Annotated in this window: 54 protein-coding genes and 2 pseudogenes (1 of these 56 only partly in view); 26 read left to right on the top strand and 30 right to left on the bottom strand. The window is 40.0% G+C overall.

The features are described from left to right. From purN to fsa, 5 genes are all read left to right on the top strand, one after another. A protein-coding gene (purN, locus tag EHO65_RS04390) for a phosphoribosylglycinamide formyltransferase (RefSeq protein WP_135772933.1) crosses the window boundary here: on the top strand, window positions 1-553 show its 3' portion. It extends 74 nt beyond the left edge of the window; the window shows 553 of its 627 coding nt (coding positions 75-627); the start codon falls outside the window, past its left edge; the stop codon is at window positions 551-553. A 1-nt stretch (window position 554) separates the two neighbouring features. Continuing rightward, window positions 555-2,096: a bifunctional phosphoribosylaminoimidazolecarboxamide formyltransferase/IMP cyclohydrolase gene (gene purH / locus EHO65_RS04385; protein ID WP_135772932.1), complete on the top strand. Its 1,542-nt coding sequence runs from the start codon at window positions 555-557 to the stop codon at window positions 2,094-2,096. A gap of 1 nt (window position 2,097) precedes the next feature. After that, window positions 2,098-2,730: a hypothetical protein gene (locus tag EHO65_RS04380; RefSeq protein WP_135772931.1), complete on the top strand. Its 633-nt coding sequence runs from the start codon at window positions 2,098-2,100 to the stop codon at window positions 2,728-2,730. 32 nt (window positions 2,731-2,762) lie between these two features. Further along, a complete protein-coding gene (locus tag EHO65_RS04375) occupies window positions 2,763-3,473 on the top strand; it encodes a hypothetical protein (RefSeq protein ID WP_135772930.1) in 711 nt (236 codons plus the stop codon). Between the two features lie 69 nt (window positions 3,474-3,542). Further along, on the top strand, window positions 3,543-4,187 hold the full coding sequence (gene fsa, locus EHO65_RS04370) for a fructose-6-phosphate aldolase (RefSeq protein ID WP_135772929.1): 645 nt from the start codon (window positions 3,543-3,545) through the stop codon (window positions 4,185-4,187). Window positions 4,188-4,353: 166 nt separating this feature from the next. On the opposite strand, the gene EHO65_RS04365 is transcribed toward fsa, so the two are convergent. From EHO65_RS04365 to EHO65_RS04355, 3 genes are read right to left on the bottom strand one after another with little or no spacing between them, the layout of a single operon-like run. Beyond that, a complete protein-coding gene (locus EHO65_RS04365) occupies window positions 4,354-5,391 on the bottom strand; it encodes a DUF1574 domain-containing protein (RefSeq protein ID WP_135772928.1) in 1,038 nt (345 codons plus the stop codon). Window positions 5,392-5,398: 7 nt separating this feature from the next. Further along, entirely contained in the window at window positions 5,399-6,808 is a 1,410-nt protein-coding gene (locus EHO65_RS04360; RefSeq protein WP_135772927.1) for an MBOAT family O-acyltransferase, read from the bottom strand. After that, a complete protein-coding gene (locus EHO65_RS04355) occupies window positions 6,805-7,575 on the bottom strand; it encodes a pseudouridine synthase (protein WP_244243430.1) in 771 nt (256 codons plus the stop codon). The genes EHO65_RS04360 and EHO65_RS04355 overlap by 4 nt, the downstream gene beginning before the upstream one ends. A gap of 88 nt (window positions 7,576-7,663) precedes the next feature. On the opposite strand from EHO65_RS04355, the gene lipA reads away from it, so the two are divergent. Together lipA and EHO65_RS04345 are read left to right on the top strand one after the other, a co-directional pair. Beyond that, window positions 7,664-8,569 carry a lipoyl synthase gene (gene lipA / locus EHO65_RS04350; RefSeq protein WP_135772925.1) on the top strand — a complete coding sequence of 302 codons (906 nt, stop codon included), beginning with the start codon at window positions 7,664-7,666 and terminating at the stop codon, window positions 8,567-8,569. 44 nt (window positions 8,570-8,613) lie between these two features. Next, entirely contained in the window at window positions 8,614-8,892 is a 279-nt protein-coding gene (locus EHO65_RS04345) for a hypothetical protein (RefSeq protein WP_425269322.1), read from the top strand. A 62-nt stretch (window positions 8,893-8,954) separates the two neighbouring features. Here the strand turns inward: EHO65_RS04345 and EHO65_RS04340 are convergent, their stop codons facing one another. Both EHO65_RS04340 and EHO65_RS04335 read right to left on the bottom strand, forming a co-directional pair. Continuing rightward, window positions 8,955-10,136 (bottom strand): lipoprotein LipL45, encoded by a 1,182-nt coding sequence (locus EHO65_RS04340; protein WP_135772923.1) that lies wholly within the window; start codon window positions 10,134-10,136, stop codon window positions 8,955-8,957. 100 nt (window positions 10,137-10,236) lie between these two features. Continuing rightward, entirely contained in the window at window positions 10,237-11,436 is a 1,200-nt protein-coding gene (locus EHO65_RS04335) for a PQQ-dependent sugar dehydrogenase (RefSeq protein WP_135772922.1), read from the bottom strand. A gap of 97 nt (window positions 11,437-11,533) precedes the next feature. On the opposite strand from EHO65_RS04335, the gene EHO65_RS04330 reads away from it, so the two are divergent. Continuing rightward, the gene (locus EHO65_RS04330) at window positions 11,534-12,865 is read left to right on the top strand and encodes a radical SAM protein (RefSeq protein WP_135772921.1); all 1,332 of its coding nucleotides are present in this window, start codon (window positions 11,534-11,536) and stop codon (window positions 12,863-12,865) included. On the opposite strand, the gene EHO65_RS04325 is transcribed toward EHO65_RS04330, so the two are convergent. Genes EHO65_RS04325 through EHO65_RS04315 form a run of 3 tightly spaced genes read right to left on the bottom strand, consistent with a single transcriptional unit; the run spans window position 12,862 to window position 14,907 of the window. Continuing rightward, complete coding sequence (locus EHO65_RS04325) at window positions 12,862-13,548, bottom strand: TIGR00266 family protein (protein WP_135772920.1); 687 nt, start codon at window positions 13,546-13,548, stop codon at window positions 12,862-12,864. The two genes, EHO65_RS04330 and EHO65_RS04325, sit on opposite strands and share 4 nt — an antisense overlap. A gap of 3 nt (window positions 13,549-13,551) precedes the next feature. Beyond that, window positions 13,552-14,223 carry a TIGR00266 family protein gene (locus EHO65_RS04320; protein ID WP_135772919.1) on the bottom strand — a complete coding sequence of 224 codons (672 nt, stop codon included), beginning with the start codon at window positions 14,221-14,223 and terminating at the stop codon, window positions 13,552-13,554. A gap of 18 nt (window positions 14,224-14,241) precedes the next feature. Next, window positions 14,242-14,907 (bottom strand): TIGR00266 family protein, encoded by a 666-nt coding sequence (locus EHO65_RS04315; RefSeq protein WP_135772918.1) that lies wholly within the window; start codon window positions 14,905-14,907, stop codon window positions 14,242-14,244. Between the two features lie 88 nt (window positions 14,908-14,995). Between EHO65_RS04315 and EHO65_RS04310 the strand changes: the two genes are divergently transcribed. The 3 genes from EHO65_RS04310 to ptsP all read left to right on the top strand — a co-directional run bounded on the left by EHO65_RS04310 (window position 14,996) and on the right by ptsP (window position 18,676). Then, window positions 14,996-15,661: an SDR family oxidoreductase gene (locus tag EHO65_RS04310; RefSeq protein WP_208743975.1), complete on the top strand. Its 666-nt coding sequence runs from the start codon at window positions 14,996-14,998 to the stop codon at window positions 15,659-15,661. A gap of 262 nt (window positions 15,662-15,923) precedes the next feature. Beyond that, the gene (gene lpxC, locus EHO65_RS04305; protein ID WP_135772994.1) at window positions 15,924-16,829 is read left to right on the top strand and encodes a UDP-3-O-acyl-N-acetylglucosamine deacetylase; all 906 of its coding nucleotides are present in this window, start codon (window positions 15,924-15,926) and stop codon (window positions 16,827-16,829) included. A gap of 104 nt (window positions 16,830-16,933) precedes the next feature. After that, window positions 16,934-18,676, top strand: a complete 1,743-nt coding sequence (ptsP, locus tag EHO65_RS04300) for a phosphoenolpyruvate--protein phosphotransferase (protein WP_135772916.1) — start codon at window positions 16,934-16,936, stop codon at window positions 18,674-18,676. Between the two features lie 12 nt (window positions 18,677-18,688). On the opposite strand, the gene EHO65_RS04295 is transcribed toward ptsP, so the two are convergent. From EHO65_RS04295 to EHO65_RS04285, 3 genes are all read right to left on the bottom strand, one after another. Further along, the gene (locus EHO65_RS04295; protein WP_135772915.1) at window positions 18,689-19,360 is read right to left on the bottom strand and encodes an LIC11631 family protein; all 672 of its coding nucleotides are present in this window, start codon (window positions 19,358-19,360) and stop codon (window positions 18,689-18,691) included. A gap of 113 nt (window positions 19,361-19,473) precedes the next feature. Next, window positions 19,474-21,516, bottom strand: coding sequence for an AMP-dependent synthetase/ligase (locus EHO65_RS04290; protein WP_135772914.1), 2,043 nt, complete (start codon window positions 21,514-21,516; stop codon window positions 19,474-19,476). 167 nt (window positions 21,517-21,683) lie between these two features. Continuing rightward, a complete protein-coding gene (locus tag EHO65_RS04285; protein ID WP_135772913.1) occupies window positions 21,684-22,190 on the bottom strand; it encodes a TlpA family protein disulfide reductase in 507 nt (168 codons plus the stop codon). A gap of 102 nt (window positions 22,191-22,292) precedes the next feature. On the opposite strand from EHO65_RS04285, the gene EHO65_RS04280 reads away from it, so the two are divergent. After that, complete coding sequence (locus EHO65_RS04280; RefSeq protein ID WP_135772912.1) at window positions 22,293-22,712, top strand: hypothetical protein; 420 nt, start codon at window positions 22,293-22,295, stop codon at window positions 22,710-22,712. Here EHO65_RS04280 and EHO65_RS04275 read toward each other — a convergent pair. The 8 genes from EHO65_RS04275 to recN all read right to left on the bottom strand — a co-directional run bounded on the left by EHO65_RS04275 (window position 22,689) and on the right by recN (window position 33,324). Further along, on the bottom strand, window positions 22,689-23,825 hold the full coding sequence (locus tag EHO65_RS04275; protein ID WP_135772911.1) for a glycosyltransferase family 4 protein: 1,137 nt from the start codon (window positions 23,823-23,825) through the stop codon (window positions 22,689-22,691). The two genes, EHO65_RS04280 and EHO65_RS04275, sit on opposite strands and share 24 nt — an antisense overlap. Before the next feature lie 28 nt (window positions 23,826-23,853). Then, on the bottom strand, window positions 23,854-24,705 hold the full coding sequence (locus tag EHO65_RS04270; RefSeq protein ID WP_135772910.1) for a 3'(2'),5'-bisphosphate nucleotidase CysQ: 852 nt from the start codon (window positions 24,703-24,705) through the stop codon (window positions 23,854-23,856). 9 nt (window positions 24,706-24,714) lie between these two features. Then, window positions 24,715-25,155 carry an LIC11625 family surface-exposed protein gene (locus EHO65_RS04265; protein WP_135772909.1) on the bottom strand — a complete coding sequence of 147 codons (441 nt, stop codon included), beginning with the start codon at window positions 25,153-25,155 and terminating at the stop codon, window positions 24,715-24,717. A gap of 60 nt (window positions 25,156-25,215) precedes the next feature. Next, entirely contained in the window at window positions 25,216-27,417 is a 2,202-nt protein-coding gene (locus EHO65_RS04260) for an ATP-dependent helicase (RefSeq protein ID WP_135772908.1), read from the bottom strand. Between the two features lie 12 nt (window positions 27,418-27,429). Continuing rightward, window positions 27,430-30,327 (bottom strand): BamA/OMP85 family outer membrane protein, encoded by a 2,898-nt coding sequence (locus EHO65_RS04255; RefSeq protein WP_135772907.1) that lies wholly within the window; start codon window positions 30,325-30,327, stop codon window positions 27,430-27,432. Between the two features lie 81 nt (window positions 30,328-30,408). After that, window positions 30,409-30,876: an ExbD/TolR family protein gene (locus tag EHO65_RS04250; protein WP_100707243.1), complete on the bottom strand. Its 468-nt coding sequence runs from the start codon at window positions 30,874-30,876 to the stop codon at window positions 30,409-30,411. 1 nt (window position 30,877) lies between these two features. Beyond that, window positions 30,878-31,483, bottom strand: a complete 606-nt coding sequence (locus EHO65_RS04245) for a MotA/TolQ/ExbB proton channel family protein (RefSeq protein ID WP_086446892.1) — start codon at window positions 31,481-31,483, stop codon at window positions 30,878-30,880. 134 nt (window positions 31,484-31,617) lie between these two features. Then, complete coding sequence (gene recN / locus EHO65_RS04240) at window positions 31,618-33,324, bottom strand: DNA repair protein RecN (RefSeq protein WP_135772906.1); 1,707 nt, start codon at window positions 33,322-33,324, stop codon at window positions 31,618-31,620. Window positions 33,325-33,679: 355 nt separating this feature from the next. Here recN and EHO65_RS04235 point away from each other — a divergent pair, with 355 nt between their 5' ends. The 4 genes from EHO65_RS04235 to EHO65_RS04220 all read left to right on the top strand — a co-directional run bounded on the left by EHO65_RS04235 (window position 33,680) and on the right by EHO65_RS04220 (window position 36,675). After that, window positions 33,680-34,165, top strand: a complete 486-nt coding sequence (locus EHO65_RS04235) for a hypothetical protein (protein ID WP_135772905.1) — start codon at window positions 33,680-33,682, stop codon at window positions 34,163-34,165. Window positions 34,166-34,460: 295 nt separating this feature from the next. Beyond that, complete coding sequence (locus tag EHO65_RS04230) at window positions 34,461-35,165, top strand: histidine kinase (RefSeq protein WP_135772904.1); 705 nt, start codon at window positions 34,461-34,463, stop codon at window positions 35,163-35,165. Then, window positions 35,149-35,919 carry an SDR family NAD(P)-dependent oxidoreductase gene (locus EHO65_RS04225; RefSeq protein ID WP_135772903.1) on the top strand — a complete coding sequence of 257 codons (771 nt, stop codon included), beginning with the start codon at window positions 35,149-35,151 and terminating at the stop codon, window positions 35,917-35,919. Before EHO65_RS04230 ends, EHO65_RS04225 begins: the two co-directional genes overlap by 17 nt. A 453-nt stretch (window positions 35,920-36,372) precedes the next feature. Continuing rightward, window positions 36,373-36,675, top strand: a complete 303-nt coding sequence (locus tag EHO65_RS04220; RefSeq protein WP_008592190.1) for an ArsR/SmtB family transcription factor — start codon at window positions 36,373-36,375, stop codon at window positions 36,673-36,675. Window positions 36,676-36,711: 36 nt separating this feature from the next. Here EHO65_RS04220 and rfaD read toward each other — a convergent pair whose 3' ends face one another. From rfaD to EHO65_RS04200, 4 genes are all read right to left on the bottom strand, one after another. Further along, window positions 36,712-37,677 (bottom strand): ADP-glyceromanno-heptose 6-epimerase, encoded by a 966-nt coding sequence (gene rfaD / locus EHO65_RS04215; protein ID WP_208743966.1) that lies wholly within the window; start codon window positions 37,675-37,677, stop codon window positions 36,712-36,714. A 12-nt stretch (window positions 37,678-37,689) separates the two neighbouring features. Further along, window positions 37,690-39,447, bottom strand: a complete 1,758-nt coding sequence (locus EHO65_RS04210) for a UbiD family decarboxylase (RefSeq protein WP_135772901.1) — start codon at window positions 39,445-39,447, stop codon at window positions 37,690-37,692. A gap of 22 nt (window positions 39,448-39,469) precedes the next feature. Then, the gene (locus tag EHO65_RS04205; RefSeq protein ID WP_135772900.1) at window positions 39,470-40,600 is read right to left on the bottom strand and encodes an A/G-specific adenine glycosylase; all 1,131 of its coding nucleotides are present in this window, start codon (window positions 40,598-40,600) and stop codon (window positions 39,470-39,472) included. Window positions 40,601-40,821: 221 nt separating this feature from the next. Further along, window positions 40,822-41,574 carry an SDR family NAD(P)-dependent oxidoreductase gene (locus EHO65_RS04200; protein ID WP_135772899.1) on the bottom strand — a complete coding sequence of 251 codons (753 nt, stop codon included), beginning with the start codon at window positions 41,572-41,574 and terminating at the stop codon, window positions 40,822-40,824. Between the two features lie 157 nt (window positions 41,575-41,731). Here EHO65_RS04200 and EHO65_RS04195 point away from each other — a divergent pair, with 157 nt between their 5' ends. Together EHO65_RS04195 and EHO65_RS04190 are read left to right on the top strand one after the other, a co-directional pair. Beyond that, the gene (locus tag EHO65_RS04195) at window positions 41,732-42,622 is read left to right on the top strand and encodes an AraC family transcriptional regulator (protein WP_135772898.1); all 891 of its coding nucleotides are present in this window, start codon (window positions 41,732-41,734) and stop codon (window positions 42,620-42,622) included. A gap of 50 nt (window positions 42,623-42,672) precedes the next feature. Next, a complete protein-coding gene (locus tag EHO65_RS04190; RefSeq protein WP_135772897.1) occupies window positions 42,673-43,368 on the top strand; it encodes a Pr6Pr family membrane protein in 696 nt (231 codons plus the stop codon). On the opposite strand, the gene queG is transcribed toward EHO65_RS04190, so the two are convergent. Further along, window positions 43,333-44,271 carry a tRNA epoxyqueuosine(34) reductase QueG gene (queG, locus tag EHO65_RS04185; RefSeq protein WP_135772896.1) on the bottom strand — a complete coding sequence of 313 codons (939 nt, stop codon included), beginning with the start codon at window positions 44,269-44,271 and terminating at the stop codon, window positions 43,333-43,335. The two genes, EHO65_RS04190 and queG, sit on opposite strands and share 36 nt — an antisense overlap. Before the next feature lie 16 nt (window positions 44,272-44,287). Between queG and EHO65_RS04180 the strand changes: the two genes are divergently transcribed. After that, a complete protein-coding gene (locus EHO65_RS04180; protein ID WP_135772895.1) occupies window positions 44,288-44,650 on the top strand; it encodes an LIC_11502 family protein in 363 nt (120 codons plus the stop codon). Window positions 44,651-44,652: 2 nt separating this feature from the next. Here EHO65_RS04180 and EHO65_RS04175 read toward each other — a convergent pair whose 3' ends face one another. The 5 genes and pseudogenes from EHO65_RS04175 to EHO65_RS20145 form a co-directional block, all read right to left on the bottom strand. Beyond that, the gene (locus tag EHO65_RS04175) at window positions 44,653-45,576 is read right to left on the bottom strand and encodes a DUF350 domain-containing protein (protein WP_135772894.1); all 924 of its coding nucleotides are present in this window, start codon (window positions 45,574-45,576) and stop codon (window positions 44,653-44,655) included. 13 nt (window positions 45,577-45,589) lie between these two features. Next, a complete protein-coding gene (map, locus tag EHO65_RS04170) occupies window positions 45,590-46,345 on the bottom strand; it encodes a type I methionyl aminopeptidase (RefSeq protein ID WP_135772893.1) in 756 nt (251 codons plus the stop codon). A gap of 7 nt (window positions 46,346-46,352) precedes the next feature. Further along, on the bottom strand, window positions 46,353-46,586 hold the full coding sequence (locus EHO65_RS04165) for a hypothetical protein (RefSeq protein ID WP_010515511.1): 234 nt from the start codon (window positions 46,584-46,586) through the stop codon (window positions 46,353-46,355). 237 nt (window positions 46,587-46,823) lie between these two features. Beyond that, window positions 46,824-47,849, bottom strand: a pseudogene (locus tag EHO65_RS20150) (SpiroCoCo family coiled-coil protein); the annotation flags it as partial. A 1,224-nt stretch (window positions 47,850-49,073) separates the two neighbouring features. After that, a pseudogene (locus EHO65_RS20145) lies at window positions 49,074-50,405 on the bottom strand (SpiroCoCo family coiled-coil protein); the annotation flags it as partial. Window positions 50,406-50,464: 59 nt separating this feature from the next. Between EHO65_RS20145 and EHO65_RS04155 the strand changes: the two are divergent. From EHO65_RS04155 to lmtA, 7 genes are all read left to right on the top strand, one after another. Next, a complete protein-coding gene (locus tag EHO65_RS04155) occupies window positions 50,465-51,250 on the top strand; it encodes a class I SAM-dependent DNA methyltransferase (protein ID WP_135772993.1) in 786 nt (261 codons plus the stop codon). Between the two features lie 98 nt (window positions 51,251-51,348). Further along, window positions 51,349-51,651: an STAS domain-containing protein gene (locus tag EHO65_RS04150; RefSeq protein ID WP_100707228.1), complete on the top strand. Its 303-nt coding sequence runs from the start codon at window positions 51,349-51,351 to the stop codon at window positions 51,649-51,651. Window positions 51,652-51,702: 51 nt separating this feature from the next. Then, a complete protein-coding gene (locus EHO65_RS04145) occupies window positions 51,703-52,611 on the top strand; it encodes an ABC transporter ATP-binding protein (RefSeq protein ID WP_135772891.1) in 909 nt (302 codons plus the stop codon). 3 nt (window positions 52,612-52,614) lie between these two features. Beyond that, window positions 52,615-53,361, top strand: coding sequence for an ABC transporter permease subunit (locus EHO65_RS04140; protein WP_135772890.1), 747 nt, complete (start codon window positions 52,615-52,617; stop codon window positions 53,359-53,361). Then, entirely contained in the window at window positions 53,358-55,001 is a 1,644-nt protein-coding gene (locus EHO65_RS04135; RefSeq protein ID WP_135772889.1) for a GldG family protein, read from the top strand. Before EHO65_RS04140 ends, EHO65_RS04135 begins: the two co-directional genes overlap by 4 nt. Then, a complete protein-coding gene (locus EHO65_RS04130) occupies window positions 55,001-56,002 on the top strand; it encodes a DUF4340 domain-containing protein (protein WP_135772888.1) in 1,002 nt (333 codons plus the stop codon). The genes EHO65_RS04135 and EHO65_RS04130 overlap by 1 nt, the downstream gene beginning before the upstream one ends. A gap of 80 nt (window positions 56,003-56,082) precedes the next feature. Further along, entirely contained in the window at window positions 56,083-56,841 is a 759-nt protein-coding gene (gene lmtA / locus EHO65_RS04125) for a lipid A Kdo2 1-phosphate O-methyltransferase (RefSeq protein WP_135772887.1), read from the top strand. A 19-nt stretch (window positions 56,842-56,860) separates the two neighbouring features. On the opposite strand, the gene EHO65_RS04120 is transcribed toward lmtA, so the two are convergent. Further along, window positions 56,861-57,580, bottom strand: a complete 720-nt coding sequence (locus EHO65_RS04120; RefSeq protein WP_135772886.1) for an LIC_11490 family protein — start codon at window positions 57,578-57,580, stop codon at window positions 56,861-56,863. Between the last annotated feature and the right edge of the window lie 91 nt (window positions 57,581-57,671).

Here is a 57,671-nt window from a genome sequence, read left to right as displayed (position 1 = left end):
TGTCCTTCAGGTGATCCAAAAGGGGAAAATCCCCGCAAATCCCGCATTTTTGATCACAGATAACCCGGAGGCGCTTTCTATCCAGATCGCAGCCCGTCATAATGTCCCCGCCAAGATCTTGGACTGGAAGTCTTATTCAAAGAAGGAAGAATATCATCTGGACCTTCTCCGCACCCTGACAGAGATCTCTCCGGATCTGATCGTTGCCTGCGGATACATGAGAATTTTAAAACCGGAAATCATCCGAGCCTTTCCAAACAGGATCATCAATATACATCCTTCTCTTCTTCCCTCCTTTACAGGTCTACATGCTCAAAAACAGGCGTTCGATTATGGAGTGAAGGTCGCAGGTTGCACTGCGCATTTTGTGGATGAGGGTGTGGATTCAGGTCCCATCATTCTGCAAGGAGTTGTGAAAATCGAGGAAGGAATGACCGAAAGAGAATTGACTCTTGCCATTCTCAAAGAGGAACATAAAATCCTGCCCCTCGCGGTTAAACACTTCTGCGAAGATCGGCTCCTCATTAAAGACAGGAAGGTCTCAATCCTCTAGCATGGTCAAAATCACTCGTGCCCTTATTTCAGTTAGCGACAAAACAGGACTTATCGGATTCGCTAAGTACCTCGAATCCAAAGGAGTGGAAATCATTTCCACTGGTGGAACCCTCAAAACACTTACCGAAAACGGAATCAAAGCAATAGCGATAGATGATTATACCGGGTTTCCGGAAATCTTGGACGGAAGAGTAAAAACTCTCCACCCGAAGGTCCACGGAGGGCTCTTGGGTGTGACCTCCAAACCGGAACACAAACAGAAGATGGAAGAATTAAAAATTCCTAAAATCGATCTGGTTGTTGTGAATTTATATCCATTCGTGCAGACTGTTTCCAAACCCGGAGTCCATCTGGACGAAGCAATAGAAAATATTGATATTGGCGGACCTTCTATGATCCGTTCCGCTAGTAAGAACTACAGACATACAGTTGTAGTTACCGATCCGAACGATTATAAAACTGTGGAAGAATCTATGAAGGTAAATGATGGTTCCGTAGACGCGGACACTTCTTTCCTTTTAATGAGAAAGGCATTCTCTCATACTGCAATGTATGATACTGCAATTTCTTCTTGGTTCAATAAGCTTGCTGGGGAGAAGTTCCCGGACATCCTGAATTTATCTTTCACCAAAAAACAAAAGCTTCGATACGGAGAAAACCCTCACCAGGGTGCCGCATTCTACGAACCTTTGTTTACCAAGAGCGAATTTTCTCCTCTGCAAGGAAAAGAATTATCTTTTAATAATATGTTAGATTTTGATGCGGCATTCCATATTTCCGCACTTCTTCCTGACAATACCGTTTGTATTATCAAACACTTAAATCCTTGTGGGATTGCTTATGCGGATGATACTTTAGAAGCTTTCCGTTTGGCAAAAAGAACGGATCCTATTTCTGCATTCGGTGGAATTATCGGGATCAAGGGAACTGTTACCGGAGAGCTTGCCGTTCTCATCGGTGAGACATTTGTAGAAGGTGTGATCGCTCAGAAGTTCGAACCTGCTGCTCTGGAATATTTCTCTAAGAAACCGAATGTTCGTCTGATCGAGATCGCAGATTTCCAAGAAGCATTGGATGAAATGGATCTCCGACCAATCCATCACGGAATTCTTTTACAAGATAGGGACTATGCAACCATCACTGAAAAAGATCTAAAGATCGTTTCTAAAAAACAACCTACTGAAGAAGATATCAGAGGTTTGATGTTCGCTTGGTCTACTGTAAAATTTATCAAGTCAAATGCGATCGTTTATACGGAAGAGAATGCAACTTTAGGAATTGGTGCAGGACAAATGTCCAGAGTGGATTCAGTTCAATTAGGTGCGACTAAAGCTCTAAACGTTGGACTTTCTGTTGTTGGTTCTTATGTTGCAAGTGATGCATTCTTCCCATTCAGAGACGGGATCGATGCGATCGCAAAAGTAGGAGCAAAAGCAATCATCCAACCCGGAGGTTCTATCCGGGACGAAGAAGTGATCAAGGCAGCTGATGAGCATGGACTGATCATGGTGTTCACCGGCATGAGGCATTTTAGGCATTAAGATGGAATTCTTTCTCTACCTGATCTATTTAGTTATTACATTAGTAGTCGTTTCCTTAGGAGACTATTATTTCGGACTTATCTACCTGAGCGGAAAGGATACTTTCGAAAAACAGGAACTGACTGATTGGGCGAGAATTATTCCTTCTAAGATCGTTTCCATTTTTGAATCTGCGGGAAGTCTTCAATATGGACTTCTCGCATTCGGACTCTCTGCATTTTTCGCATATGTCTGGACTCTAACAGGAGGGTTGATCGGCTCTCCTCATTATACCGATTCTTTTGGAAATTATTTCTTTCTATCTTTTCTGATGCCGGTGCTGGTCCTTGCATTCTACTCTTTTATCTCTTCTGAAGTTTTAAGAGCTGCCAGGATCTCTCGCAACAGCGGATCTTTTTTAGCAAGACTTCTGAACCAAGAGGTTCCGCTACTTTCCGGTATCTTTATTTCAGTGATCGCATCAAATTTGGCGGTTTACGGCCTCTATCATGAGATTTCCTTTTTATTCGTACTTCCGAACGTACTGATCTTAATAGTCCTTCTAATCTTAAGATGGAACGGAAAGGTAAAATTCGGGGGAATTCGTGTAGACAGAGACGAAGAAGATATAGAGGATTTGGGGGAAGATTCCTAATTCTTGTTCCATTTTCTGCCGATAGTTAAAGAATGAAAGGGCAATCCATCTACCTGTTCTTATTCTCCCTACTCCTTCCTTGGAGTTCCGTATTTTCGCAATTTCCGGGAGATAATTCCAGAAATAACGGCTCCAAACCAACTTTAGACGGATTTGCAGAAGTCTCCTGGGAAGCTTCTTATGGGCAAGTAAGAGACAAGTTTTTATCCTTAGCTGCTAATCCTCAAAGTGACGAAAAAATAGAAGTTGTTCATGAAGATAAGGAGAAGTCCCTGCTTGTAAGAAGAAATGGGATCTTCTACCTATACCGTTTTTATTCCACTCCTAAATTGGTCTTAGATTCTCGCCCTAAGGACAAGAACCAACCTCGTCCCGAAAAAGAAACTTCTCCAGACGAAGATGAACATTTGGAGCCAGGTAAATTATTCTCCGTTGGAGTTTCCTTCCGTTATCTTCCAGGAAAAGAAGTTCAATCCAAACTGGAAAATAAATATGGGAAACCCAAAAAAGAGACCCTAGATGATAAGAAGATCGGAGGAGCAGTCATTTGGGAATTGACCGACGAAAGACAAGCCCCTCCTGCCGGTGGATTTATTGTCCAGTGGAAGGAAGCTTATAAAAAACAACCTTTTACCAGAAGAGTGGATTATTTCAGCTCCAAGGTAAAGGCCCAGATTGAAAAAGAATACAAAGAGTTCTTCTCCGCCGAAGAAATCAAAACTTTAAGAGATCTGATCCCATAAGAAATCCTTGACCGAGGGTGCATAAGGCCGCCACTATCCAGAGAGATTCAAAATCTTTCGGAGCAAACCGTGGAATTATATTTAGATACAGCCAATGTGGACGAGATCAAAGAGATTGCGTCCTACGGTCTTTTGGACGGAGTTACTACAAACCCATCTCTCATCGCAAAGTCAGGTCGTAGCTTTAAAGAAGTTATTAAAGAGATCTGTGCAATCGTTCCTGGTCCAGTAAGTGCAGAAGTACTCGCGACCAAACATGAAGACATGCTGAAAGAAGCAGATGAACTTGTAAAGATCGCGCCAAACGTAGTCATCAAAGTCCCTCTTATTCCGGAAGGATTGAAAACCGTTGTAAAACTGACTGAGAAAGGAATTCCTACAAACGTAACTCTTTGTTTCTCAGCTCCTCAAGCACTTCTTGCTGCAAAAGCAGGAGCCACTTATATTTCTCCATTTATCGGGCGTGTAGATGATACTTCTTGGGATGGAATGGAACTTGTCTCCGAGATCAGAGAGATCTATGATAACTACGGTTACGAAACAAAAATTTTAGCTGCTTCTATCAGAGGACCGATCCATTTGAAAGAATCCGCTCTTCGTGGAGCTGATTGCGCTACCATGCCGATCTCCGCTTACCAGCAACTATTCAAACATCCTTTGACTGATATCGGTTTGGAAAAATTCTTAGAAGACGCTAAGAAATTAAAGTGGTGATCCACCATTAATTTTTTCACGCAGAGACGCTAAGGCGCCAAGTGCGCTAAGGAATTTAAAGGATACCTTTTATACGGTATCCTTTTTTATTTAAAGTCTATCAATTTATACGATCGGAAATTAAAATCTCCTTCTCTTTGCGGCTCCGCGACTTTGCGCGAAAATCCTAAGGAAGTTTCTTCTTTCCCGTATAATCATTCATTAAAATTTCAGACTGTTCTAATATACAAAGTACACTTTGGTGAGAACCGTCGTAATATAGATCACAAGAACTTAAAGTATTCATATCCGCTGCGGAAGCTCCGTATGTTTCGGCAAGTTTTTGTATTCTTGGCCACCAGGATTTTTCGAGCCCTAGTTCGTAATACCCTGCTCTATAACCTGGATACACCTTAGGCCAGATTAGATAGGTTTTAACTCCTTCTTCTTTCGCTAATTTTAAGAATTCTTCCACGAAATAAAATTCGTTTTCACCTAAAGTAAATCCGGAAAGATAAATACTCTTTAATCTAAGTGCGTCTTTTGCTAATTTCTTAGGATTATTACTAACGCTTGCATACGCAAGTTGTTCCCCGTTTCCCAATTCCAAAATTAAATTTTCATGATTTTGGTCCGCTCTATACTGCTTTAGTTTTCCGCCGGTTAGTCTGGACCAAAAAAGTTTGAATCCAGGTCGGATCTTTCTAATAGAAAAGAATTTTTCTTTAAGGATCTCTAATTTATCAGAATCGGAAAAATGATCCCAATACGTTTGTCTGAATTCCTCATCCGCTCCGATTCTCAAGAACGGTTCATATAGAAGTCCTCTCGAATCATCCACGAAACCTTCAGGACTAACGACATAAAAGACAACCTTGGGTTTAATCCCGGATTGAATAATCTTACGGAACCAATAGAAACCGTAAGCTGGTACCGCCTGCGGACCGGAAAAATTATAAACGGTCCAATCCTTTTGTATATTCTCAGGAAGAGTTTTTATACTATAAGGATAGGCTCTAGAGTCTCCGAATGCCAATGCGAGGTTTTTCTCTTTTAACGAAGGATCATTCTTTAACTTTTCAAAAAGATGGTTTCGATGAGTGTAATAGACCGGATTTCCCTCTTGGTAAAAGGATGTTTTGAAAAAATCCAAAAGAAAAATTTTATCCGCAAGGAACAGGAAAGCGATAAAAAATAATGGGATATAGATAAATTTCTTTTTCATGATCTTATTAAAACTGCCCGTAAAAGAAATCCGCATTACCAGTAGGTAAAGCGAGTAAAACTAGGATCCAAACGATAGGAAGAAGTATCGTTTTCCATCGTAAAGCCACTTTGAATCTTTCAGGCCATTCCTCCACACAATGGAAAAATAAAGCCACAAAGAGTGCAAAGATACAAGGTTCCATATTCGGGAAATTTACTCCAGGAGCCCAAACGATAATTCTTTGTACTGCAGCGACTGCAGAGCTGAAATCCGGAGTGAAAAATAGGATCCAAGACACTATATATATATGCAGAACGAAAAGATAAGTAATCGTTCTTTTTACATACGGTATTTCAGGTATTAATTTTATATTCCAATCTTTAAACGCTCTTTCTGCAGAAAGATAAAGTCCGGTCAAAGCTCCCCAAGTCAGATAATTTAAATTAGCCCCGTGCCAAAGTCCGCCTAATCCGAACGCAACCAGATAATTGAAACAGGTACGTAATGTCCCGCTTCTGGAACCTCCGAGTGGAATGTACAAATAATCTCGAATCCAAAAGGAGAAGGTCAAATGCCATCTTCTCCAAAAGTCCCCAAAACCATTAAAGAAAAACGGTGCCTTGAAGTTTTGAGGTAAAGTAAAACCTAAAAGTTTTCCCATACCCCTCGCAAGATCGGTAAGTCCGGAAAAATCCAAATAAAGGTATATCGCGAAAAAATAAATCGTACTTAGTAACGCTTGTCCGGAAAAAGAAGAAGTTTCCGCAAAAACCTGAAAAATGGATCCGGACATTAAAGCGGTCACCACAGATTTTTTAAAAAGGCCTACTACTACCAACCATAACCCATCTACCATATCTTCTTTTTCCATTTTAGGAGAATCGAATTGAGTAGAAACGTCTGAATATCTTAGGATCGGTCCTGCAATCATTACCGGAAATAGAAAAATATAGGAAGCGATCTTTAAAAAACTCAGATCCTCTTGTATCAATCCTTTCTTCTTATCCACAAGTAGAGAAATTAACTGAAAAGTATAATAGCTGATAGTGAGCGGAAGTACCACTTCGAAACCGGCCCATTCCAGTGATTTGGATAAGATACCGTCCAGGCTGATCTTATTTTGGAATTCAGGAATTCCGAAAAATACCCCCAGAAGATCCGCAAAAAAATAGAAATATTTAAAAAAAGCTAAATTAAGAACATTGAATCCAATAGAAACCGGCAAGAACCATTTTTTATTCAGAAAAAACCGGATAAAAAACCAATTGATCGAAACTACCGCAATCAGATGAAACAGGAATTTCCAAGAAGCGAATGCGTAAAAAAATCCTGAACTTAGGATTAGAAAAAATTTCTTCCAATGATCTGGAAGATTCCAATACACCAGAAATACTAGGCAGAAAAAAAATAAAAATTCTAAACTGGTAAAATTCATGGTCTCCAAACTTTAGGATCCAGTAAGACAAACTTACCTTCTCCGATTTTCAATTTTTCCAAAGAAAGTTTTCCGATACGGATCCTTTGTAGATCGATCACTCTTCCACCAAGGATTGAGAACATCCTACGGATCTGACGTTTTCTTCCTTGTTTTAAGATCACTCTAAACTTAGAAGATTCTTCTCCTTTTACTAAGGATGTAACCTTCTCCGCTTTTAAAAATTCTCCCTCGTCCATAAACCCTTTAGTAAATCTATCCTTCACTTCCTTGGCATCCAAGTCTTCCTCTAAGATTACTTCGTATTCTTTTTCGGAACCTTCGGATGGATGAGTGATCTCTTGAACTAAATGTCCTTGGTCGGATAAAAGAAGAAGTCCCCTGGAATCCAGGTCTAATCTTCCTGCTATAAAAAGTTTTCCATACTTTTTAGGGAGTAATTCAAAAACCGTATTAGAATGAAAACGATCGCTATGGGAGCAAAGAAAACCTTTCGGTTTGTTTAACGCTAAGAATACCGATTCTGTAGGGGGATCTAATTTTTTATTTCCAACTTGAACTATGTCGGAACCCACACGGATCTTTGTGCTTAGATTCTTTTCTACAGCTCCGTTGACTTTGACTTTGCCGGAAAGGATCAATTCTTCTACCTTTCTGCGAGAACCTAGGCCACAGTCTGCCAGGAATCTGTTGATCCGGATCTCTTTGGAGGATTCTTCCCCCGATTTTTCTTTTGCGATTTTTTCGCTCAAACTATCCCCCGGCATTGGCCGATCCCTCCAGATTCAGGGACCCGCCTGTTTCCGGCTACCCAAAACACTTGACTGTTTGGAGACTCAGACGGAGGCTTTAAGGGTGAATCCTCTCAAAAAGAAGCCCAGATCTAATGCCTACCAACCCGCTCCCGAAAAACCGGATTGGTTAAAGGTTAGGCTTCCTTTCCGCGAAAAGGAAAATCCGGTCGATTTCGTTCGCAGTTCCGTAGAGGGAGGGAAACTCAATACAGTTTGCGAAAGTGCTTCTTGCCCGAACCTAAACCATTGTTGGTCTAGAAAAACGGCCACTTATATGCTCGCGGGGGATATTTGCACAAGACGTTGTTCTTACTGTGATGTTGCATTTGGAAAGCCACTCGCCTTAGATCCGGAAGAACCTTTAAGAGTAGCCGAATCTGCAAAGGCCTTAGGCCTCAACCATGTAGTAATCACTTCAGTCAATAGAGATGATCTATCAGATGGAGGAGCTTTTCACTATAAAAAAACTGTAGAGCTGATCCGAGAAAGATTACCTGAATGCAAAATTGAAATTTTAGTCCCAGACTTCAAAATGAGGGAAGAAAACTTAGAGATCGTATATTCTTCCAAGCCGGATATATTCAATCATAACCTAGAAACAGTAGAGAGACTATTTCCTACCGTAGCCCCTGCTAAAAAATATGAAAGATCTTTGGATGTCCTAAAACATGCATCTGAAAGAGGACTTTTAACTAAAAGTGGTTTAATCCTAGGACTTGGCGAAACATTAGAAGAAGTCCACCAAACACTCAAAGATCTTAGATCAGTTGGAGTGCAGATGATCACTCTAGGACAATATCTGCAACCAACCCCAACACATCTTCCTGTTAGCGAGTATATCCGCCCTGAGGTATTTAAGGATCTGAAAGAATTCGGAAAAGCCTTAGGTTTCAGAACAGTATTCTCCGGACCTTTGGTCAGAAGTTCTTATCACGCGGACGAGCAAGTGCCGTGGTTCGAAAATTAAAAAGAGTCAAAGATAAATTTCCGGAGATTCCGGATACAGGAGAGATGAAAAAGATCATCTTCCACTCCATTCTATCTTATCTTTCCAAACAAGATGGTCATGTTTCTAAAATGGAGATCAAAGATCTTCTGTTTGATGCGATTAGTTTGATCCCAGGTTTCAGAGTAGAATGGGGAGAGATCCAAAAATTCGGCAGAAGTAAGCTGTTAGTAAATTATAAAGATAAAGTTTTAATTTTAGATCTAGAAGAAATTTCGAATATGATCCTAAAACTCTGGGATCGTTATTTAGATACTCATCCACATCATAAACCCCATAAATAGAAAAACCCGAGCCACCTTTCGGTAACCCGGGATTTTTCCACCTTTAAGCTTGTGCCTGTGGATTAGTTTTCGGATTTAGTTTGGAAGTCGTAGATAACTTCTTTTACATCATCCTGGTTGATCTTCTTGATACCGTCTTCGGTATGGACGATCATCGTACTACCTTGCTGGTCTACGATCGCTCCGATGATGGTAGTTTTGCCATCAGCCAATACGATTTTTTCCAGTTTCTCGTAGTAGTTTACAAGATCCTTATTAGTTTTCAGGTTCTTAGGAGCGGAAACAAGAACGTTCTTGAATCTTTTCAGCTCGTCAGACTGACGCTTAGCTAATTCTTCTTCGATTTTCTTTCTCTCAGCTTCGTTAGCAGCGTTTGTAGCTTCGTCTATTTTTCCGGACTTAGGATCGATATTCAGTTTTACTAATTTATCGGTTGTGTCTTTGTCCAGAGTAACGATAGTTCTGATCTCTTCTTCTTCGGTTTTGGATACTCCAGCGCCACTTAGTTTAGTAACCGCTTTAGGAATATCTTTCTCCAAAGTAGCGTCTAGCTTAGTAAGTTCTTTCTCACCGAATTTTTTATCAGGAGCTTTTACTATGGAAGACTCATCTTTTTCTAAGATAACTTCAGCTTTGTCTAAAGAAGCTTTGATCTTCTGTAATTCTGCATTCGCAGAAATTTCTTCAGCACTTGCACCTTCCAGAGCGCGAACTCTTGGAGATACTGCAACGGATCCTTCTAATACTTTTACAACAGATCTGTCGTTTTTAGTACGATCCACAACGAAAGAAGTTCCTCTAACTCCCGCGATTGCGGTCGGAGTTACTACAGAGAACTGATCGTCTTTGCTTGCTTTATTTACTTTAGCGAAAACTTTTCCAGAAACTAAAGACAATCTTGTATCAGTGTTTCCTTGGGTATTCAAAGCGAGAGCGGAGAATTCCAAGCTGGACTTTTCAGCCAAACGAATGGCAGAACCGTCTGAGAATTGGATATCGACTTTCGCTTTTGCCTTGGTTTCAACTTTGTCCCCTTCTTTCAGGACAGTTCCAAGACTAGCTTTGTCTTCAGTTAAGTCAGCGTGTTGGATTTTTGCTTCTCCTACGCTAAATACTACGATTGCCGATGGTTGGCTCTGTTTTGCGTTCGCGGAATCCGCGTTCTCCGCAGGCTTTTTACAAGCTCCGGATGTCAACAGACCGACCATTAGGACGGCCGATGCAACGGAAATGATCTTATTCATACCCCTATCCTTCTTTGATCGAGATTAATCAGAAACCGCGGTGGAGGCAGTCCGATCTATATTGGGTTAACATCTATGGATTTGGGATTTTCAATTTATTTCAATTTTTTTTTCCAATTTGGAAGATATTTCCTGAACTAAAATCACCAAAATACAGCTCGCCTGTGGAATCCTGGCCAAATGTGCTAATTAGAAAGTGAGTATCCCCTAATACAGTTAGTTTCCTTTTACCTTCTGCTTCGGTGGGAAAACCAAGCAGCTTTCCAGAGACAAAGTCCGCAAATATATACCATCCATAGTATTTGGAAAGATTTTTCCCTCGGTAGACGTATCCGCCCGTAATAGAACGACCCAAATCATGATTATATTCCAGAATTGGATCGGTTAACCCGGGTTTTTCGCAATTTTCCTTAGGTAAAAAACAATGAGCCCCTTCTTTTATATTCCAACCGTAGTTTTTGCCTTTTAGAACCAGATCTACTTCTTCCCAATCATCCTGTCCTACATCAGCAAGGTAAAGATCTCCTGTTTTGGTATCGAAAGAAAACTTCCATGGATTTCTAAGCCCATAGGCCCAGATCTCAGGTAGAAAGCCTGGAGTATTTTTAAAAGGATTGTCTTCCGGGATTTTATATGGAGGAGCATTTGTATCTAGGTTAGGCGTTATTCGGATAAGAGTTCCTAGATAAGTAGAGGTATTTTGTCCGTGCTTGTATGGATCTCCTCCGGCGCCCCCATCTCCAAAACCGATATATAATTTTCCATCAGGGCCAAAGCTCAATTGCCCTGCATTATGATTGGAATAAGGCTGATCCACTCTGAGTAAGATCCTCTTACGATCCTGCCAGCGGATCACGTTCGAATCAGCCCAGCGAAATTCTAAAATGAATGTTTGGTCCTTACCTGCTTCCTTAGATACCGCATTGATATAGAAGAGTTTATTTTCGGAAAACTTAGGGTGAAATGCTAAGCCCAGTAAACCTTCTTCCGATCTTGTTTCTACGCTTCCTGTAAAATCGGCAATCAGCTTGGACTGTTTGTTTGTAAAATTCCAAAGAAGAATTTTTCCCTTCTTCTCTAAGACAACCATCTCGTCCGGCATGCTAGGGTGAAATTGTATATCAGTGATTTCCTTAAATCCGGAAGCTACTTGGGTCCAACCGAAAACGTATTCTGTGCCGCCTTCTTTTTTAGTTTTTTGTTTCTTAGTTTTGGCAAGAAGATCAGTATCCTCTCCCGTAAATAGGAAGAGTCCCAGAAATAGAGAGAAGGTTAGGATCCTATGGCGAAATCGTCTCATTCTGGCAGAAAAAATACAGTTTGAAATCTCTCAGTCAAGGATGAAAAAGCCAAAAACTAGATGCCAAAACTCCCATGTAAACCAGTCTGGAGTTAAGATGAGCACGAGTACCCTTCGCCCCGAATCTTCCATAGCCCTGTTGGAGGAAATGGAAAAAAAATATAAACAGATCCCATTCGAAGCAATTCTGAAGCAGGATATTCTGAGGCAAGGGATCCATTTTCTTCCTGAATCTTTTCAGATAGGAGGAGATTATAAGACCAAGGATTATTTCATCTTCTCTTTCGACCATATTCCACTCGCAGATATGAAAGAAGGAACTGACTCCAAAGCACCGGAAGAGATTAAGATCACTGGTGGTTATTTCAATTTATTACCCACAATAGTTTCTACTCGTAATAATCCAACTTCACCATATAAAGTGAAACGTATTCCTGCTGGAGAAAAGGACGAGGGTAGACCAGGTCTTTATCTTAACGAAACATTCTTAGGAAAACTGGAATATCCACCCAAGCCTGCTTGGTACAGACACAAGACCAAGTCCGGAAAAATCCCGGGAGAGATTGCGCCTGTTATCGAATGGGGATATCTTATCTACTTAACAGTATTCCGTAACTGCCAGTATTTTGGTAAGGACGAAGAATGTGCCTACTGTGATATCAATCATAATTATAGACAACAAAAGAATGCAGGCAGACCATACACAGGCGTTAAAGATATAGAAGATATTTTAGAAGTCTTGTCTTGGATAGATGCAGAAGACGAGATCGCAAAAGTGTATACGATCACCGGCGGTTCCGTAATCACTTCTCTCAAGAAAAAAAATGAAATAGATTTTTATTTAGAATACGCGCAAGCAATCGAGCAAAAATTTCCTGGAAGATGGATGGGCAAGATCGTTTCCCAAGCCTGGGAGAATGATGACTGCAAAAAGTTCAAAGATGCAGGAATCCAAGTTTACCATCCAAACTACGAAGTCTGGGAACCTGAACTATTCAGAAAAATTTGTCCTGGAAAAGAAGCTTATATAGGCAGAGATACTTGGATCAAAAGGATTGTAGATTCTGCAGAAATTTTTGGACCTTCTTATGTAATTCCTAACTTTGTAGGAGGAGTAGAACTTTCCCAACCCTGGGGATTTGCTACAGTTGCAGAAGCGATCAAGTCCACTGGAGAAGGTTTAGACTTCTTCATGTCTAAGGGGATCATGCCTAGGTTCACAGCTTGGTGTCCTGAACCTTATACAACTTTAGGAACACAGGCCGGTCCTCCTCTGGAATATTTCTGCGAATTACTCACAGTTTGGAAGTCTACATTCGAAAAATATAATCTCCCCACACCTCCAGGTTATGGAGAACCAGGACCAGGAAAGGCGGTATTCTCAGTTTCCGCCTTTATGGATGTGATCGGTTATGCTGGAAGGGCTTAATCCCCTCCACTCGTAGAACGTTGCACTCTTCTCCAAGCATTTGCCCAAGAAGCAAAAGAGTTTTGGTTACGAGTTTGTAGATAAAGTTTTCCTTTGCCGGAAAACTTTGCTACTAGTCCCTCACCGGATAAGAATAGGGATTTTAATCCGCCTACTTTATCTATATGGTAATCCAAGCTAGGTTCAAAACCCACAATATGACCTGTGTCTACTATGTACATTCCGTCTACATCTACTGTATGGATAGCTCCAAAACTAGAGAAGAAAAGGTCACCTGTTCCGGAAACTTTTAAGAAGAATAAACCTTCTCCCGCAAAAAATCCTTTGAAACCTCCCCATTTGCTGTCTATCACAAGCTCTGTCCCACCTGCAACATAGGCCCCTCTACTTAAGATCAACTCTTCGTTTTTGAGAGCTCTATGTTCCAAGTCTCCTTGTGTAGCGGAGGTCAAAAATAATTCACCATTTCCACCTTCCGCTGTGAATGTGTTTTGGAAGAATGACTCACCGCTAAACAAAGCTCTTTTTGCGGATGCGAATATTCCACCTTGGGCCTTGGTTTCCATTTTGACCTGAGGGGACATTGCAACCATTGCTCCGGATTCCGCACGAATGGATTCTCCAGAATTCATATTTAATTTTAAGATGGGAAAATCAGGTTTTGCTAATATTTCAAATTTCATATATTATTCCTTTCTAGGTGGTAATTCGGATCTGAACCAAGCGCCGAGTGTAGGCACATTTCTGGATTGGAGCCAGAGCCTTCCTCTTCCTTTGAATTTGGCTACTAAACCTTCTCCACCCAAGAAGAACGATTTCCAACCTCCAAACTTAGTGATCTCGTATTGTAGGCCTTCTTCAAAGGCAACTATATGACCTGTATCTACTATGAATTCACCTTCTACATCCAATACTTCAATCCCGCCGTAACTAGAGATCAAAACTGTACCGTTTCCACTCAGCTTTAAGAAGAATAAAGATTCTCCGCTGAAAAAACCTTTTAGACCTTGGAACTTTGTATCTATATCAATCTCAGGTTTTGCCGCAAGAAAGGAACTGGATTGGATAAAAATCGTACCGTTCAGATCTAGTTGTTCTATATCTCCGGGAAGCGTGGGAGCGAGTAATACTTCTCCCGCTTGCGATGCGGAGAATGTATTCATCCAAAAAGATTGCCCGCCTAAAAAAGCTGCCTTCAAGGATTTGAATAACCCTCCTTGCTGTGCTTTGCTAGTCTGCATTTGGATATGAGAACTCATACTCATGAGCGCTCCCGCTTCCGCCTTGATAGATTCTCCGGAACTTAAATTAACTTTCGCTACGGAATAAGATGGTTTGTATAAAACTTGGATATTCATTTTAATTCCTAATGTTTATTAAACTGGAAGAAGTTTTGTAAGCCAGCTGATAAATCCGGAAGGCACTCTGGATTGGATCCAAAGAGTTCCGTTTCCTGAAAAGTTTGCGACTAAACCTTCGCCACCTAGTAAAGTGGATTTCCAATTTCCTCCAGCCTTTCCTACTTTGAATTGGAGTGAATTTTCAAAGGCGACTATATGACCTGTGTCTACGGTATAATTTCCTTCTACTTTGATTGGAACAATAGCTCCATAAGAACTTAAGAATACTTTTCCTGTTCCGGAAATTTCTAATAAGAACAAACCTTCTCCTCCGAATAAAGAACGAAGACCTCCAAATTTAGAAACAACTTGGATGCCTGGATCGGAAGCAAGATAAGATCCTGATTGGACAAAAATACTTTTTCCATCGAGATCCAAATCAATAATATCTCCGGGAAGATCCGGAGCGAGCCCAATCTCTCCACCCGAATCAGGAGCAGTATAAGTATTGAAGAAGAATGACTCTCCTCCGAAAATTTTTCTGGAAAGTGCAGATAGAAAGCCACTTCCCATCTTGGTTTCCACTCCCATTCTGGAACTCATGTACACCATGGCTCCGGCCTCCGATTTAATCGATTGACCAGGGCCTAATCTAAGTTTCAATAAGGAGAAGGAAGGTTTATGAGAGATCTGGAATTGCATACGCGGGAAACTTTGGAAAATATTTTCCAAGACGTCAATCGATTCCTGGCTTCAAGTATATCTTTCTAGACTTCTTCTCTTTAATTTAATCCGAATGAAACAGATTTTAATCACAGGTGCCAACCGAGGAATCGGTCTAGAACTCGCAAATTTATATTCAGAAAAAGGTTACACAGTCTATGCAGCTTGTAGAAAAAGTTCAGAACCTTTACGCAGGTTAAATGTAAAAATTTTCGAAGGCCTGGATCTTACCCAAAGCCAAAGTTTCGAAACACTTTCCAGTTTTCTGACCGGGGTCAAGTTGGACATATTCATCAATAACGCAGGGATCTTGATCCCTGATAATTTGGAAAGTGTGGACTTTACAGAACTAGAGACCCAAATCCTAGTAAATGCAATTGGACCTATAAGACTCAGTCGACTTCTTCTTCCTAAACTTGCCCCTCACTCCAAACTAATATTTATCACTAGTAGAATGGGATCCATTGCAGACAATACTTCAGGTGCTTACTACGGGTATAGAATGTCCAAGGCCGCCCTGAATGCTGGAGCAGTCAGTCTCTCCCGTGACCTTGCACCTAAAAAGATCTCCGTAGGCATTTTCCACCCTGGAATGGTAGCTACCGAAATGACAGGAAGACAAGGAATTCCACCCAGAGAAGCAGCCGAAGGACTCGCACATTTGGTGGAAAAACTCTCCCCAGAAAGGTCCGGAAGATTCTTTCATCAAAACGGGGAAGAGTTACCATGGTAAATGGATTCTGTCTCCCTAAAACAACACTGTTGTAAAAAAGAGACAAAAGTACAGAAATTTCTTTCAAATTATGTCTAGTTGTCTCTGTACCGGGCTATAATGCCTGTCTAAAATCATCTTTTTGCACTGCACCTGGCATAGATATTGCTTTTATAGTCCTAAAGGGTTAATTTTCTTTGGATTTTGCAAACGTCCAATAGAGTATAAAGCCCAGTGCAATGCGAATGGATTCCGGAACCGAAAGTTTCCGGGGTAGGAAATGATGAATTTCACAGAACATAGAAAAACTCTTAAAGAAACAGTAAGAATTAAGGGGATCGGATTACATTCCGGCAAGGAAGTAAATCTGGTCGGGCACCCTGCTCCTGTTGGAACAGGTATAGTTTTTGAATATAGAAAGGGAGAAGATAAGGCATCCATCCCTGTAGAATTAAGCAACGTGGTAGATACGAGTAACGCTACTACACTTGGAGATGGGCTTCATAGAGTCCAAACCGTAGAGCATCTAATGGCGGCGGTATTCTCCCTAGGAATTACTGACATGGTCCTGGAAATCGACTCTGTAGAAGTTCCGATCATGGACGGATCTTCCCTTCCTTTCCTTGAGGCATTCGAAAGCACTGGTTATACTGAATTCGAAGAAAAAATCGAACCTATTTATGTAAAAAACCCAATGTGGGTGGTAGACGGGGACAAATACCTTGTAATCCTTCCAAGCGAAACCTGGAAAGTGACTTACACAATCGATTTCCCTCACCCTCTTCTTAAAGGCCAGAATATCACAATCGATCTGGACCGCGACATCCTCAAAAACGAAATTTTACCGGCCAGAACCTTTGGATTCCTAAAAGATGTGGAGGCGCTCCAAGCAAGAGGACTTGCAATGGGAGGTTCCTTGGACAATGCAATCGTTCTTACCCAAGACGGATATCTAAACGAATCCCTCAGATATGAGAATGAATGTGTCCGACACAAAATTTTGGACCTGGTGGGCGATCTTTCCATCGCAGGAAGACCAATCATCGGACACTATTTGGCTTCTAAGGCGGGACATGCCCTGGACGTTTCTATGGCTAAGTTAGTCATGAGTTCAGTAACTGGAAACGAATTGGGCAAATACAAAAGCCGTCGTATTCCACTTTTCAACAGAAAAGCGGCGATGGTCTAATTCTTACGATTTTCCCGCCTCCGATTTGGGCGGGATATTCCAGATTTATAAAAGACTTGTCGATTCACTAAACTACTGTATTTCTACCTGCGGATATTCATTCTATGAATGGCGGCGGGAAAAGAAGTACATATATGGGAATAGTCGCTTTTCCCGGCAGATTTTACGGTCGTTGCGTAAAAGTCGGGACAAAGAGAAGACATCTAGCTCACGGCGCCTATATCCACGAGACTCAAAAACAAGAAGAACTCAAAAAACTCGCGAACGCCTTAGATTCTTCTAAAATTGAATTAAAATCTCTTATCTCAAGTCTCAAAACAAGAGAACAAGACAGAGAGCTAAAAGAAATTTTAGAAACTCAGGTAACAATCACAGAAGATCCAGGACTCCAAGATTCATTTAGAAATCGGATCAAAGAATATAACGAGAATGCATTTTTAGCGGTTCAAAATACGATCAACGAACTCACTGACAAGTTCAATCGTTTAGACAATCCATTCTTCCGAGAAAGATCAGATCATTTCCAAGACATCTCCAATCGAATCCTCGAAAACCTATTAGATAAAAAAGAAGAAGTCTCTTTCTTAGCAGATCAATCAGAGGACGTGATCCTAGTCGCGAGGCAATTAACTCCTTCTCAAATGATCTTAATGGATAAGAGTAAAATTCGAGGAATTGCAACCGATCTAGGTGGAAAAACAGGCCATATGGCAATTCTTGCCAGAAACTACGGCATCCCTACTATTGTTGGTCTAAAAGAATTTTATAGAAATATTAACGATTTTGAATATGTTTTCTTAGACGCTGACACGGGACAGATCGTAAGAAATCCAACAATCGAAGAAGTGAAATATTATGGGGCTTCTTCTCCCCTAAGTTTTGAAACGAAGGTAATAAAACCTAAAAAGGCAGTCACAAAAGACGGCATAAAGATCCGACTAAAATGTAATTTAGAATCTGATACAGACTGTGAACTTGCTAGAAAGGCGGATGTGGATGGAGTGGGGCTTTTCCGTTCGGAGTCGTTATTCTTAAAATACCAGGACAAAAACGTTTCCGGCGAAGAGCAATTTTTAGCCTATAAAAGGATCGCAGAAGGAATGGATCCGAATCCTGTGTATATCCGTACATTTGATATTGGTGCAGATAAATTTTCTACGGGAGAATTCGAAGAGAATCCTTTTTTAGGAAATAGAGGAATCAGATACAGCCTTCAAAATCCGGATTGGTTTAAAGAACAATTGGTCGCAATTTTGAGAGCGTCTGCTTACGGAAATTTGAGCATCATGCTCCCGATGGTGACCAATCTGGGAGAGATCAAAAAAACAAAAGAAATATTAGAAGAATGTAAAAGAGAACTTACTGCCAAGAAGGAAAAGTTCAATAAGAAGATCAAACTGGGAGTGATGGTAGAAACACCTTCTGCAGTATCTTCCATGGATGTTTTGGCAAAAGAAGTAGACTTTTTCTCAGTCGGAACAAACGATTTATTGCAGTATTTAATGGCAGTGGACAGAAATAATGTGAACGTTTCCTCATTATACAATCCATTCCATATCTCTTTTTTAAGAGCTTTAGTTCAAATCGTAGAAACTGCTTGGAAATATGAAAGACCATTAAGTATCTGTGGTGAGCTTGCCTCAGATACAAATTTTACGATCCTACTTTTAGGAATGGGATTTAGAGAACTTTCTATATCCATTCCATTCGTAGGACCAATCCGTAAAATTTTAGGATCAGTCAGCTTGAAACAGGCAAACTTTCTTTTGAAGAAAATTTTAGAACTTTCTGAGAATGAAGACTACGAAGCGATTGAGGCGTTTCTGTTCAGTAAACATTTGGAGTAAAGTGTAACTAACTTACTTTATAATATCCGAATATTCCAGGCTCAAAAACAAAAATGGATCCTGGTCTATTTTCTTTTCTTGTAAGAATAAAGGACCCAATGATTCCTTTGGTTTCAGAAAATTTAAATAAGATTGTTTTTCAGTTCTCAAGAAAAAATTCCCTTCCGACTTTTTTTCCGAATGAAAATGGGAAATTTTTTTGATCACAGAAGGAAGATTCCTGGCTTCCGAATGGATGTTTGAAAATAAGATCAGATAATTTTTATCTTTCCAAGTTCCTTGAAATACAAATCCTTCAAGAGAGAAAAATTCCCTAAAAGGAATTTCTTCCGAGACATCTTCCAATCTAGAATATTGAAAAACTTCTTCCGTACCCAAAACTTTTGGAACGAACGAATCAACCTTAAGTCCGGGTGCCTCTTCCCAACCTGCACTCAAACAGATCCCTTTTTTAAAACTTGGATTAAGATTTTTGATCTCTAATTCGGACTGGAACTTCTTCCATGAAAGTTCCGCTCTAGCGAATATGAATCCTAAATTTAAGGCGGAAAATTCTTTCACCCTAGAAAAGTCCCAGACTTCCCTTTCTCTTAACGTAGAAAAGTAGAGATTGTCCAAAGCATAAAGGTCTGAATGACCATAAGGCTCGAATATACTAGGTTTGGAGAGGGTCGTTTTCGCCATACAGGATACATATCGGCGGCTTACAAAATTCTCCTCAGGGTAAAAAAAGCCCCGGTTTGCAACCGAGGCTCCTTCTTTCCTCTTTTGAGGGCACTAAGCCCTTATTAAGAGAATTATTTATCTGTTGTGTAGACTTTTTTAATCTTATCCGCGTATTTTTCAGCAATTACGTGGCGTTTCATCTTCAACATATTGTTCAACTCATCTCCTACCTCGAAAGGTTTGGAAACGATGAAGAATGGAGTAACTTGCTCGAAGGACTTAAATCCATTCTTTGCATTGTTAAGAGCTTTGATCTCTTTCCTGAATAGATCCACAACTTTCGCGTTTTCGTTCAACGCATCTTTATTGGAAATATCCACTCCGTTCTCTTTTGCCCATTCGCCCAACTTTTCGAAGTCAGGAACAATGATAGCTCCCAGGTTTTTCTGGTCTTGACCAATGATCATACACTGGCTGATATAAACGGACTCTTGGAGTTTGTTCTCGATTGGAACCGGCTCCACGTTTTCTCCGCCTAATAGAACCACTGTGTCTTTAGCTCTACCGGTAAGTGTAAGGGTATGTTTGAAGTTGATCATCCCCATATCACCTGTGTTCATCCATCCGTCTACAAGTGCCTTAGAGGTTGCTTCTTCATTTTTGAAATAACCTTTCATAACTTGAGGACCGTTTACGAACACAACACCTTTGCGACCTAGTTTACCTTTGATCACTTTTCCGTTTGCATCAATCTCTGTTAGAACTTCGTTATTATCATTTCTGATCTGAAGATGAGTTTTAGGAACGATAGAACCTACGGAACCGATGATCAATTTTTGGAAAGTTCTCACGGAAAGTACAGGAGAAGTTTCAGTCATACCGTAACCTTCCAATACATTGATCCCAATATTATTGAAGAACTCATCTACGTGACGAGGAAGAGCTCCTCCTCCGGAGATAGAAGCTTTCAGTCTTCCACCGGTAGCTGTTCTGATCTTGGAAAGAACGATCTTATCAAGAGTTGCGCTATTTAAGAATACTCCAAGTCCTGCAAGAATATACAGAGGCAGACTTAAATAAGAGAACTCAGTAGGAGCAAGTAGATATGCAGCAATGGAAGAAGCTACAGTCAAAGTGAAAGGTCCTGTTAATACTAACTGTACCAACATTAATATCCCGTAAAATAAGGAAACGATTGGATTTCTTCCGTGATAATCCACTTCTTTGCCTGTGATAAAACGAACTGCAGCGTTTTTCTTATCAGAGAAGAAATAAGCCAATTTAAATAATCCACGACGAAGCGCAGGAGTTTGGCTTGGATCATTAATTCTTGTGTAAATACCGTTATAGATATTTTCCCAAAGACGAGGAGCAGAACCCATGAATGTAGGTTTCACAGTTGCCAAGTCTTGGCGAAGATCCCTAACGTTAGTGTAATATGTAGCGGCACCAATGCTGATACAAACATATTCCACAACTCTTTCGAATACGTGCCATACAGGAAGAATGGAAAGTAGTTTAGCTTCGGCACTAATCTTTAACATAGGAGTTACGTTCAATACTTGGTGCATCATATTAGAATGTCTTAATTGAACACCTTTAGGAAGACCGGTAGTTCCGGAAGTATAGATCAGAGTGAAAAGATCCTCAGGTTTAATAGCAGCAACTCTATCTTCTACCTTACGAGAACCGGAAGCTCTTAAACCTTTTCCTTTTTCGATCAGATCATACATTTTCAGAACGCCTGGAGCCTCGGATTCTTTATCCATTACGATAATGGTTTTAACTTTGCCAAGCTGGGATTTGTTTCTGTTGAATTTCTCCAACATTTTATCGTTTTCTATAAATACAACTTCGGACTCAGAGTGACTAACAATATAAACGATCTCTGAATCGGTGATATCTGTTCCTCTTGGAACGTCAGCCGCACCGGTCATGATAATACCGTAATCTGCAATGATCCATTCTACACGGTTATCAGCGAGTAGCGCGACATGATCTCTGGATTGAATACCAAGTTCGATCAAAGCCTCGGCAAGATTCAAACCTGCTTCGTATAACTCCGAATAGTTGATCGGCAAATAATTCTTTTGCGCGTCTTTGTATAAGAAAGCAGGTTTATTTTTAAATTTTTCTGCCGACTCACGAAATAGTTGGGCGAGATTCTCAGCCATGAATGGAAATTCTCCTGAAATGATATGGAAAGATGGATGATGTCCGGCAGCACCCACCGGGAATCTGATTCCAGATTCAAACTAAATGCTTAAAGATAAATCCTTTTTTTTAAAACGAGTCTAAGTTTGATTTTTTATTACACGATCGTTATGGATAAAACCCGATTCTAAGGAGATTCGAGCCAGTTTTTTAGTCTTCCGGTCAATATTGGTAGATCTTTCTCTGAAATTCCATATTGGGAATGAAGTTTCTTTCCGGATTTGCTAAATACGAATAACGCCGGCTGTCCTTCTATTTTTAGAGGGGTTACAAGTTCCCATTTCGGGTCCAAAAGGCTTGGATATGACATTCCGAATTCGGAAGCAGCCTTTCTGATCTCTTCCAAACTTAGATCGTCTTCCGTATTCACTCCTAACACGACTGCCGGAGAACCATTCAATTTTTCTCTCAGTTTTTCAACCACGGGGACTGCCTTTTTACAAGGTTCACACCAGCTCGCCCAGAAATCCAAGACCACCAACTTGCCTTTGTCTTCTGAAAATTTGTGGGAATTCCCTTCCCAATCCTGAAGTGTCACTTGATAGAGCAAGGGTTGCTCGTCCGATCTGCAATCGTTTATGAATAAAATGGAAAAAAGAAGAAATAAAACAGGCCAGGCTTTTCTAAAAACCATACTTCCAGTTTACAAATAAGAATCCAAGCTACAAGTCATTTACTTCTAATTCTACCTTGCTTTAAAGAGTGTAGATCAAAAACTTGTACAAGGTTTTCAGCCTTGGAAGAAACCAGGATCTATAATTACTATTTCCATTTTTCGGAATTCCAATCGTATTTGGAAGGAAGAAGGTTCCAAGGAGAAGGTATCCATTTCGATTCCGGAGCCCCGGAAGGATCTTCCAAACCCCCAATTCTTGCTGCATATTTGGATCCTAAAAAAGGATTTATCCTACAATTAAGATCCGGCAAAAATTTAGAAAGGATATGCATCGACTGGACGGATAATTCTTGGACGAGAAAAGAAGATCTATTCGTCTGGAATGTGAGTCCAACTGAACAAATTTATTTCCAAGCCTTGGACAGAAATCGGATCCATACTCATTGGAAATCTTCGACAGATATTATTTTTTCAGGAACAATAGAAGAAGGTAAAAAGTCCTTCTTACAAAAGATCTTAGGCAGTTTTAGAAGAAACTAGATCTCTAAAAATTTTTTTAACAAGCGCAGCCGATTTTTTTCTTTCGAATCTTTTCAAGTCAGCTTTTGGAAATTTATATTTCTTCTTTTGAAAATCCAAAATTGCATTTTTCCATTCTTCTACTGATTCCGGAGAAATGTATACACAGGATTTTTTTCCAATTTCTCTAAATACGTTAAGATCGGAAACGATACAAGGTAAAGAATAAGCAAGTGCCTCTAAAAGAGGGATTCCAAATCCTTCATAAATGGAAGGAAAAACAAAAAGACTCGCTTGAGAATATAGATATTTCAGCTCATCTTCATTTACAAAATCAAACCAGATTAATTCTCCGGACTCGGAAGATTTTTTGAATTTTTCTAAAAACTCGGGAGATTCCCAACCCTCTTTCCCGGCATGGACCCAAACTAGATCGGATTTCTCTTTTCTAGCTTCTTGGTATGCTTTCAGAAGTGTTCCGAAATTTTTACGAGGTTCTAAAGTAGAAACAGTCAGAAAGAATTTTTTAGGTAACTTTGAGATACGTTTTGTAGGAGGAGTTTTTATCTTTTCGATTTCTTTAGGATCGTAACCGGGATAGATTATATCTATCTTATCCTTCGGAAAGGAAGAGTATTTTATGATCTCGGAAGAAGTGAATTCGGAGTTTGCCAGAATAAAATCAGCTCTTTGGATACTTCTTCTTAGATAAAAAAGCTGTTGGAATCTTGCAATAGGCCTCATTGTTTCCGGAAAACGATAAGCCACAAAATCGTGATAAGTCAAAACCCCCGGAATACTATTGGATAAGAATAAAGGAAATACTTGTTGAGTTCCCCAAAACAGGTCGATCTCATATTTTCTCAATTGGAAAGGGAGATAGAATGCAAAGTAAATCCCTCCCTTTTTAGAGAATAGTCCCTGCCCGATTACTGGTTTTATATTCGGATTTTTGAATAGATCAGCATAACCTTCATGGATTGGCCTGTGGGAAAAAAGATAAAATTCAAAATCGGGATCTTTTTCAAAACCTTTGAGAACAGATTCGATCAATCTGCCTACTCCCGAAACTGGAGTGGATAGAGGCCTTGCATCTAGTGCTATCTTATATTTTTTTCTATTTGAATTGGACAAAAGTAGAAAAACCTTTTCTAAGATTGATTTACCAACGATCTCTGACTGAACCTTGGAGGGAAGTTTTAAACTTTTCCCAGAATTGGGTCACTAGTCCTGATTCTCCGGCAAGTAAACCTATTCCTAATTTAGAAGTTAAGAATGGATAATCCTTACCGGAACGAATTTCCAGATCTTTACCTAAAGAAGCTCTAAGTATCGCGATCCCTCCCGCTACGTCCCAATCGTTTTTGGGCCGGAGAGAAAGTGTTAATGGATATTTTCCAACTGCAACAAGAGCGAGTTTATAAGCGATAGAACCTTTCGGCTCTAATACAAAATCATTTCCGTAATCAAATTTTTTAAAAAGCCCGGCCTTCGATTCAGATACGGAAACTAAAATTTTAGGAAGTTCGGAAGATTCTAATTTTGGAAGATAGAATGTATTCTCCCAATCGATCTGATTTTCGATATAGGGAGACTTTAAGATTGTATAATATGCACCCTTCCCTTCCGCTCCCCAAAAAAACTCTCCCGTTGCAGGATTCATTACGATCCCAAAAACAGGTCTACCTTCTTCCAAAAGTCCGAGGCTAATTGCAAATTCTGGATTTCTAGCTACAAATTCCCTGGTTCCGTCGATTGGATCTAAGATCCAAACTCTTTCACCCTGTAGTGAGGAATGGGAAAAATCCGAATCTTCTTCAGAATAAACTTTGTCTTTTAGGATTTTGCGGATGCCGCCTGCGATGATCTCATTTGCTTGCAGGTCAGCTTCGGTGAGAGGGTCACCCTTGGATTTTTCCATCACATGAAAATTTGTTCCATAGATGGAAAAGATCCGGTCTGCGGCCTCCAGAACAAGTTTAGAAACTAATTCCGCTTCTTCTGGAAATCGCATGAATAGAGATTATTTTCCTGCCGGTGGTTGAGCTGGTTGTTTATCTTCCTTATGAGGTTCTTCGTCCAAATTGTCCGGACGAACATAAAATACCTCATTGATAGGAGTTTGAAGATAAATTTCAGGATCCATTAGATAACTATAAAATACGATATAAGTTTTGTATTTTACATATACTCCAAAAGTTCCCTTTTGAGGTTCATAAGAAATAGAATCCGCTTTTAGATCCTTGGTATATTCCTTATAATCAAGGTATTTACGATGAAGGCTGTATTTTAAAGCGGAGAGAAGATTTTTTTCCAGTAATGCTTTTTTAGCAGCATCTGAAACTTTTCGATTCTTATTAAATTCTTCTACTTTATTAAATTCTTCTACTAAACCGCTGACTTTTCCAGCAAACAATGGGGTCCCCAGGCAGATAGCCAAGGTTAGTATTACGATCCGTTTCATTGTTTCTCCTATGTTCCTGTGAATAATATCGGTATTTTTAGGGGCGAACTTTCCCCCTTGTTATAATTTCTCTAAGGGGGTATAGGCAAGGAAAAAGTTCTTCTCCAGGCCCCCAAACTTTATTTTTACCTTCCTGTTTTTGCCGCTCCCTTGGACGGAAATCACCTGCCCAAGGCCGAATTGGGCATGTTTGACCCTATCTCCTTCTCGAATATCCGCCTCTTCTCCCAATGGTTTAGAAGAATCCTCCCTTTCCTTTGGAGTTTCCGGGATTTTATATGCTCCAGAAGAAGCAGTAGGAGGCCCTACCGGTCGGCGGACTCCCTTTTGTGCAAGAATTCCTTCTTCCCCAAAACATTCAGACGGAATTTCAGGAAGGAAATGAGATGGGATCCGGTCTTCTACTTTTCCGAATTTTCGAGAAGTCCTGGAATAACTTAGGTATAATTTCACTCTGGCCCGGGTCAATGCCACGTAAAAAAGTCTTCTTTCTTCTTCCTCACCGTTCGGCTCTTCCAAGCTCATAGAATGGGGGAAGGTCCCTTCTTCCAAACCTGTCAGAAAAACTGTGGGGAACTCTAATCCTTTTGCATTGTGGACTGTCATAAGATGAACATAGTCAGTGAGTTGGGCAGAGTCCTCTTCCGAGGTTAGAAGGCTGATCTGGTTCAGATATTCTTCCAAGTTCGGAGAATCTTCTCGAGACTCGTATTCTTCGATCGAGTTTACAAACTCTCTGACGTTCTCTACTTTAGAGACTGCTTCTTCGTCATGAGCATCTCTTTCCATATAATCTATCCAGCCGGATCTTCCAACAATCTCCAAGGCAATCTTAGAAGGTAGTTCCCCTTTTTCTTTCCGATCGATCAGATCCTCGAATAGATGATAGAGTTCTTTAGCTTTTCCTAAACTTGCTTTTTTTAAGGGAAGATCAGGATGCCCAATCGCTTCTAAAAATGAGATCCCTTGGTCTAAGGAGAATTTGCGGATCTTTTCTATACTCGCCTCACCAATCCCACGAGGAGGTGTATTCACAATTCTTAATAATGAATTGGAATCCATTGGATTTGCGACCACGTTCAGATAAGCGATCATGTCTTTGATCTCAGCTCTATCAAAGAACCTGAAACCGCCGAAAATTTTGTATGGTATACCGGAAGATCTAAGTCCTTCTTCAAAATATCTGGACTGAGCATTTGTTCTGTAGAAGATCGCAAAATCCTTGTAGTCCGCCCCTCTCGCAGATCCCGCTCTGATTTTTTTAACTATATCGTAAGCTTCTTCCGTTTCGTTCTCGAATTGGGAGACGGAGATAGGTTCTCCTAATTCATTATTCGTGAATAATTCTTTCTCTTTTCTTCCACTATTATTTGCGATCACCTTGGAAGCAGCACGGATAATCCTGGAAGTAGAACGATAGTTTTCCTCAAGTTTTACTACATACGCATTCGGAAAATCACTTTCGAAATTTAGAATATTCGAAATATCCGCTCCTCTCCAGGAATAGATTGACTGATCGTCGTCACCTACGACACAGAGATTTCCTCTATCTCCGGATAGTAAACGTACCAATGTATATTGTGCCTTGTTCGTATCTTGATACTCATCTACCATGATATAATTCCATCTATCTTGATAGGATTTCAGCACCCCTGGATTCTCTCTGAATAATTCCACGGTCTTTTGGATCAGGTCCCCGAAATCTAAGGCTTGGTTTTTTTTCTTACGTTTTTCATACTCTTCGTAAATGTTTGAGATCATCTGAGATCTATGGGAAAAATTCTCTTTACGGATATAAAAATCAGAATTGGAAAGCCCATCTTTCCAAGAAGAAAAGATCCCGGTCAAAGAGGAAGGTTTATATTGTTTAGGGTCCTCATGTAAATCCTTGATCACTTGTTTGATTAAGGATTCCTGTAGAACAGAATCATACACTGTAAATCCAGAAGGCATTCCAAGATAAGAAGTTTCCCTTCTCAAAATATACAAACAGAGTGAGTGAAATGTTTTAATCTGCACATTCCAAGGAATGGAAGGCACAAGTTTTCCGACCCTTTCCAACATTTCTGCGGCAGCTTTATTGGTAAAAGTGAGTGCGCAAATCGAATCTGTTCTTTTGTTCAGAATCAGGTTCGCGATCCTATGAGTGATTACTCTAGTTTTTCCGGAACCGGCTCCTGCTAGAATTAAAACAGGGCCCTCCAATCTTTCGACGGCGGCTTTCTGCGGGTCATTCAAGCCTTGTACTAGATCAACTGACAAAGCAAAAACTCCTTAGAATCGGTAATCACCGATACCGAATACGAACTGGAATGCGTTGTCTGACTCGTATTTTTCGAATGGTGCCCAGAAATTTCCGGTAGGTTTTAACTTTTGAGCAAAGTAAATACGCAGAGGAAGAACTGGGATCTGGACTCTAAGACCCACACCCCAAGAATATCTCATTCTATCCATAGCAACGTTATCCGCTGATAAGATCAATCTTCCTGGGTTATTCAATTCGTCATAAGTAACGTCAGCCTTACGTCCATTCTGCAAATTGAAATTATTTTGTATGTACCAACCGATTGGGTTTGCCGCAATCTGATCCGCTTTATTCTTATCGTACGATTCGAAATAATCTTTTTTCGTCCCTACTGCGCGGTTCGTTTGTTCGTAAAGCGCTCCTCCGTCCAAGAAAACTACAAGCCAGAGTAAGCTTGGTTCTATAGGAATACGTATCTCCGTATCGAATAGAAGTCGATGTTGAGCACCGTCTCTCCATTCTACGGGGTATTTTTGATCGTTATAATACCAACCTCTTAAGGATTCATAACCACCTATGATGAGTAAATCCTGAGGACGGATATAAGGGTCTTGGACAGGGTCCTGGCTATGAGATCCACCTGCAGGAGACCTTTGGAAAATAAAAGTATCAGAGGTCCTGAACTCTTGGACAACTCTCCATCTACGGAGGGCGTTGTTACGGATCAACCCTCCGAATGTAAAGTCAAACCAAGTATGATAATATTCTGCCAAGACCCTATATTGGTCGAAGTGAGAAGCTCCTCCCAAATACTGCCCTACGTTATCTACCTGGAATAGAAGATCATAACCGCGAGTAGGAGCAAATACGTTATCTCGGATATCGTAAGCAAGACCGTTTGTGATCTGAGAACGGAACTGCCATCCCCTTCTCACGTTAGCCAAAACCGCATCTGACACAAGCGCAGTCGGATTGGAATAAGAATAAAACGCGGGAGTATACCTATGGAAATGGGTCCAGTTGGTCCCAAGCCTGTGAGCCACACCCATAGTGACTCCCAAACCGTTGTTATCATAGGTAGCATTTTCTACGGTTGGCGCAGTTGTACTATCCGAAATAGAAATTGTGGAAGTAGAACCTAAGAATATGGTTCGAGAGAAGTAGAACATGGAAAGGGAGAGAGACCAAGGAGTATCATACATCCAAGGTTCCGTCCAAGAGATCTGGAAGGATCTACGATAAGGTCCGAATTCCAAACGTCCCGAAACTTTTTGCCCTGTTCCGTTTAAGTTGTTTTCACCAATCTCTGTGAAGATGGTAAATCCAGTAATGGTTCCATAACCACCACCCATGGAAACTGTTCCAGTAGGTTGCTCTAATACTTCGATGACCAGATTCATCTTTGTATCATCCGAACCTGGTCTCATGTTAAAGTTTACTTCTTTAAAGTAACCTAAGTTGAAGATCCTTTCCCTGGAGCGGTTCACTAAACTAGAATCGAATAAGTCCCCAGGTTTAAAAAGTAACTCTCTACGAATCACTTTGTCCTGGGTTTTTTTATTCCCTTTAATGATTACGTTTTCGATCTGAGCCAAGTTATTCTCGCGGATAGTAAAATCCACGTGAACGAACTTGCGCCCTCTTAATTCAGGACTATCTCTATAAATTTCTCTTAATTTACGGATGTTTAATTGTTTGTATTCTTCTTCGCAGGTCTTTTTTTCCAGTTCTGTTCTTCTGGTGGCACAATTTTCGTAATATTCTAAACTTTCAGAATCCAAGGAAACGATCTTTCTTCTTGGGATCACCTGAGCGAAAATATGACCTTTCGATCCGTAGAGTTCATTTACCGTGGCTCTGTCTCTAGAGAATACGGTCTCATCGAAAACTTCTCCCGCATCTTTAGAACTATAATCTAAGGACTTTTCGATCTCCGGGATCGTGAACAAAGGTTTTAATTTATCCTTAGGGGTTTCAGGCGGGTTAGTTTCTTTGTTTAAGAAGATAGGTCTACCATCACCATCGGTAGTCATATCATGAGAAACAGTATACCCGTTAAAATAATACACCTGTCCTTCATACAGTTTGATATTGACTATAATTACCCTTCTGTTTTTCTTTTCGGGGTTTTCCCAATGGATCTCCCAGTTGGTTCCTTCCCGGATCAACTCTGAGTCCAAGTATCCCTTACTTCTCAAATAAGCTTGGATAACTTCCTTATCTTTTTCGAAGGAACTTTCTTTAAAGTTACCACCTTCGAATAGACCTTCTTCCTTTAACTCCATGAGACCTATAATCTCAGAAGTCTCAATTGTCTCGTTACCATAGATATTGATTTTTGCGACAGGGATCTCTTCTCCCTCGTCGATGATGAAACGGACTTTTACTAAATTTGTCTTTGGATCCGGTTTTCCAAGCTCAACCTTTACATAAGCAAGGAAGAAGCCTTCATCTTTATATTTTTGTAATATAACATCTCTGGATTTAGTGACCTTTTGTGGTGTGATCACCTCGTTTTCTTTGAGAGGCATTTTATCTCGAAGGTCGGCCGGAAAAACTTCGTCAGCTCCGATAAATTCCACGTCTTTAACCCGTGGCCTTTCTCTGAGTTCAAAAATAACCCTGACACCACCTTCCATTTCTTCCGCTTTGATATCTATAAAGTAGAAGAAGCCGGAAGCGAATAACGCTTTTAGATCCCTGTCTATGATCCCTTTGGTGAGGAGTTTACCGGTCCTCAATTCCAAAAGACCACTAATGTCCGAGTCGGATGTGTTCTTGTTTCCGTTAAATTTTATTTCTCTTACGATCTTTCCGAAATAATCGCTTTTTTTGGAGAAAAGTTGAGAGATCTCGCCGGAGTAAAAAAAGAACCCGCTTACAAAAATAACGGCAAAGGATTTATATATAGATACTTTTCGTTTCAAGAGTCTTTGAAATCGCCTTAAGGCTTTATTTAAAATCGAGAAGAATATCTTCTCGAAATAAGTCTGATCCACCTAAGCGGATCACTGACCTCCCGGTTGACGAACCATAGCAAGATTGAATCTTGTTACTCCGGCTTCGTTCACTTTATCGATGACCTTGACGATGGTTTGATAATTTGCTCCACCATCCCCTCTGATAATCACCCGATTTTTACTCTGTTCTTTTTTGTCTTTGTCGTCGCCTTGGTTTTGGCCATTGAACAATTTTATCTTTTCAGTCAGTTTTTCCAAAGGAACAGGCTCAGTGTCTTTATCTAGGAAAATTTTTCCGTCCTTATTGACAGTGATTACCAATTCATCCTTTTTCTTTTCCTGAGCAGTGCTGGAAGATCTAGGGAGTTCTATTTTTACGACAGTGGATTTTTCCAAAGTTGCGTTCATCAAAAAATAAATTACGATGAAGCAGATAACGTCGATCATAGGCGCAAGCTCGATCTGGCCTGCCCTAAAACTTCCGCTTTCTCCCCGACTCCACTTTTTGAATTTCATCTTATTTTAAAAACCTAAGAGCCTGCTCGGAAAGACTTTCCATCTCGGAAATCGCGTCTTCCTTTTTCTTTTGGAAGAAGTTATGGAAAATATAAGCTGGGATCGCAACTGCAAGCCCCATAGCTGTAGTGATCAATGCCTCACTGATCCCCACTTCCGCTCCTCTTGTTCCTGAACCTTCTGCGAAGGAACGGATAATCCCAAGAACAGTCCCTAATACTCCTAAAAGTGGAGAGATAGTTGCAATTGTAGCTAACGGAGAAAGGAATTTCTCCATTCTTTGGATCTGGTTTAGTCCTTGGGTAAGAATCTCATCATCTACAGAAGATGCATTTTTCTTAAATTGGGTGATACCAGCTTGTAAAACCTGAGAAACAGGACCCTGGCTCAAACTTCTCATTAGATCGGAAGCAGAGTCGTAGTTTTTATCCCTGAGTAGATCCTTTACCCTTCTCCAATCGTCCGGAGTAATGGACTTCCAACGAGAGAAAAAGATCAGCCTTTCTATGATAATTGTAAATCCTACTATAGAGACTAGAAGGATCAGAATAGGTACGGTTTCCGGTGGAATAATGGAAACCAAAGAATCTGTTTTGGCAAGAATCATATCGGCTTGAGGTTCTCCAAGGAGTAGGGTTTCCAACTCGGCTGTCCCTGCCAAACGATTTTTAAAGGAAGTATTCCTTTTTGCCGGAGCGAAATATTCTGCCCCGGCAAAAAAATAGGAACCAAAAAGGTGAATTAAACCGCCTTCTTTTTGAGCAATTCCTTTGCGTGATGGAGAGCGCCTTTGGAGATATTTTGACCCGCAATCATTCTTGCAAGTTCCATTGTCCTCTCCTCCATTCCTAGAAATTCAGTTTCGGAAACAGTCCTTCCCTCTTTCAGTCGTTTACTCACAAGAAGATGATGATCAGCTGCAGCAGCGATCTGCTGTAAATGTGTGACCAAGATGATCTGATGAGTTTTGGAAAGTGTTCTGAGTTTTTTTGCTACATCCGAAGCAATCTCTCCACCCAGACCAGAGTCAATCTCATCAAAAACTAAAACTTTTCCGTCAAAATTGGAACCAAGCACACTTTTGATGGCCAACATCACTCTGGAAATTTCACCTCCAGAAGCAATTTTGCGAAGAGGTCTTGGTTTCTCCCCAGGGTTTGGACTGAAATAGAATTCAGCCTGATCCAATCCGAATTCGTTTACTAAATAGGATTTTCCTTGGGCTTCCACCTCTCCTTCAGGACTTGTTTCCCAACGAAGTACTACCTGCAACCCTGCGCCCTTCATTCCCAAAACTTCTAATTCTGATTTGAGTTTGGATTCGAACTTGTTTAATACTTCTCGTCTAGATTTGGAAAGTTGCAAACAAGCCTGGGTAAGTTTATCTGCCGCCTTCTTCTTTTCTTTCTCCAGAGAAGTTTTAGAATCTAAGTTCTGTTCTAAGGCTGAAAGTTCATCTTCCGCCTTCTTCTTTGTTTCCAAAATTTCTGAAATTGAATTTCCATACTTCTTCTTAAGTTTTTGGATCAGATCGAGTCTGGACTGCACATGAGATAATCTTTCCGGAGAGAAAAATACCTCTTCTTTTTGGTCCTGGGCCGTAGTATTGATCTCACGGATTGTAACATACGCTTCCTTGAGGGCAGAATCCATTTCGTTTAATGATTCGTTCAAAACTTTAATCTTATCGGAAGCGGCAAGCACCTTAGGAAAAATCCCTAATACAGAAGATTCACTTTCATGCAAATAACCTGTGATTATATCCAGATTTTCCGCGAGTTTTTCTCCGTGAACGAGTAGATTCTCTTCTTTACTCAGTTCTTCCTCTTCTCCCGATTTTAAATTGGCAGTATGGATCTCTTCTATTTGGTATTGAAGTATCTCTTTTTTGCGATTTCTATCAGCGTGAGATAATTCTAATTCCTCTAGCCTTTTTTTGAGGCTTTTATACGTTAAAAATCCTTCCTTCACTTCCCCTCGAAGTGTATGCAAACCTGCAAAACCATCCAAGATGTCTAGCTGCTGGGCCTTGTCCAAAAGTAAGATCTGATCGTTCTGATTATGCACTTCGGAGAGGATCTCACCCAACCCGCGAAGAACCTGAGCAGAAGAAAGTGAATGATTGATCTGGATTTTTGTTTTTCCATCCCGAGTGAATTCCTTTCTGATCACGATCGCCGAACCGTTGAGCGGAAATCCATGTTCCCGCATCCAAGTTATGGCTCCTGGATTTTGGGAAATATCAAACTCAGCTTCCAGACAATACTTATCCGAGCCTGTTCGGATATCCATTGTACTACTCTTGCCTCCAAGTAAGGAGGAAAGAGCATCTAGCAACAGTGATTTTCCGGAACCGGTCTCTCCAGTGATCGCAGTTAACCCTTTACTTAGATCGATTTGGGCGGATTCAATTAATGCAAAGTCTCGAATAGTAATTGTTTGAAGCATGGTTTTTCTCCTGGCAACAAAATACTAATCGCATATTTATATATTTATGTAAACTATTTTTTTGTATAGTATTTCAAAAAAAAGGGGATTTTATTGTGAAAATAAAAACTGGAAAACCTCACTTATCGAATCACTTGGTTGAAATAATTCGCTAAAATTTTCCGTTTGCCAGAGATTCCTTCTTGCGGTTCAAATTCGCTAAAGATAAACATTAAAATATCATAATTTTCTATCTCGAATAACATATACAAGACACATCTCTTGTGCTACCTCAAATGAGATAACCACACGACTAAAAAAAGAAAGACAAATATCTTGATACGATCTCACAATAGTTAGGCGCCATAGATTTAAAATGGATCGCAACACAATGATAGCAAAGAGATTTTTATTTTCACTTTTATTTATTATTTCCTGTAAAGAATTTGGCTTAGATTTGGATACGAATTTCGGATTTGATACAGCTGATGCGATAAGAGCGAATGATGCTTATCGCAAGATAATTTCTGCTGTCTCGAATAAATTCTTATATTGTAAGTCTATTGGGAATACCTATATTTCATCGGCTGCCCCTGCCCCCTCCATAACTTACTGCAATGATGATACCTTCCTCCAGAATGAAGGAAACTATGTTTGGACCCGCTCTGTAGATACTTGCTTAAACCTTATTTATTTTACCTCCTGCCCGGAAAGCGGAACCGATTTTGACGGATGGCAAAATTTAGTGATCGGTAGTTGCCATCTTGAAGAAGCATATTTTATTAATTCATATAAGCCATTTCAGGGCAAAATTTTGGTAATTCCTAGACGCTTATCTGGCTTTAGTCTCGTTTGTTTTTAGATAGTGTATTCTTCTATAAAATCTATTGAACCTAACTTATGCATTCCCCGCGAAGGATCGAGCCGTGGTCAAAAAATCGTGGAGGCGATTTTTTGACCGGAGGTGAGAGCCTGGCCTGAGCGAACCAATAGAGACTCAGTCTTAAGCATTTCGGAGTTTGGTTCGCTTAGGACGCGGCCAGACCATTACGTTTGTATCCTTTTTGAGATCTATGAGGCACCGATTTTTGATTGCATGAATCGTCCTAGGGGAAACACTGGGTATCGACTTTTCTTCCTCAGAGGACTAAACGAGCATGGCAAAAAGTTTCAAAGATTTAGACGCCCAGCTCTCTGATTACATCCTCAACCGCTCCCGCATCTCCGTTCAATCTTCCAGAATGAATTCCAAATTGGAAAAATACGTTTTACGTATTCTAACGGAAGTTCTGGAAAAATTAGGCCAAACAAGATACATAGAGATGTTGTATACGATCACCAAAGAAATGGCGATCAACGGAGTGAAGGCTAACCAAAAGAGGGTTTTCTTCGAAGATCTTGGTTTGGATATCCGAAATCATGAACATTACGACCAGGGTTTGGCCCAGTTCAAACAGAACTTCTCCGAAAAAATGGCCGATGAATACGGGAAACGCTGTCTTGCCAGAGGCGTTTTTGTCAAAATTTCGGTAACCTATGCCGCCGAAGGTTTGGTCGTCGAAGTAGTTAATAATACTCCTGTGATCGAGATCGAAGAATCTCGTATGAGGGAGAAGATGAGAAAGGCGATGGAGTACAATGATATCGCCGAGTTCTATATGGATAATATGGACAATACTGAGGGAGCCGGTCTCGGTATCGCTCTTATCATGATCCTTCTCAAGAGTGAGAATATTGATCCGAACCTTTTCAGGATCCAAACTAGCGCCGCAGAAACTGTCGCCAGGGTAGAAATCCCTTTCACCGACAATTACGTAACCATTAGAAGTAAGGAAATCAACCAAGTTGGAAATCACAAATAAGACTGCCGTAATCACCGGTTCCGCCGGAGGTTTAGGCAAAGAGATGGCCCTTCATTTTGCAAAATTGGGAGCCAATATCGTTCTATCGGATATCTCCGCTGACAAACTTGCAGAGGCTAAAAAGGAGATCGAAGCATTAGGTGCTAAGGTAATCGCAGTTCCGACAGATGTTTCTAAGGAAAAAGACGCTGTGGAACTCATGGAACAAGCAGTTTCAGCGTTCGGTTCCGTAGATATCGCAGTTTTGAATGCAGGGATCTTAAGAGATGGTCTTTTAATAAAGGCGGATAAACAAACCGGTAAAGTTGCCTCCAAGATGTCTTTGGCAGAATGGCAGGCTGTAATCGATGTAAACCTGACCGGAGTATTCTTAACAGGTAGAGAAGCAGCGGTTCAAATGGTAAATAACGGTACCAAAGGTGTGATCATCCCTATCGCTTCCGTTTCTATGCATGGTAACCCGGGCCAAACCAATTATTCCGCGGCAAAAGCGGGCGTAGCTGCTATGACCAAGTTATGGGCGAAGGAGCTCAGTCGTTACGGTATCAGAGTCGCAGGTATTGCACCTGGATTCATCGCTACAGAAATGGTAATGAAAGATATGAATCCGGAAGCTCTCAAAAAATGGGAAGCTCTTATCCCGATAGGCAGATTGGGGAGACCGGACGAAATTGCAAACACAGCGGTATTCATCGCTCAAAACGATCTGGTAGACGGAGTCGTTTTGGAAATTTCAGGAGGGGTCAAAATTTGACCCCTTTTTTTATTCTATCCTCTTTCCTGTCCATTAGTTTTCCTTAATTCTTCCACACTTTTGCCTTCAATAATTTCGTTTCGCCTATCTTGGTTAAGCTGAAAGTTTACCAACCCTTCAGAACGTTTTCTTGCATTAGAATTCTGGCAAATTCGAACTTTATAATAGTACATATTTAGTTTATTGTTAAATTAGAATATTTAGTTTTTAGGATCTTCTAAACGTAAGAGGGTTCTAATATTCGAAGGATTGAAAGTTATAATATTCAATTAATCTAAGCTTTGAGGTTATTATATCTACAATTGGTAATAAATTATTTTCCATTTTATTTACATAATTATATCATAATTTACATGATTTCTAATTTTACAAAAAATAGAGATACTTTTCGGAAATCCTTGTAAATTTCAAAGGTTATGTTAGAGTGGATTCAAATACAACAGAAGGCAGATTATGGCAGCCCAAAAGTTAGAAATTAAAAAAACTCATCTGGATTCTACCATCCGCGGACTTAAAGCAGTAGCTCATCCTGACAGATTAAAAATTCTTCTCCATCTTTCTAGAAAAGAACACAGCGTAGGAGAACTTGTAGACGCACTTGGTATCAGCCAATCAGCTGCTTCCCAACACTTAAGCAAAATGAAAGAAGCAGGATACTTAGGAAGCAAAAAAGTTTCTAATCAAGTATTCTACTCGATCAAAGACGCAAAATTCAAAGCATTCGCAAAATCTTTACTTCAGATCTTTTCTAAGTAATTAATAGCTGTGGGGGGTCTCAAGGGGCCCCTTTTATTATTCTTCTTTTTTTAATAGATCCACGTAATCCGCAATCGCAGTTTCCAAATCAGTAAATCCTTCCTTGTAACCGCTTGAGATCAGTTTTTGGGTCTCAGCCTTCGTATAATATTGGTATTTTGCCTTTAAACTTTCAGGCATTTCCATATATTCTATCTTTTCCGGTTTTCCCATCGCCTTAAATAATGCGGAAGCAAGCGAATTCCAGGTTTCTGCTTGCCCTCTTCCCACATTATATAAACCGAATTTACGATTTTCTAAAAGAAATAGGCTGATCTTAGCCGCATCTTTTACATAAAGGAAATCCCTTTTTTGTTCTCCGTCCTTATAGTCAGGGCGGTAGGATTTGAATAATTTCAATTTTCCCTCGGAGGAGATCTGTTCGTATCCTTTTAATACTACGGATCGCATATCTCCCTTATGAGCCTCTCCGAACCCGAATATATTGAAATATTTCACGCCGGTGATTTGATCTAAAAATCCTTTTCTTAAGGCGTATAGATCAAACATATGTTTGGAATATCCATACATATTCAGGGGTTTGAGTGGATGGATAGGTGCTTTATCATCATAACCGAATTCCCCTTCTCCATATGTGGCAGCGGAAGAAGCATATAAAAATTGGATCTTTCTACGAAGGGACTCTTCCGCTAAGATCTTCGTATATTCGTAATTATTTCGGATAAGATAAGAAGCATCCGTTTCTGTTGTGGAAGAACAAGCTCCCAAATGAAATATATGAGAATAATCTTTTAAAATATCTGTGGTTTGGACTTTTTCTAGGAATTCTTCTTTTTCTAAATAGTCGGAATATTCCAGACCTCTAAGGTTTTTCCATTTGTTTGTTTGTCCTAAATGGTCTACGACTAGGATATCTGAAATCCCTTGTTCGTTTAAAAGTCTGACTATATTACTTCCGATCAGCCCGGCACCGCCGGTAACGATTACTCGTTTCATTCCCATTCTTCCATTTGATTAAAGTGAATCCAAAAGTCTACCAAATCTATTCTCTACTTGTTTGGAGATTTTAGGATCTTCTTCCAGAACAGGAGGATACCAAGTTTTCAGCCTTGCATCCACAAGTATCGGACCTTGGAAAGAAATATGATTTCGAATCACTTTAGAATCCCCGTAAATATCCGCTGCAGGTTCAAATCGAGTGAATACGTTCCAGATAAAATCGTGATCTGATTTTGTTGCTTCTTCCGAATTATCCACTAAGAATACGAATAAAAATCCTTGGGTGATAGCTTCTTTGCGAAGTGCTTCCAATGATCCGTCTCCTTTTTTATATTTTGGTCCGGAAACAACTAAAACTCCAGGGCAATATACTTTCGGATTTTTGAATTTAGAATTTTTAATATTAGAAGTGATCTTAGGTTTTAACTTTTGGGTTTTAGGTCCAACTCCAAGTAGAACCGCCTTACTTCCCTCATTCACTTTTGGTCCAGTATAGTCCAAAGTATCTTGAGAAATATTGGAGAAAATATGTAAGTCAGTCTCCGGCTGGAATCTTTCAAGCGCTGCGAGGAAAGTAGTTTTAAAATCCATCAAAGGGACATCTTGGTCAGTCACGATCAGAAATTTAGTGAGGGATAATTGTCCTTCTCCCAAAATTCTAAGAGCGCCCATGAATGCTTCTTTTTTGTATCTTTCTTTTACGATTGCTGCAGCTAAAGAATGAACTCCGGATTCTTCGTAAGCCCAAATTCCTTTTACCTGAGGCATTACGATTGGGAACATTGGAGATAGTAGATGTTGTAAATATTCTGCGATCCAATGATCCTCTTGAGGAGGACGTCCAACTACTGTTGCGGGCCAGATAGCATCTTTACGAGCGTAAATTTTATCTACTTCGAATACTGGATAATCATGTTTTAAAGCATAATATCCATAATGATCTCCGAAAGGTCCTTCCGGCTTTCTGATCCTTGGAGGAATTTTTCCGATCAATGCAAAGTCGGCATCTGCAACGATCGGAAGAGAACTGATCTTTTTGTCTTTTAGCACTTTTAATCTTTCACCGAGTAAAAGTGAGGCGAGAAGGAATTCACTAATCTCTTCCGGTAAGGGTGCCACAGCGGAAATTGTAAGTGCAGGTGGACCTCCTACATAGATATGCGCAGGAAGTGAGTTACCTTCCGATTCTGCCTCCGAATAATGAAATCCACCACCTCTATGGATCTGTATATGCATCCCAGTGAGTTTAGGTTCATAGAATTGGATACGATACATTCCCAAATTTCCTTTTCCGGTTTTGGGACTTTCGGTATACACCAATGGTAATGTAATAAATCTTCCTGCATCTTTTGCCCAAGATTTTAGAGCAGGCAATTCTTCAATGCTCTGTAGTTCTGAATCCAGAATAGGAGCCTTGTTAACCTTTCTAAGACCGACTTTTAGTGCAGTCCAGGCCAGAGATCTTGCTTCCCATACTTTTTTAGGAGTGGGAGGCATTAGATGTTTCGCAGTATATGCGATTTTTTGAATGAACTTTACTGGATCTTCCCCAAATGCGATCTTGATCCTGTTTTCAGAGCCGTATAAATTCGTTGCTACAGGAAATTTGGATCCTTTAACATTCGAGAATAGAAGTGCAGGGCCTCTTTTAGCGACTACCCTTCTCTGGATCTCCGCGATCTCCAGGATAGGATCCACCTCTTCTTTGATCTCTAAAAGTTCTCCTTTTTTAGAAAGTTCTTTTACGAATTCGGAAGTCGATCGAATGCTCATAGTTTTCCTTTTTTATATAAGTTTAATTTTCTAAACCCGGCAAAACTGCTCCGTCTTTAGCCAGGGTTTGTTTGATCTTTTTTGCAATGGAAGAAGGAAACTCTGTCTCCAAATTTTTCCAATTACAATATTTGATCTCTATAGAAGGTCGAATTTTGCGAAAATTCTCGAGGACCTTCTTTTCTAATTTTTGATCCAGTTCCGTTTCGGAAACAAAACCTTGGATCTTATGGTGAGTGATTGTATGTTTAAATTTGATCCCGAGATCGGAAGGTTTTAAACTCCAATCCAAAACAGGGTCTGCCTCGTAAGGATTTTTTCCTTCGAAAGAAAATGGTAAAGAATAGATCGTTTTAAAAAATCTTCTCTCAGGATAACGAATAAGAAGTATCCCTTGTTTTGTTTTTAGAATGTAAAAACGGATATTTAAAGGAATTTCTTTCTTTTTCTTCTCTATCTCAGGAATACTTTCTTGGACACCATGTTGATAAGCTAAACAGTCATTTTGAAGAGGGCATTCCTTACATAAAGGTTTTGGAATACAGATACGAGCTCCTAATTCCATCACGGCTTCATTATGATCACCGGGAAATTCCAAATTCAAAAATGAATCCGCAATCTTTTGTAAGATAGGATCTACTTTTGGTCCCGACTCTTTGAATAAAACCAAACGAGAAAGAACTCTTTTTGCATTCCCGTCTAAAACTGCAAAAGGCAAATTATAAGAAATAGAAAGAATTGCACGAGCAGTATAAGGCCCTATCCCAGGAAGAGAAAGGGCTTCTGCAAGGGTTTTAGGAAATTTTCCACCGAACTCCCTCACCAGTTTTTGAACACCAGCCAGAAGATTTTTCGCTCTGGAATAATAACCGAGCCCTTGCCAATAACGAAATACTTCTTCTTCTTCCGCGATCGCTAGATCTTCCGGTTTCGGAAACCTATGTATAAACTTTTCATAAAGTGGAAGCATTGCTGCCACTCTTGTTTGCTGTAGCATGATCTCGCTTACCCAGGTTGAATAAGGAGTTCTGTTTTTTCTAAATGCCAGGTCTCTTTTTTCTTGGACGAACCAATTTCTGAGCTTTAAATTCGTTTTAGGGTCGAATTCGTAGGTTGGAAAAGTTATCTCTTTTTTTTTCAGACCCGCGCTCATGTATCTGACTATCCAAGCCTTTTACACCAGGGAGAAAAGGAGTTTTCGAAGCAGATTTGTTGGAATTCCTACAAAATTGGGTAAGATGTCTCCCCACCCTTCCTGGGTGGGGGCTGGTCGGTGGTACACAATTTAAACCCCGTATCACAAAATACCCAAACCAACAACCATATTTCTTTTGCAAAATCCTGTAGGAGCTCCTACACGCCTTGCAAAATCTCTTATAACAAAAATCCTCCAGACACTTCCAAGTCCTGCGCCGTTACCCAAGAAAACTCGTCAGACAACAGGCTCACAATTACTTTTGCGATATCATCCGGACTTCCGATTCTTCCAAGAGCAGTTTGGTCCGCGAGCGGTTGGATGTATTCCGGATATTTATCGAATGCGCCTCCACCAAGGTTCGTGTGAGTTGGACCAGGAGAAACTGCATTCACTCGTATTTTTCTAGGAGAAAGTTCTTTTGCCAGATATTTTGTCCAAGAAGTCAAGGCTGCCTTAGAAGCTCCATAAGCAGAGTATCCTACAAAAGAGCCATGACTAGAAGAGCTGGATGTATTTATGATCCTTCCATTATCTTCTATAAATTTAACAAGAGTTTGTGTTATGAAGAATGGTCCTTTAAAATTCGTATTCAATATCTGATCGAAATATTCTTCTGTGATATCTGTGAAAGGCATTCCTCCTCCTATACCTCCATTATTCACCAGATAATCGAAAGTTTTTCTTTTCCAAATCTCTTCCAGATTCTTTTTCACTAGTTCTGTAAAACTTTCAAAAGAAGATTTTTGGCTTAGATCCAATTTAAGGGAGATAGCCTTTGAACCATTCTTCTCCACTTCCCTTACTACATCTTCCGCGCCCTTCTTATCCGAATGATAAGTAAGGATTACCCCTACTCCTCTTTTTCCCAATTCGATCGCGGTATTCTTTCCGATCCCGTTACTTGCTCCTGTGACGATTGCAATTTTCATAACGTCCTCCAATGATTTGATAGTAGAGGATTTTATAAATATCGTAAAGATCGGATCATGCCAATTGATTGCCTAATCCTACCTCAACATTAATAAATTAAAATGTTTTTTTGGATTTTGCTTTTTAAAATAAAGTTCTATTTTATTATGCTATAGAATGAAGGAAATCTTAAAAGAGATTGCTGAGCTTACAATCCAAGCAACCACAAAACCGACTAAGACGGAACTTCCAAAAGTATTACTCATAAAGGGAGAAGTATCCGAACACCAACTTGCAGCGGTTTATGAACCGATGATAGGGTTAGTTGCTCAAGGCGGAAAGGTAGTCTCTATAGGAGAGCAAACTATTCACTTAAAGGCGCCTTCTTACTTTGTGATTTCCGCAGATATTCCTGCAACAGGAAAAGTTCAACAAGGTAAAACTGGACCGTATATTTCATTAGGGCTTGAACTAGACCGAGACTCTATTCTGGATTTATTAAATGACCTTCCAAAGGATCCTTCCGAAGAAAATATGAATAACGACTTCCTCGCATGCGAAGCTCCTATTGAATTTTTAGAAGCCTGGGTTAGGATGCTCCGTCTTCTAAAAACTCCGGAACATATACCCGCACTTGCACCGATCTATGAAAGAGAAATATTATATAGAACGCTAATAGGTCCTCAAGGATGGCGTTTGAGAAAATTCTGCCAATCCCAAGGGAAAGGACCGAGTATTTATCCTGCGATCCGATGGATCAGGGAAAATTACACTGCTTCTATGGAAATAAAAAGACTCGCTGATAGATCCAGATTAGGTGTAACTACATTTCATAGACAATTCAAACAGATCACAGGTTTAAGTCCTATCCAATTCCAAAAACAACTCAGACTTCTTGAAGCAAGAAAACTTTTGGTTTATAGCGCATACTCCGCTTCTCGCGCAGCTTATGAAGTGGGTTATGAAAGTGTAACGCAGTTTAATCGTGAATACTCAAGATTTTTCGGAGACTCACCTGCCAGAGATGCATCTCATGTTAGAGAAAAAATAGCATTGACGAGCGCTTAAAACTTATAAGAATCCAGCCGACCTATTTTTGTGAAGAGAAAGAAATACAAATGCAAACTTCTAAACTCAATCTTACCTTGGCTCGCTTGGTATTCGTTTCGACTGCTCTCATCTGTTTTGTTGGTGTTTTATTAGAATTATGGTATGCCTATCATCATACGTCTTCTCTTCCGCCAAACGCAGGTTTCACTCGCACATTCGGTCCTGGATTAGATAGTTTACTAAATCAATTTGTATTTTTTACCACTCAATCCAATTTAATATTAGGGGTCACTACACTTCTTCTTGCATTCAATTTAGATCGAACTTCTTCAAGTTTCCATGTCTGGCGTTTGATTGGGATCATAAATATTACGATCACAGGGATTGTTTTTAACTTTGTTCTGCAAACTGTTCCTAAGAATAATATTATTGCGGACACCGCTAGCACTTTAGAACACAATATAGCTCCAATACTTGCAGTACTTGGTTGGATTATTTTCGGACCTGCAAAAACAGTTACTCTTCGTAGGATATTATTAGCTGCAATTCTTCCAATTGGGTATGCTACATTTACACTAATCAGAGGAGCTATTCAAGAATGGTATCCTTATAATATTATGGATGTTCCTCGCCTTGGTTATTCAGGAGTTATGATAAATATTATAGGGATCTTTGTATTGTTCTTATTGATTGCAGGATTTTTGGCGCTCGTGGATAAACTTTTGTCTTCAAAATTTGGAAGAATCTCTTTCCCAAACACTTAAATTTCTCTTCATCTGTTTGTAGGAGATCCTACTCACTGCAGAGTCCTGAAAATAAGTTTTGAATTCTTTCTCATTCAGATCCGAGAGATTTTCTTTTTTGAATAGATCTCGGATCTTAAATTCACCTATCTCCGTTTTCCAGCCCTTCTTCCGTGCTTTGACCTGGTTCCAAGGACAGATTTCTTGGCAGATATCGCAACCATATACCCAACCATGCAGAGAATCAACATTCTCCGATCTATCTTCTATCGTTTTATAGGAGATACATTTTCGAGCGTCTATTCTATACGGTTCCAAAGCACCGGTAGGACAAGAATCAATGCAGGCTCTGCAAGTTCCGCATCTATCTTTTGCTTTTACGGAAACAAAACGCAAAGGAAGATCCGTAAAAATTAAGCTGATAAAGAAAAAGGATCCGTATTCTTCATGGATCAAATTCGTATTCTTTCCGATCCATCCAAGGCCCGCTTCTCTCGCCAAAATTTTTTCTGGAACGGGTAGAGAGTCCACTCCTTGTCTGAATTTTTGGTTCGGAAACTTCTTCCTTAAAAATTCTAATAGGCTTGATGCTTTTTTGCGAAGAACAGAATGATAATCTTCTCCCATCGCATACCTGGAAAATCGATAAGGAAGATCTAAATTTTCATATTCAGGATCATTATATAGAGCGCCAAGAGCGATTACTGATTCCGGTTTAAATCCAAGTCCTTCTAGCTCAAGTCGAAGGTTCATGTTTTTTGGATACCAATCCATATTTCCATGACGCCCCTCTTCGACCCAATGCAGAATATTTTCCTTGTCTGGCGTAGGAACAAAAGCAGATCCCACTCCGAATAATTGGAATCCGTTCGTCTCTGCGATATCTTTTAGTTCATCCAGAAGTTCTTTACTTTCGAGAAGCATATCTTATTCTTTCTTTATGCAGGAAGGAGAAGAAACATCCTTATATTCTATATCGGGAGGAATTCCTCTCCAGGAACTTTTAACCGCCGCAAAAGAAGCAGGCTTGGATCTTCCAAAGGAAAGAACAAGACCACTAGGCAGGATTTTACTCGCAGGACTATTAGGAGCGCTGCGAGGATTTGATGAGAGAGGACTTTCTCCCTTCTTACCTACTCATAAATATATTTTTGCAGAGATCGTTTCTGATCTTACAGAAGCTTATCCTATCCTATCGCAAGAATCGGATGAAAAAATGATTTTACAAGCAGCTTGTGACTTCGGGATCAAAAAAGTATATCACCTTGAATGGAAATTGTACTCTTCTAAAGACTTATTCTAATTTCAAACTGCAAAAAATATAATAGCGGAGAAGGACACAAGCACCACTGCTTCCAATAACCCTGCTCCGAAATTCTGATCTCTTTCTATTTCTTCCTTTAATGTGGAACCAGGTAATACTACCCAATCCGCAAAAAAATGTAAGATAGGAATGATGATAAATGCAAGTCCCAGATCTAGAAGTAATAAGATCCCTGTTTGGTATAAGGATTCAAATTCCCTAAACAATGCTCTAGTGAGTAAGATCCCGATAGCAAGTAATGCTCCAGCAAATGCTGTTCCTGCGGCCAGGTTTTGTTTTTCTTCCAGTTCATTCTTAAGTTTATATGGGACCCAAAGTTTATAATATACGGAGAATAAGATCATTCCGATCTGCCCTACGGAAAAAAAGATCACAGAAATAATCGATCCGATGATCGTTTTTTCCACAAGAGGAGAAACTGCAATTCCTAATCCTTGAGGAAATACCTTCTCTCCTATATCTCCATTCAATGCTGCGGCGATAAAAAAGGAACTCGCGATAGTTCCTCCGAATAAAACGGAGGCAACCGCTAGGTTTCTTTTGTCATAGATCTCTTCGATTGCATCTATCCCACCAAGTATTAATCCATCGTTGATCTTTTGTGAGAGAAGAAGAAGTACCACTCCTAAGATAGAAAAGGAAGACACTTGGAAAAGATCCCCTAATAAGTCCCCTTTCTCTCCAGGATGAGAAACTATAGTGATAAATAATATAATGACCCCGATATAATAACCGGATAAACTTAAGGCGAGAGCACTATTATCGGATTTTACTAATTCCTCGTCGAGTTTACGAGGTTCCGTCCAGTCCTTGAGTTTTTTACCTATGTAGAAGACTAAAAAGCCTAAAACGAAAAAGGCAAGATCCTTACCTAGTAAAGAAATATATTTCCAAACGAAATCCATGCACGACAGATTACTATGCTTGGGTTAAAATTTCATAGCCTTTTTCAGTGACTAGAATGGTATGTTCGAACTGAGCGGACCATTTTCCGTCCCTTGTAGTCACAGTCCATCCATCCTTTTTAGAAAAGATCACTTCCCAGGTCCCTAAATTCACCATTGGTTCTATAGTGAACGTCATTCCAGGTTCGAGTTTGGCTAGTTTACGGCCGGATCGGTAATGAGGGATTTGTGGTTCTTCATGGAAACCTCTTCCTATTCCGTGGCCCATTAGATCTTTAACGATCCCATATCCTTTAGGAGTCAGGTAATCATCAATCGCATTTGCGATATCGCTTACACGATTTCCAGGTTTCACCTGTTCGATCCCAACCCACATGGCACGTTCTGCATCTTTAACAAGACGCTCTACTTCCGGAGAAGTTTTACCGCCTACGATAAAAGTACGAGAACTATCTCCATGATATCCATCTACGATAGGAGTCACGTCTACGTTGACTATATCTCCTTCCTTCAGAACATCAATTGCCTTTGGAATGCCATGGCAAACGACTTCGTTGATAGAAGTACATACCGATTTCGGAAAACCCTTGTAGCCTAATGGAGCCGACTTGCCTCCATTTTTCTTAGTGAACTCTTCGCAGAGATCATTGATCGCAAGGGTACTTATACCTGGTTGAATAAACCCGGATATATAGTCCAGAAGCGCGGCGGCTAATTTGCCCGCCGCCCTCATTTTCTCGATTTCAGTCTTGTTCTTGATGTAGATCAAGAATGGATTAGAAGTCGGTTGGTCTAACCGTAGTGCGTTTGTTCGCCTCGGTACGTTTTAAAGCATCGTCGATCAGTCCGTATAACTTTTCATTCAAGCCATCGACCGCGTCTCCGGAAGTCATAAAGCCTTTAGATTTGATATAAGCTTTTACCTTGCTTGCGACGATGAGGGTATCCTTTTCAGCGCTTTGAGCCATGGAATTCTTCCTCTTAACAGTAGTTTTCTTTTTTTGTACCATACGAACGAGCTTTGGGAGCTTCTCCTTATTTCATCCCGAGACTTTTCCGGAACGTGTCAAATTTACTTTGATACGTTTCCAGACGCCTCGAAAAAAGGAATCATTTTCGGAACGCTACCCTACAATTTCAGTTTTTTATTAAAAACGAAAGGATCTCCCTATGAAATTTTTTGCATGTCGTATAATACAAGTGGGAACGAGACATATTGGGGTAAAACATTCGGGTCAAGAAAAAAATCATCCCTTTTTCACCGTCTCATTTTGAATGATAGTTTGGACCAAAGAAGTTTCGAGGCCTAATTTTTCAGCGATCGTCTCTGGTTGCCAATGGAAATTATGAAATAAATTCAACACTGTTGCTTTCTTTCTAGCTACTAAGGGGTCTTGGCCTTGAGTCTTGCCGGATTTTCCCCCTCCGGTCTTAGACATATTGGTTTGCACCACATCCATGAATGTAGAAAGTTTTTCGAAGGTATCTTCCGCTTCGGAAAGTAAACCTTCTAGGTCATCCTTAACCGATAGAGCCCCTTCTTTCATATCATCTAATCTTTGTTGAAGAGTGCTGATCTGTTTATGACGCTCTCCTAACTCTGACATTAGGTCTTCTATCTTATCGAACTTAGCTTCTACAGAAAGTATCTCTTCTTTTCTGCCTGCAAGAGTCTCGAGTCTATCATCTGTTTTCTTAAGAGTTTCTGCGACTTCTCTTTCTCTTGCTTCGATTACGGAGATCTCTTTTTCCATCTCACGTATTTTTTGAGCTAACTTGAATGAATTCTCTTTATGGCCTTGGCTATCTTGGTCAAGTTGTTTGATCTCTTCTCTAACCGATACCACTCTACCTAAACGGTCTTCCAGATCCAAGAATCGGGATTCCATTTCGAATGCCCTTTCTCCTGCCTCGACCAATTTACGATGAGTATCGTTCCATTGAGAAGATTCTTCCATAATTCTTTCGAATTCTTCTTTTAAGACTTCTGCTTTTTCTTCTATCGAGAGAATTTCTGAACTTCTCTCTTCTGCCTGAGAAATACGAGTTTCCAGATCTTCTTGTACTTTTTTGATCCGAACTAAATTCTGATCCAGATCTTCGTATGTTTTTTCCGTATGGTTTGCATCTTCCAGAGCTTCTTTCATCTCGGAAACAAACTCCTCGGAACGTTCTATAATTTCTTTTACATCTAAGAAGAGTGCAGAACGTTTTTCTGCATCCAGAATCCTTTCAGAGATATCATCCACGGAAGAACGGAGTTTTTCCGCTTCTTCTTCCAACTCGGAGAATAGAGAACGTTTTGCATCCTGGATCTCTGATAGATCTTTGCGAAGATCGACTTGAAGAATACGATATTCTTTTTGAGCCTTCTGGAATTCTTCTCTTCCAGTTTTTAGGAATTCCTCCGAAGATTCTTCAGTTTCTTTCAGTAAATATTTTACCTGATTTTGGAATTCCTTCATCTGGCCTTCGCTTTCCTTGATACCGGAATCTAAAGCTTCTTCCAGATGTCGTTTTACGTCGGCTAAATGTTTTGCGATCCTTTCTTCCAATTGGCTGAGTTGGATCTGGCCTTTATCCAAGAGCGCAGACAATTGTCTGTTGATCTTGGAATCGATCGTATCGTTCAGACGATCTATTTTTTCTTCCTGTCTTTCGAAGAAGTCTTGGCCAGATTCTTTCAGTTTGTCTAGGACGACCCTTGCCTGCTCTCCTGCCTTTTCCAATTGGGATTCGGTAGAAGTGCGGATCTTCTCCGCTTGCATTTCCAAAAGTTTTTCGTTCTTGCGCAGAAGATTTTCGAATCTTTCTCCTGCCGCAGAATATTCAACTTTTACGTTTTCTACACTTGTGATTGCGTCGGCTTTTAGGTCTTTAAAACGAGAAACAAGTTCGTCTCTGACCTCATCTCCCTCTTTTTGGAAGTTCGCCTTGTATTTAGATACAAATTCTTCGATCTTATCTTTTTGTTCCGCATAAGATTTGGAGAATTCTTCCAGATATTCTGCACCTTTAAAATGGATCTGTCCCAGTCTTTCTTCCAATCCACGGATTGCATCCATGGTATGATTTTTCTGGGATTGTACATCTTCTTCCCAGGAACGAGAGAAGTGTTCGAATCTTCTGTCTATTTTGCGGAACTCATCTTCGATAGAGAGTCCAATCTCGCTTACCTTGGATTCCGCCTCTGCCAGAATATCGCCTGCGGTTCCTTCGAGAGCTTCACGGATATCTTTTACATAAGAATCCATTTCTTTCATCCGGGTAGAAACCTGGACGTCGAAAATTTTTACATTCTCTCTAATAGAATCCCATTCAGAACGGAAACGATCCGAGTGAGAAGCATGTAATGCGCCTACTTCTTCTTCTAATGAAACTTTCAGTTCTTTTACAGAACCATCTATTTCTTTCATTCGATTAGAGATTTGAGAAGAATACTCCTTAACGTGTTCCTTAATATTTTCCCAATCGGCACGGAATTTTTCCACCTGAGAGTTTTGCAGGACTTTTAGTTCTTCTTCCAGGGACTCTCTGACTTGGTCCAGTTTCAGCTTGGATTTTCGTTCTTCTTCAGAACGAGAAGATTCCAAAGCGGAATGGAATTCTTTTAATCCGGAAAGAATTTCCTTTCTTAGATCTTCCGCTTCTATTCTTAAACTACTGGAAATACGATTGAATTCGTCTTCGAAAGAATCTATCTGACGCATCAGATCCGCTTTGCGAGAATCTGCCTGCTTAAGCAGTTTGTTTTCCGCTTCCAGATATTTTTCTTGGAATATATTGATGGAGTCGTTGATACCTTCTGCTTGGCGTCTGGTTTCGTTTAAGATCTCATCACGTCTAGTAAGAGTTTCCAGACTCATTCCTTCGATCTCTTTACGAATTGCCTCGATCTCTATTCGAACTCCGTTTAAGAATGCTTCTTTAGAATGAACTACTTGTTCTAATACTTGATCGTATTTTTGGCGAATGACTGATTCATTACGAGAGAAGGTTTCTTCTAATTTACGATCCGCAAGCTCGGCCTTCTCATCCACTCTGGTTTCTAAACGATCAATTTTTTCGGATACGGATAAGAATGCAGTCTGCATACGATCAGTTCTAGCATCTATATCTTCTTCTTTTACTTTTACGGATTCAAGAAGGGACTGAACTTCTTCACGAGCATTGTCCACTTTCCCGACTGTTTCATGGTATAATGATTTGGTCTGAGCCTCTAATCTTTGGCGGAAAGCTTCTCCCAATTCTTCTAAACCGGATTCGATACGATCCGCTTTAACTTCTAATAATCCTTCGAGCTCTACAATTTTAGAAGCGAGGGATTGTAGAATATCATCGGAACGGAAATTTAATTTTTCTTGGAATGCTTCGAGTAAAACTTCTGCCTCGGAGCGAAGCTCTTGGATACGATTTCCGATCCCATACACTTCTTTTTTACCAAGTTCCAATCTTTGTAATCCGTCTTGGATGGACTGGGACTCTTGGCGAATATCGGAAGAAAGATGAACTACTTCTTTTAGATCTAATGTAACTGCGTTTAAAAAATCCCGGTTAGAGCGAATTGTGTCCAGTAACTGCCTGGATTCTTCATTAAGGCCTCTTACCTCTTCCGCAAGTTTTCTGGTTTGTTTTAAACTGATCTCCAGTTCTATTCCCGAATCTTTTACGGATTGGATTTTTTCCAGGGCGATCTCTTGTAATTCTTCCTGGAGTTTGCCAGTATATCTTTTGATCTGGCTGAGCTTATAATTCGACTTGTCCATCCTGCGAAGGAGGATAGTAATGCCTACACTGGCTAAAAAGGGTAAAAGAAGTTCTAGGCCCATACTTAGAGTTTCACGAAGATTCGATGAAGAAAACTCTTCAAAGAATTATGTCGCATCAAATGGATAGGAATACTCGCGAGCAGGGGAATAAATCAAGAATTATTTCTCCAATCCCCAAAAAAAGGCCGTATACGGCGTTTGCGGGCATTTACGACGGGGTCATGAAAAGGGCACCTTATCGTGACTGGGCTAAGATGATTTTGGAATCTTACCAAATCGGAACCCAAAAAATCCACCCAAAAATCGCATTAGATTTGGGTTGCGGCACCTGCAAAATTTGGAAATTTCTACCTTCTTCTACAGAACTTTGGGGAATCGATAATTCTCCTGAAATGCTTCAAATCGCCGATTCTGAGCAAATCAGAGGGGTCCGTAAATTAGGGGATCTTAAGTCCTTCCCGAAACTCAATAAGTCTTTTGATCTGATTTTCTCAGTGCATGACACTCTAAATTATTTCCAAAGTGAAAAGGAACTCTCCCAGGTATTTGCCCAAGTTTCGGAAGTTTTGGAGAAGGATGGGGTCTTCTTTTTTGATGTAAGCACCTCTGAAAATTTTCGAAAAAATTTTCAGAATAAGGTCCTGAAAGAGACCCATGGGAAGACAAAACTAGTCTGGAAGAACGAATTCGATCCGGAAACTTCCGTTTTAAAGACCAGTTTGGAATTTTCTGGGCCTGGGATTTCAGAGCTGGAGGAACATTTTCACAGGGCCTATCCGCTTGAAACTTGGTCGAAGTTACTACAAAATTCAGGCCTCGAAATTCTAGGAATTGGCTCAGATTATGAGGCCTGGGAAATTTTTCCCAAGGCGAATTATTGGAATTTTATGTGCCGAAAAATTTGAGCCGCTTGTTTGGATAATAGGACTTGGAGTTCCTACCCTGTTTTATTGTTGGGATGCTCGAGTTTTAAGAGTCTATCTTATTAAACAAGCTGTTACCTATGGCCAAATTAACGATACAAAATAAACACGGAATCGTTCGTTTCGAAAATCAACTTCTGGACGGATACGAAAAAGTCTTTGATGAAATTTCGGAGCAGGCTTCCAGGGCACATATCCAAAACTTAACCTTGGACATGACCCCAACTAAAAAAATTACTTCCAGCGGTGTTGCAAAACTACTCACACTTAGAAACCTTTTGGATCATTTCGGAGTGAAATTAGAGGTGGTGAATCTTCAACCTACTCTAATGGATGTACTTCGTAAATTCAAAGTGGATACAATGCTCCGCATCAAGGCATAAATCCCGGGAAAAAAAGTTGCATAGGCGTTTAGGCCCGAAAGAATAACTTTCGTGGCCTCTCTTCACGTATCCGATCTTTCTAAATCCTATTTTGGAAAAGTCGCGATTTCTAATCTGAATTTCTCCATTCCAAAAAATAGGATCACAGGTTTACTAGGACCTAATGGTGCAGGTAAAACAACTGCTCTCAGAATTCTCACGGGATTTGTACAACCGGATAAAGGTTCCGTATCTCTCGACGGAGTCTATTTAGAAAAAGACCCACAAACTATAAAACAAAGATTAGGTTACCTCCCGGAATCTTCAGCGATCTATCCGGATATGACTGTGGGAGAATATTTGGATTTTATAGGAAATGCAAGAGGGATGGAAACTTCCTTTTTCAAAAAAAGAAAAAAAGAAGTATTAGATATTTGTGATTTAAGGTCCCAAACCTTTTCTTTAGCGGGAATTTTGTCCAAAGGTACAAGACAAAGATTGGCATTAGCTGGGGCACTACTCCATGATCCGGATTGGATCGTTTTAGATGAACCTAGCTCCGGTTTAGATCCTATCCAAATTTCTCATTTCAGAGATGTACTCCGAAATTTAGGAAAAGATAAAATAGTATTATTATCCACTCATATCCTTTCAGAAGTGGAAGAAACTTGCGATCATGCATTAGTCTTACATAAAGGAAACTTAGTTGCTGATCTTCCTGTTTCTGAATTTAAAAGATCAGATTCTGTCCTTCTAACTGCTAAAATAAGTAAGGAAATTTTGGGAAAAGTTTTAGAAGGTAAGAATATCCAAATTCTCTCTTCCGAAAAAGAAGGAGAATATACCAAATTCAGATTGGAATCTTCTCTTAAACCGGAGGAAATTTTTGAGGTCCTTCGAAAGGAATCCTTTCCAATTTTAGAATATAAGATTTCCCAAAAGTCCTTAGAATCCGTTTTCCAGGATCTGGTTTCCGGTTAAAATATGAAACTTCTCAACCTGCCTCCAGGACTCGTCGCCGTTTTTAAAAAAGAATGGGCTAGTTATTTTAATACACCGATTGGCTACGTTTTCTCTATACTTTACCTATTCTTATCCTCCTTCTTATTCTTTTATGGATTGGGAGAAGGCTCTTTCTGGGATAGAAAAGTTGCAGGTATGGAAGAATATTTCGTATGGACTCCCCTTTTATTCGTTGTATTTGTTCCTGCGATCACAATGAGGCTTTGGTCCGAAGAAAAAAAATCGGGAAGTTTAGAGATCTTATTCACTTTGCCAATCTCTAAATGGGAAATCGTAGGCGCAAAGTTTTTGGCAGCTTGGGCGTTTTTAGGATCCACCGTTTGTCTAAGCGCCTCTATCCCGTTTTTTATCTGGGCTTTTGGAGATTTAGATTTAGGGATCGTATTTGCAGGCTACCTTGGTTGTATATTTCTCGGAGGAGCCTATATCAGCCTTGGGATCTTTCTTTCTTCTTTTGGAAGAGACCAGATCAGTTCTTATATTCTCACTGTTCTTGTTTGCCTTTTCTTTTTTCTGTTGGGAACTCAGCCTGTTCTGAAATTTTTCGGAGGTGGGCCTTCCGCATTTGCGTATTTATTCGCTTTATCTTCTCATTTTGAGTCATTTCGTTTGGGAATATTGGATATTTCGGATACACTTTACTTTTTAAGTTTTATCTCCGCGAACCTGGCAGCGAACATTTTCTTTCTCAGGAGAAATTATCCATGAGAGAATTATTTCGCCCTCTATTAGAAATTTCTAAATCTCCTTGGTTCGGGTTTGCGAACGGAATACTACTCTTCGTTCTGTTAAACGGTCTATTCTCCACGATCCCGTGCAAAGCGGATCTTTCCAGATCCGGAAGATTCCAGATTACGAATAGCACAGTCAAAGTGTTAAAAGAATTAGATGATCCACTCTACATAGACGCGTTTTATTCTTCAGAGATCCCGGGAGAATATAAAGCGAGAGCAGAGCTTAGCAAAGAACTCTTAAAAGAGATCTCTAAGATCGGAAAGGAAAATGTTTCTTTACGATTTTATGATCCTTCTTCCTCGGAAGAAGATGTAAGAAAAGCAATGGAGCTTGGATTGGAACCTCAAATTCTACAACAAACTTCCAGAGATTCTGCCTCAGTCAAACAAGCATTTATGGGAATTGTTTTAACCTTGGGCCATAAAACGGAAGTTTTATCTTTTGCATTCTTCACGGAAGATTTGGAATACCAGATCTTAAATTCAGTCCGTAAAATGCAAAGGCAAGACAAGGATTCAGGCATCGTTCTTTTAAAATCTCCAGGGAACCTTTCCTTCCAAGAACAAGGTTCTCCCAAAGACAGAATAGAAATTTTCGCAAGAAGAGTTCTCAGAGGAGAATACGGCCCGATTTTAGAATTGGATCTGGAAACAGAAGACCTTCCACCTGAAACTGAAATCGTTCTTTGGATTGGCGGAGGAACTCTTTCCAAAAACACGGAAAGGAAACTAGACAAGTTTATTATAGAAGGAGGAAGTTTTATCCTTCTAGCCACGACAATGGAGTTCAAAACGAACTCAGAAAGAGGAAGTTTCGGACTTCTTTCCGGTGATCTTGGAGCAGGACTTGCTCAAAAAAATCCTGACTCTGAAGAAATGGTCCGATTTTTAGAACATTATGGAATTCGAATTAACTACGATATCGTCTTAGAGCCGGATCATTCTTTGCCAATGGGTTCTGTAATAGAAATAGAACCGGGAGTTTTAGGAAAATATCCGTATCCGCCATGGATCGTTCCGGACCAAAAATCAAAAAGTTTGGATCCGAATAGCTCATTTACTAAAAACCAAGAAAGTCTTTTGATCCCTTGGTCTTCTAGCCTGGATATTCTTCCGGAAAAACAGAAAGATGTAAAGTTTAGCGCTTTAGCAAAAAGCGGAATCGATGCAGAGTCCAGAACAGAACCTATCTCTTTAGGAGAAAAACAAATTCTTTCTACTCCCATCCAACCAAATGGAGGGCCATTTGTATTAGGGGTTTATGCAGAAGGAAAATTTACTTCTTATTTTCCCGATTCCAAAGAAAACACCAAATCCATAAAACCAGGACGAATTTTAGTATTTGGTTCTCCATATTTAGTATCTGATCTTTTGGCATTTCCGGAATTCTCAGAAATACTCAAAAATTCGAATATACCATTTTTATTAAATGCAATTGATATACTCAAAGGAGAAACGGATCTTTTAGAAGTTCGTTCCAAACAATCTGCTGTTTTAAAACTAAAACCTTTACCATTCTTCTTAGAAACTGCGATCAGCTTATTTCATTTATTCTTAGTACCAGGACTTCTGGCTCTTTATGCCTTCAGAAGATTGAAAAGAAGGAACGGATAATGGATTTTTCAAAATATTCGGACCTTCTCCGCAGAACATATAAAGAATATCCGCAAATCCTATTATTCTTTGGAAATATAATTTTAGCCATTTTACTTTTAATCGCGAAGGATCCTTGGGACTGGTTCAAAAAGACCTACCAAAACTCGGAAGCCTTCTACAAAATCAAATCGGAAGAGATCCAAACTATCACAAGCGGACGCAAAGGGCAAGAAAGTGTCTTAAATCGAAATTTAGATGGATGGACAGTCCAATTACCTTCTGGGTTAGTTTTACCAGGAGATTCTGCAAGGATCGAAGAATTGATCCAAACCTGTTTACGTTTACGTAAATTTACTCTGCTCTCGGAATCCAATTCAATTTCTAAGGAAGAATTCGGATTAGGAGGAGATGAACCTGTATTAGAACTAAAAAGTGTGTCTGGAAATTCTCAAGGAAAAATCCTAATAGGAGCTCCGGTAAGAAAAGGTTCAGGAACTTATATACTGGATGATAAGAACCAAATCTGGTTAGTTAAAGAAAATTTAAAATCAGTCACTGGCGGAGGAAAATTAGATTTCTTCTTGAGTAGATCCTTAGTTCCACCCTTCCCTGCCAGAGAAAAAGTTACAGAGATAAAAATCTCAGGACTTTCTTCTATAAATTTTACATTAAGTAAACAAGCTGAAAATTGGATCTTAGAAACTTCCGGTGGGGGGATTTTAGCGTCCCCAGAAGAAGTGGAAAACTATTTAGAAGAGATCAAAAAACTAAGTGCAGACGAAGTTCTTTTGGAGAAGTCTGAAGAACTTTCGCCAGTTCCAAAAGATAGAAATTTTAAAATTGAGATCGTTACCATTACGGATCGTTATTTAGTTTCTCCTATCGGAATGACAAAATTGGGAAGTTATGTTTTCCAGAGAGAAGGTTTAAATTACAGATTGGTTTTGGATCCCTGGAACCTGGAAAGAATTCTGCAAAAGGATCTTGCAGACTTTTCGAGCAGGTATCTTTCTCCTTAAACGGCCTAAGAATCAATGGTTGACACTCCAAGGGGATAAAAGTTTCCTTCCTTAATACCACAACCTCATAAGGAATTCGTATGGCATTAATTGAAGAATTGGATCAGCAGGGGAATTTTCTATTTCGCTGGAGATCTTATATACCAGGATTTATTCTTCTTCTTTGTCTATACTCCTTAAGCAAGTTCGAATTTTTAGAAGATTCCTACGAGATCAATTTATACTATGCAGCCGCTTGTTTTGCAGTTAGTTTACTCGGTTTAGCAGTCCGTTGTTTTGTGATCGGTTACGCTCCTGCCCGCACTTCCGGCAGAAATACAAAAGAGCAAGTAGCCGATGTTGTCAACCAAGAGGGAATTTATTCTCTTGTTCGCCATCCTCTTTATCTCGGAAATTTCCTACTGTATTTAGGACCGGTTCTGTATTTCAGAGATATACCTTTACTTCTGGTATTCTCATTATTTTTCGGATTCTATTACGAAAGAATAATGTTCGCGGAAGAAAAATTCTTAAGAGATAAGTTCGGCCAAGACTATCTAAATTGGGCGGACAAGATCCCGGCATTTATCCCTAAATTTTCAGGTTATGTAAAACCTAAACTTAGTTTCTCTTTCCGTAATATCCTTAAACGAGAATACCCAAGCTTATTTGGGATCTTAGTGATCTTCGTATTATTTGATTATGCGGCAAGTTTCAAGGTTGGATTCGGAGATTGGAAAGAACCTTGGGCAGTCATCACCGAACCTCAAATCTGGGCATTCGGAATTGGTGCTGGGTTCTATGGTATCGTTAGACTGATAGTAAAAACCACCAAGTGGTTAGTGGTAGAAGGCAGATAACACTGCCTTCTTCATATTTTCAAGCGCTCGCAGTATATTCTAAATAAGATTTGAACTTCTCCCCGTCCTTGGTCAAAAAGATCGGGGTCGGGTATTCTCTTTTTAGAGGAAGTAATGCGAAACCTTGGTCGTAAAAAACGATCTTCTCTACTTCGCTCAATTTATAACTAAATTCTGAATTTCTAGCCTGGAATGTAAATCCACCTGGGATCTCTCTAATACTTCCCTTTCCCATTCTTCTAAAACCTTTTAGAGTTTCAGGTCGTATCTTTTCTTGGAGCGCCTCGTAAGGTAATCTTCCGGAAAGATCTAGGAATAATACTCCTTCCATGGACCATTCTTCTTCTTTAGGGATTCTAGGTTGGGTACGTTCAGGCTCAGTTACCATTTCTAAAACTTCTCCCCTTTTTGTTTCATCCCAAATCTCAGTTCCAAATTCTTCCTCTTCTAAAACCTCAGGCTCGGCCTGTTTAGTTTCCATTCTTTGTCTTTCGGAAAGAGGACGGATCTTTCTCTCTTCAGCAAATACCTGATCCATTTGAGAATAGGTTTCCGAGCGTCCTTGTTTTTTAAGAGAAGCTAATGATCCTTCAGAAATTTTTTTCTCCCTCGCAGGAGGAAGGTTTCCTTTAGGAAATAATCCGGCGCTAAACTCTTTTTTAGAATTTGGCTGGAAGGAAACATAAATAAAGCAGAGGATTCCTACTAAAATGAGTGCTAAGGCAATATAGAGCATCATTATATGTATCTATCGAATTCGGCCGTTCCTGAAGCATTTTTCGGGCGGTTTTTCTCCTTTACAGATTCCAGGCGCAGGCCAGTCTTCCTTG

Source organism: Leptospira andrefontaineae (assembly GCF_004770105.1).
In the GTDB taxonomy this organism is placed as follows: domain Bacteria; phylum Spirochaetota; class Leptospiria; order Leptospirales; family Leptospiraceae; genus Leptospira_B; species Leptospira_B andrefontaineae.
The sequence above is the reverse complement of the archived record's forward strand: the minus strand, read 5'-3'. Positions and strand labels throughout refer to the sequence as shown.

Bases quoted from the DNA above. Each gene is read 5' to 3' on its own strand.
- purH (WP_135772932.1), top strand. From the start codon at position 555: ATGGTCAAAATCACTCGTGCCCTTATTTCAGTTAGCGACAAAACAGGA.
- EHO65_RS04380 (WP_135772931.1), top strand. From the start codon at position 2,098: ATGGAATTCTTTCTCTACCTGATCTATTTAGTTATTACATTAGTAGTC.
- EHO65_RS04375 (WP_135772930.1), top strand. From the start codon at position 2,763: ATGAAAGGGCAATCCATCTACCTGTTCTTATTCTCCCTACTCCTTCCT.
- EHO65_RS04365 (WP_135772928.1), bottom strand. From the start codon at position 5,391: ATGAAAAAGAAATTTATCTATATCCCATTATTTTTTATCGCTTTCCTG.
- EHO65_RS04360 (WP_135772927.1), bottom strand. From the start codon at position 6,808: ATGAATTTTACCAGTTTAGAATTTTTATTTTTTTTCTGCCTAGTATTT.
- EHO65_RS04355 (WP_244243430.1), bottom strand. From the start codon at position 7,575: ATGCCGGGGGATAGTTTGAGCGAAAAAATCGCAAAAGAAAAATCGGGG.
- EHO65_RS04345 (WP_425269322.1), top strand. From the start codon at position 8,614: ATGAAAAAGATCATCTTCCACTCCATTCTATCTTATCTTTCCAAACAA.
- EHO65_RS04340 (WP_135772923.1), bottom strand. From the start codon at position 10,136: ATGAATAAGATCATTTCCGTTGCATCGGCCGTCCTAATGGTCGGTCTG.
- EHO65_RS04335 (WP_135772922.1), bottom strand. From the start codon at position 11,436: ATGAGACGATTTCGCCATAGGATCCTAACCTTCTCTCTATTTCTGGGA.
- EHO65_RS04330 (WP_135772921.1), top strand. From the start codon at position 11,534: ATGAGCACGAGTACCCTTCGCCCCGAATCTTCCATAGCCCTGTTGGAG.
- EHO65_RS04325 (WP_135772920.1), bottom strand. From the start codon at position 13,548: ATGAAATTTGAAATATTAGCAAAACCTGATTTTCCCATCTTAAAATTA.
- EHO65_RS04320 (WP_135772919.1), bottom strand. From the start codon at position 14,223: ATGAATATCCAAGTTTTATACAAACCATCTTATTCCGTAGCGAAAGTT.
- EHO65_RS04315 (WP_135772918.1), bottom strand. From the start codon at position 14,907: ATGCAATTCCAGATCTCTCATAAACCTTCCTTCTCCTTATTGAAACTT.
- lpxC (WP_135772994.1), top strand. From the start codon at position 15,924: ATGAATTTCACAGAACATAGAAAAACTCTTAAAGAAACAGTAAGAATT.
- ptsP (WP_135772916.1), top strand. From the start codon at position 16,934: ATGAATGGCGGCGGGAAAAGAAGTACATATATGGGAATAGTCGCTTTT.
- EHO65_RS04295 (WP_135772915.1), bottom strand. From the start codon at position 19,360: ATGGCGAAAACGACCCTCTCCAAACCTAGTATATTCGAGCCTTATGGT.
- EHO65_RS04290 (WP_135772914.1), bottom strand. From the start codon at position 21,516: ATGGCTGAGAATCTCGCCCAACTATTTCGTGAGTCGGCAGAAAAATTT.
- EHO65_RS04285 (WP_135772913.1), bottom strand. From the start codon at position 22,190: ATGGTTTTTAGAAAAGCCTGGCCTGTTTTATTTCTTCTTTTTTCCATT.
- EHO65_RS04270 (WP_135772910.1), bottom strand. From the start codon at position 24,705: ATGCGATTTCCAGAAGAAGCGGAATTAGTTTCTAAACTTGTTCTGGAG.
- EHO65_RS04265 (WP_135772909.1), bottom strand. From the start codon at position 25,155: ATGAAACGGATCGTAATACTAACCTTGGCTATCTGCCTGGGGACCCCA.
- EHO65_RS04250 (WP_100707243.1), bottom strand. From the start codon at position 30,876: ATGAAATTCAAAAAGTGGAGTCGGGGAGAAAGCGGAAGTTTTAGGGCA.
- EHO65_RS04245 (WP_086446892.1), bottom strand. From the start codon at position 31,483: ATGATTCTTGCCAAAACAGATTCTTTGGTTTCCATTATTCCACCGGAA.
- recN (WP_135772906.1), bottom strand. From the start codon at position 33,324: ATGCTTCAAACAATTACTATTCGAGACTTTGCATTAATTGAATCCGCC.
- EHO65_RS04235 (WP_135772905.1), top strand. From the start codon at position 33,680: ATGGATCGCAACACAATGATAGCAAAGAGATTTTTATTTTCACTTTTA.
- EHO65_RS04230 (WP_135772904.1), top strand. From the start codon at position 34,461: ATGGCAAAAAGTTTCAAAGATTTAGACGCCCAGCTCTCTGATTACATC.
- EHO65_RS04220 (WP_008592190.1), top strand. From the start codon at position 36,373: ATGGCAGCCCAAAAGTTAGAAATTAAAAAAACTCATCTGGATTCTACC.
- rfaD (WP_208743966.1), bottom strand. From the start codon at position 37,677: ATGGGAATGAAACGAGTAATCGTTACCGGCGGTGCCGGGCTGATCGGA.
- EHO65_RS04210 (WP_135772901.1), bottom strand. From the start codon at position 39,447: ATGAGCATTCGATCGACTTCCGAATTCGTAAAAGAACTTTCTAAAAAA.
- EHO65_RS04205 (WP_135772900.1), bottom strand. From the start codon at position 40,600: ATGAGCGCGGGTCTGAAAAAAAAAGAGATAACTTTTCCAACCTACGAA.
- EHO65_RS04200 (WP_135772899.1), bottom strand. From the start codon at position 41,574: ATGAAAATTGCAATCGTCACAGGAGCAAGTAACGGGATCGGAAAGAAT.
- EHO65_RS04195 (WP_135772898.1), top strand. From the start codon at position 41,732: ATGAAGGAAATCTTAAAAGAGATTGCTGAGCTTACAATCCAAGCAACC.
- EHO65_RS04190 (WP_135772897.1), top strand. From the start codon at position 42,673: ATGCAAACTTCTAAACTCAATCTTACCTTGGCTCGCTTGGTATTCGTT.
- queG (WP_135772896.1), bottom strand. From the start codon at position 44,271: ATGCTTCTCGAAAGTAAAGAACTTCTGGATGAACTAAAAGATATCGCA.
- EHO65_RS04180 (WP_135772895.1), top strand. From the start codon at position 44,288: ATGCAGGAAGGAGAAGAAACATCCTTATATTCTATATCGGGAGGAATT.
- EHO65_RS04175 (WP_135772894.1), bottom strand. From the start codon at position 45,576: ATGGATTTCGTTTGGAAATATATTTCTTTACTAGGTAAGGATCTTGCC.
- EHO65_RS04165 (WP_010515511.1), bottom strand. From the start codon at position 46,586: ATGGTACAAAAAAAGAAAACTACTGTTAAGAGGAAGAATTCCATGGCT.
- EHO65_RS04155 (WP_135772993.1), top strand. From the start codon at position 50,465: ATGGATAGGAATACTCGCGAGCAGGGGAATAAATCAAGAATTATTTCT.
- EHO65_RS04150 (WP_100707228.1), top strand. From the start codon at position 51,349: ATGGCCAAATTAACGATACAAAATAAACACGGAATCGTTCGTTTCGAA.
- EHO65_RS04140 (WP_135772890.1), top strand. From the start codon at position 52,615: ATGAAACTTCTCAACCTGCCTCCAGGACTCGTCGCCGTTTTTAAAAAA.
- EHO65_RS04135 (WP_135772889.1), top strand. From the start codon at position 53,358: ATGAGAGAATTATTTCGCCCTCTATTAGAAATTTCTAAATCTCCTTGG.
- EHO65_RS04130 (WP_135772888.1), top strand. From the start codon at position 55,001: ATGGATTTTTCAAAATATTCGGACCTTCTCCGCAGAACATATAAAGAA.
- lmtA (WP_135772887.1), top strand. From the start codon at position 56,083: ATGGCATTAATTGAAGAATTGGATCAGCAGGGGAATTTTCTATTTCGC.
- EHO65_RS04120 (WP_135772886.1), bottom strand. From the start codon at position 57,580: ATGATGCTCTATATTGCCTTAGCACTCATTTTAGTAGGAATCCTCTGC.